At 59.6% G+C, this 55795-nt stretch carries 57 protein-coding genes, 1 tRNA gene and 1 pseudogene (1 of these 59 cut by a window edge); 19 read left to right on the forward strand and 40 right to left on the reverse strand.

Going from position 1 to position 55795, the window contains the following annotated elements:
* Positions 1-132: pseudogene (locus tag BMY36_RS19480) on the forward strand (IS5/IS1182 family transposase); the annotation flags it as partial.
* A 174-nt stretch (positions 133-306) separates the two neighbouring features.
* Here BMY36_RS19480 and BMY36_RS19485 read toward each other — a convergent pair.
* Entirely contained in the window at positions 307-462 is a 156-nt protein-coding gene (locus tag BMY36_RS19485) for a resolvase (protein ID WP_139194005.1), read from the reverse strand.
* Positions 463-867: 405 nt separating this feature from the next.
* Here BMY36_RS19485 and BMY36_RS10420 point away from each other — a divergent pair, with 405 nt between their 5' ends.
* The 4 genes from BMY36_RS10420 to BMY36_RS19490 all read left to right on the forward strand — a co-directional run bounded on the left by BMY36_RS10420 (position 868) and on the right by BMY36_RS19490 (position 4758).
* A complete protein-coding gene (locus BMY36_RS10420) occupies positions 868-1830 on the forward strand; it encodes a hypothetical protein (protein ID WP_050519874.1) in 963 nt (320 codons plus the stop codon).
* A gap of 1145 nt (positions 1831-2975) precedes the next feature.
* Positions 2976-3563 (forward strand): pentapeptide repeat-containing protein, encoded by a 588-nt coding sequence (locus BMY36_RS10430; protein WP_050519872.1) that lies wholly within the window; start codon positions 2976-2978, stop codon positions 3561-3563.
* Positions 3564-4180: 617 nt separating this feature from the next.
* A complete protein-coding gene (locus BMY36_RS10435) occupies positions 4181-4579 on the forward strand; it encodes a transcriptional regulator (RefSeq protein ID WP_050519871.1) in 399 nt (132 codons plus the stop codon).
* Positions 4576-4758, forward strand: a complete 183-nt coding sequence (locus BMY36_RS19490; protein ID WP_050519870.1) for a hypothetical protein — start codon at positions 4576-4578, stop codon at positions 4756-4758. Before BMY36_RS10435 ends, BMY36_RS19490 begins: the two co-directional genes overlap by 4 nt.
* A 115-nt stretch (positions 4759-4873) precedes the next feature.
* Here the strand turns inward: BMY36_RS19490 and BMY36_RS10440 are convergent, their stop codons facing one another.
* The 7 genes from BMY36_RS10440 to aspS all read right to left on the reverse strand — a co-directional run bounded on the left by BMY36_RS10440 (position 4874) and on the right by aspS (position 9576).
* Positions 4874-5104, reverse strand: a complete 231-nt coding sequence (locus tag BMY36_RS10440) for a helix-turn-helix transcriptional regulator (RefSeq protein ID WP_074818706.1) — start codon at positions 5102-5104, stop codon at positions 4874-4876.
* 339 nt (positions 5105-5443) lie between these two features.
* A tRNA-Phe gene (locus BMY36_RS10445) sits at positions 5444-5519 on the reverse strand.
* A 75-nt stretch (positions 5520-5594) separates the two neighbouring features.
* Positions 5595-5774: a DNA gyrase inhibitor YacG gene (locus BMY36_RS10450; RefSeq protein ID WP_050519869.1), complete on the reverse strand. Its 180-nt coding sequence runs from the start codon at positions 5772-5774 to the stop codon at positions 5595-5597.
* Entirely contained in the window at positions 5771-6805 is a 1035-nt protein-coding gene (locus BMY36_RS10455) for a ribonuclease E/G (RefSeq protein ID WP_050519868.1), read from the reverse strand. Before BMY36_RS10455 ends, BMY36_RS10450 begins: the two co-directional genes overlap by 4 nt.
* Positions 6802-7380, reverse strand: a complete 579-nt coding sequence (locus tag BMY36_RS10460) for a Maf family protein (protein ID WP_050519867.1) — start codon at positions 7378-7380, stop codon at positions 6802-6804. The genes BMY36_RS10455 and BMY36_RS10460 overlap by 4 nt, the downstream gene beginning before the upstream one ends.
* A 2-nt stretch (positions 7381-7382) precedes the next feature.
* Positions 7383-7601: a translation initiation factor IF-1 gene (gene infA / locus BMY36_RS10465; protein WP_028913995.1), complete on the reverse strand. Its 219-nt coding sequence runs from the start codon at positions 7599-7601 to the stop codon at positions 7383-7385.
* A gap of 97 nt (positions 7602-7698) precedes the next feature.
* Positions 7699-9576 (reverse strand): aspartate--tRNA ligase, encoded by a 1878-nt coding sequence (gene aspS / locus BMY36_RS10470; RefSeq protein WP_050519866.1) that lies wholly within the window; start codon positions 9574-9576, stop codon positions 7699-7701.
* A 360-nt stretch (positions 9577-9936) separates the two neighbouring features.
* Between aspS and carB the strand changes: the two genes are divergently transcribed.
* The gene (carB, locus tag BMY36_RS10475) at positions 9937-13266 is read left to right on the forward strand and encodes a carbamoyl-phosphate synthase large subunit (RefSeq protein ID WP_050519887.1); all 3330 of its coding nucleotides are present in this window, start codon (positions 9937-9939) and stop codon (positions 13264-13266) included.
* Between the two features lie 66 nt (positions 13267-13332).
* Here the strand turns inward: carB and BMY36_RS10480 are convergent, their stop codons facing one another.
* Positions 13333-13974 carry a sulfotransferase family 2 domain-containing protein gene (locus BMY36_RS10480; RefSeq protein ID WP_175469280.1) on the reverse strand — a complete coding sequence of 214 codons (642 nt, stop codon included), beginning with the start codon at positions 13972-13974 and terminating at the stop codon, positions 13333-13335.
* A 387-nt stretch (positions 13975-14361) separates the two neighbouring features.
* On the opposite strand from BMY36_RS10480, the gene BMY36_RS10485 reads away from it, so the two are divergent.
* On the forward strand, positions 14362-15726 hold the full coding sequence (locus BMY36_RS10485) for a DEAD/DEAH box helicase (protein WP_050519864.1): 1365 nt from the start codon (positions 14362-14364) through the stop codon (positions 15724-15726).
* 60 nt (positions 15727-15786) lie between these two features.
* Here the strand turns inward: BMY36_RS10485 and BMY36_RS10490 are convergent, their stop codons facing one another.
* Entirely contained in the window at positions 15787-16239 is a 453-nt protein-coding gene (locus BMY36_RS10490; RefSeq protein ID WP_050519886.1) for a hypothetical protein, read from the reverse strand.
* A 372-nt stretch (positions 16240-16611) separates the two neighbouring features.
* Between BMY36_RS10490 and BMY36_RS10495 the strand changes: the two genes are divergently transcribed.
* The gene (locus BMY36_RS10495) at positions 16612-17220 is read left to right on the forward strand and encodes a thymidine kinase (protein WP_050519885.1); all 609 of its coding nucleotides are present in this window, start codon (positions 16612-16614) and stop codon (positions 17218-17220) included.
* Here BMY36_RS10495 and BMY36_RS10500 read toward each other — a convergent pair.
* A complete protein-coding gene (locus BMY36_RS10500) occupies positions 17190-18125 on the reverse strand; it encodes a DMT family transporter (protein WP_050519863.1) in 936 nt (311 codons plus the stop codon). The two genes, BMY36_RS10495 and BMY36_RS10500, sit on opposite strands and share 31 nt — an antisense overlap.
* 132 nt (positions 18126-18257) lie before the next feature.
* Here BMY36_RS10500 and BMY36_RS10505 point away from each other — a divergent pair, with 132 nt between their 5' ends.
* The 3 genes from BMY36_RS10505 (at position 18258) to BMY36_RS10515 (ending at position 21459) form a co-directional block, all read left to right on the forward strand.
* A complete protein-coding gene (locus tag BMY36_RS10505) occupies positions 18258-19883 on the forward strand; it encodes an AMP-binding protein (RefSeq protein ID WP_050519862.1) in 1626 nt (541 codons plus the stop codon).
* 79 nt (positions 19884-19962) lie between these two features.
* Positions 19963-20985, forward strand: a complete 1023-nt coding sequence (locus tag BMY36_RS10510) for a hypothetical protein (protein WP_050519861.1) — start codon at positions 19963-19965, stop codon at positions 20983-20985.
* A 168-nt stretch (positions 20986-21153) separates the two neighbouring features.
* On the forward strand, positions 21154-21459 hold the full coding sequence (locus BMY36_RS10515) for a hypothetical protein (RefSeq protein ID WP_050519860.1): 306 nt from the start codon (positions 21154-21156) through the stop codon (positions 21457-21459).
* A gap of 98 nt (positions 21460-21557) precedes the next feature.
* Here BMY36_RS10515 and BMY36_RS10520 read toward each other — a convergent pair whose 3' ends face one another.
* From BMY36_RS10520 to BMY36_RS10550, 7 genes are all read right to left on the reverse strand, one after another.
* A complete protein-coding gene (locus BMY36_RS10520) occupies positions 21558-22046 on the reverse strand; it encodes a hypothetical protein (protein WP_050519859.1) in 489 nt (162 codons plus the stop codon).
* Positions 22033-22377 (reverse strand): hypothetical protein, encoded by a 345-nt coding sequence (locus BMY36_RS10525; RefSeq protein ID WP_050519858.1) that lies wholly within the window; start codon positions 22375-22377, stop codon positions 22033-22035. The genes BMY36_RS10520 and BMY36_RS10525 overlap by 14 nt, the downstream gene beginning before the upstream one ends.
* A 139-nt stretch (positions 22378-22516) precedes the next feature.
* Positions 22517-23014 (reverse strand): copper chaperone PCu(A)C, encoded by a 498-nt coding sequence (locus tag BMY36_RS10530; RefSeq protein ID WP_050519857.1) that lies wholly within the window; start codon positions 23012-23014, stop codon positions 22517-22519.
* Positions 23015-23054: 40 nt separating this feature from the next.
* Positions 23055-23423 (reverse strand): hypothetical protein, encoded by a 369-nt coding sequence (locus BMY36_RS10535; RefSeq protein ID WP_217646618.1) that lies wholly within the window; start codon positions 23421-23423, stop codon positions 23055-23057.
* A 106-nt stretch (positions 23424-23529) separates the two neighbouring features.
* Positions 23530-23817 (reverse strand): 50S ribosomal protein L28, encoded by a 288-nt coding sequence (rpmB, locus tag BMY36_RS10540; protein ID WP_050519855.1) that lies wholly within the window; start codon positions 23815-23817, stop codon positions 23530-23532.
* Between the two features lie 147 nt (positions 23818-23964).
* Positions 23965-24369 carry a DUF4864 domain-containing protein gene (locus tag BMY36_RS10545; RefSeq protein WP_050519854.1) on the reverse strand — a complete coding sequence of 135 codons (405 nt, stop codon included), beginning with the start codon at positions 24367-24369 and terminating at the stop codon, positions 23965-23967.
* Between the two features lie 113 nt (positions 24370-24482).
* Positions 24483-26063, reverse strand: coding sequence for a lysine--tRNA ligase (locus BMY36_RS10550; protein ID WP_050519853.1), 1581 nt, complete (start codon positions 26061-26063; stop codon positions 24483-24485).
* Positions 26064-26183: 120 nt separating this feature from the next.
* On the opposite strand from BMY36_RS10550, the gene BMY36_RS10555 reads away from it, so the two are divergent.
* Positions 26184-26606: a tellurite resistance TerB family protein gene (locus BMY36_RS10555; protein ID WP_050519852.1), complete on the forward strand. Its 423-nt coding sequence runs from the start codon at positions 26184-26186 to the stop codon at positions 26604-26606.
* On the opposite strand, the gene BMY36_RS10560 is transcribed toward BMY36_RS10555, so the two are convergent.
* The 3 genes from BMY36_RS10560 to BMY36_RS10570 all read right to left on the reverse strand — a co-directional run bounded on the left by BMY36_RS10560 (position 26603) and on the right by BMY36_RS10570 (position 29199).
* Positions 26603-26869, reverse strand: a complete 267-nt coding sequence (locus BMY36_RS10560; protein WP_139194007.1) for a hypothetical protein — start codon at positions 26867-26869, stop codon at positions 26603-26605. The genes BMY36_RS10555 and BMY36_RS10560 overlap by 4 nt on opposite strands.
* A 177-nt stretch (positions 26870-27046) precedes the next feature.
* The gene (gene dacB, locus BMY36_RS10565; RefSeq protein ID WP_050519884.1) at positions 27047-28501 is read right to left on the reverse strand and encodes a D-alanyl-D-alanine carboxypeptidase/D-alanyl-D-alanine endopeptidase; all 1455 of its coding nucleotides are present in this window, start codon (positions 28499-28501) and stop codon (positions 27047-27049) included.
* Positions 28502-28596: 95 nt separating this feature from the next.
* Positions 28597-29199, reverse strand: coding sequence for a nicotinate-nucleotide adenylyltransferase (locus BMY36_RS10570; RefSeq protein WP_050519850.1), 603 nt, complete (start codon positions 29197-29199; stop codon positions 28597-28599).
* 189 nt (positions 29200-29388) lie between these two features.
* Between BMY36_RS10570 and ettA the strand changes: the two genes are divergently transcribed.
* Entirely contained in the window at positions 29389-31044 is a 1656-nt protein-coding gene (gene ettA / locus BMY36_RS10575) for an energy-dependent translational throttle protein EttA (RefSeq protein ID WP_050519849.1), read from the forward strand.
* Positions 31045-31141: 97 nt separating this feature from the next.
* Here the strand turns inward: ettA and BMY36_RS10580 are convergent, their stop codons facing one another.
* The 3 genes from BMY36_RS10580 to galE form a co-directional block, all read right to left on the reverse strand.
* Positions 31142-31666, reverse strand: a complete 525-nt coding sequence (locus BMY36_RS10580) for an REP-associated tyrosine transposase (protein ID WP_050519848.1) — start codon at positions 31664-31666, stop codon at positions 31142-31144.
* Between the two features lie 108 nt (positions 31667-31774).
* Positions 31775-32782 carry a GDP-mannose 4,6-dehydratase gene (locus tag BMY36_RS10585; protein ID WP_082224853.1) on the reverse strand — a complete coding sequence of 336 codons (1008 nt, stop codon included), beginning with the start codon at positions 32780-32782 and terminating at the stop codon, positions 31775-31777.
* A 10-nt stretch (positions 32783-32792) separates the two neighbouring features.
* Positions 32793-33779, reverse strand: coding sequence for a UDP-glucose 4-epimerase GalE (gene galE / locus BMY36_RS10590; RefSeq protein WP_050519846.1), 987 nt, complete (start codon positions 33777-33779; stop codon positions 32793-32795).
* Between the two features lie 154 nt (positions 33780-33933).
* Here galE and BMY36_RS10595 point away from each other — a divergent pair, with 154 nt between their 5' ends.
* Both BMY36_RS10595 and BMY36_RS10600 read left to right on the forward strand, forming a co-directional pair.
* On the forward strand, positions 33934-34902 hold the full coding sequence (locus BMY36_RS10595; protein WP_050519883.1) for a KpsF/GutQ family sugar-phosphate isomerase: 969 nt from the start codon (positions 33934-33936) through the stop codon (positions 34900-34902).
* A gap of 18 nt (positions 34903-34920) precedes the next feature.
* On the forward strand, positions 34921-35700 hold the full coding sequence (locus BMY36_RS10600) for a 3-deoxy-manno-octulosonate cytidylyltransferase (protein WP_050519845.1): 780 nt from the start codon (positions 34921-34923) through the stop codon (positions 35698-35700).
* A 9-nt stretch (positions 35701-35709) separates the two neighbouring features.
* On the opposite strand, the gene BMY36_RS10605 is transcribed toward BMY36_RS10600, so the two are convergent.
* Entirely contained in the window at positions 35710-36615 is a 906-nt protein-coding gene (locus BMY36_RS10605) for a DMT family transporter (RefSeq protein WP_050519844.1), read from the reverse strand.
* Positions 36616-36646: 31 nt separating this feature from the next.
* The gene (locus tag BMY36_RS10610; RefSeq protein WP_050519843.1) at positions 36647-37255 is read right to left on the reverse strand and encodes a LysE/ArgO family amino acid transporter; all 609 of its coding nucleotides are present in this window, start codon (positions 37253-37255) and stop codon (positions 36647-36649) included.
* Between the two features lie 86 nt (positions 37256-37341).
* Here BMY36_RS10610 and BMY36_RS10615 point away from each other — a divergent pair, with 86 nt between their 5' ends.
* Complete coding sequence (locus BMY36_RS10615) at positions 37342-38232, forward strand: LysR family transcriptional regulator ArgP (protein WP_050519842.1); 891 nt, start codon at positions 37342-37344, stop codon at positions 38230-38232.
* A gap of 42 nt (positions 38233-38274) precedes the next feature.
* Positions 38275-39414, forward strand: a complete 1140-nt coding sequence (locus tag BMY36_RS10620; protein WP_050519841.1) for an MFS transporter — start codon at positions 38275-38277, stop codon at positions 39412-39414.
* Positions 39415-39461: 47 nt separating this feature from the next.
* On the opposite strand, the gene BMY36_RS10625 is transcribed toward BMY36_RS10620, so the two are convergent.
* From BMY36_RS10625 to BMY36_RS10640, 4 genes are all read right to left on the reverse strand, one after another.
* A complete protein-coding gene (locus BMY36_RS10625; RefSeq protein ID WP_050519840.1) occupies positions 39462-40202 on the reverse strand; it encodes a YebC/PmpR family DNA-binding transcriptional regulator in 741 nt (246 codons plus the stop codon).
* 84 nt (positions 40203-40286) lie between these two features.
* Positions 40287-40631, reverse strand: a complete 345-nt coding sequence (locus BMY36_RS10630; RefSeq protein ID WP_050519839.1) for a hypothetical protein — start codon at positions 40629-40631, stop codon at positions 40287-40289.
* An 11-nt stretch (positions 40632-40642) separates the two neighbouring features.
* Complete coding sequence (locus BMY36_RS10635) at positions 40643-42421, reverse strand: SLC13 family permease (protein ID WP_050519838.1); 1779 nt, start codon at positions 42419-42421, stop codon at positions 40643-40645.
* A gap of 12 nt (positions 42422-42433) precedes the next feature.
* Positions 42434-43246 carry a TIGR00282 family metallophosphoesterase gene (locus BMY36_RS10640; RefSeq protein ID WP_050519837.1) on the reverse strand — a complete coding sequence of 271 codons (813 nt, stop codon included), beginning with the start codon at positions 43244-43246 and terminating at the stop codon, positions 42434-42436.
* Between the two features lie 85 nt (positions 43247-43331).
* Here BMY36_RS10640 and BMY36_RS10645 point away from each other — a divergent pair, with 85 nt between their 5' ends.
* Together BMY36_RS10645 and pdeM are read left to right on the forward strand one after the other, a co-directional pair.
* Positions 43332-45764 carry a ligase-associated DNA damage response DEXH box helicase gene (locus tag BMY36_RS10645; protein WP_050519882.1) on the forward strand — a complete coding sequence of 811 codons (2433 nt, stop codon included), beginning with the start codon at positions 43332-43334 and terminating at the stop codon, positions 45762-45764.
* 193 nt (positions 45765-45957) lie between these two features.
* Positions 45958-46629: a ligase-associated DNA damage response endonuclease PdeM gene (pdeM, locus tag BMY36_RS10650; RefSeq protein ID WP_050519881.1), complete on the forward strand. Its 672-nt coding sequence runs from the start codon at positions 45958-45960 to the stop codon at positions 46627-46629.
* Here pdeM and folD read toward each other — a convergent pair.
* The 10 genes from folD to BMY36_RS10700 all read right to left on the reverse strand — a co-directional run.
* On the reverse strand, positions 46600-47490 hold the full coding sequence (gene folD / locus BMY36_RS10655) for a bifunctional methylenetetrahydrofolate dehydrogenase/methenyltetrahydrofolate cyclohydrolase FolD (protein WP_050519836.1): 891 nt from the start codon (positions 47488-47490) through the stop codon (positions 46600-46602). The two genes, pdeM and folD, sit on opposite strands and share 30 nt — an antisense overlap.
* Complete coding sequence (locus BMY36_RS10660; RefSeq protein ID WP_050519835.1) at positions 47487-47804, reverse strand: chorismate mutase; 318 nt, start codon at positions 47802-47804, stop codon at positions 47487-47489. Before BMY36_RS10660 ends, folD begins: the two co-directional genes overlap by 4 nt.
* 326 nt (positions 47805-48130) lie before the next feature.
* Positions 48131-48712, reverse strand: coding sequence for an MOSC domain-containing protein (locus BMY36_RS10665; RefSeq protein WP_050519834.1), 582 nt, complete (start codon positions 48710-48712; stop codon positions 48131-48133).
* A 5-nt stretch (positions 48713-48717) separates the two neighbouring features.
* Positions 48718-49590, reverse strand: a complete 873-nt coding sequence (locus BMY36_RS10670; protein WP_244888665.1) for a methyltransferase domain-containing protein — start codon at positions 49588-49590, stop codon at positions 48718-48720.
* Positions 49591-49655: 65 nt separating this feature from the next.
* A complete protein-coding gene (gene ftsH, locus BMY36_RS10675; protein WP_050519833.1) occupies positions 49656-51563 on the reverse strand; it encodes an ATP-dependent zinc metalloprotease FtsH in 1908 nt (635 codons plus the stop codon).
* A gap of 74 nt (positions 51564-51637) precedes the next feature.
* The gene (tilS, locus tag BMY36_RS10680) at positions 51638-52867 is read right to left on the reverse strand and encodes a tRNA lysidine(34) synthetase TilS (RefSeq protein ID WP_050519832.1); all 1230 of its coding nucleotides are present in this window, start codon (positions 52865-52867) and stop codon (positions 51638-51640) included.
* Entirely contained in the window at positions 52858-53670 is an 813-nt protein-coding gene (gene ybgF, locus BMY36_RS10685; protein ID WP_082224852.1) for a tol-pal system protein YbgF, read from the reverse strand. The genes tilS and ybgF overlap by 10 nt, the downstream gene beginning before the upstream one ends.
* Before the next feature lie 5 nt (positions 53671-53675).
* Positions 53676-54194, reverse strand: coding sequence for a peptidoglycan-associated lipoprotein Pal (gene pal / locus BMY36_RS10690; RefSeq protein ID WP_050519830.1), 519 nt, complete (start codon positions 54192-54194; stop codon positions 53676-53678).
* 85 nt (positions 54195-54279) lie between these two features.
* Positions 54280-55617 (reverse strand): Tol-Pal system beta propeller repeat protein TolB, encoded by a 1338-nt coding sequence (tolB, locus tag BMY36_RS10695; RefSeq protein ID WP_050519829.1) that lies wholly within the window; start codon positions 55615-55617, stop codon positions 54280-54282.
* Positions 55614-55795 carry the 3' end of a cell envelope integrity protein TolA gene (locus BMY36_RS10700; RefSeq protein ID WP_050519828.1) on the reverse strand. 916 nt of this gene lie beyond the right edge of the window, so the window shows 182 of its 1098 coding nt (coding positions 917-1098); the start codon falls outside the window, past its right edge; the stop codon is at positions 55614-55616. The genes tolB and BMY36_RS10700 overlap by 4 nt, the downstream gene beginning before the upstream one ends.

The raw sequence follows: 55795 nt of genomic DNA on the forward strand, positions 1-55795 counted from the left end.
AACGACATGGGCGGCACCCTCGTGCGCACGATCGGTCTGGTTCGGGCCAAGGCCAAAATCGGGATGAAGAATCTCACCTACAACATGCGCCGTCTCGCCCAACTGGGTCGCATCAACCCTCACCCAGCCTGAAACACGGGCGAACACAGACGCAGATCATGCTGCGCATCGCCAAAAACGGCCCTGAACCGAAGGTCCGCGAAGCGAAATGGGCAGCACATCATCAAACCCAAGGCAACACTCTGTCAGTTGAAGGTCGCTGACGCGCTTTGGGCGGAACCTGCTATCCCGTTGCCGCGAAAACAGTCAAAAATCGAGGTGCCCTAGGAGCTGAATACCGCGTGCCTTGCAGCACTCGATGATGCGTTCTGCTTGAACAGTTAGGGCATCGTCGATCACGTCCTGCTTCTCTGTAGACACTCTGATGTAACCTACTGCTTTTAAGTCTTTATATCTGCTCATGTTCAGGTGTTTCCTTATGTGCGTGGGTGGGTCGGCATTTGCATACGGTTGGTCTTAGCGTTTTCGCTAAAACTAAGGACACCCATGCTCAGAAATCTGTACATTTATGGACCCAGGTTTGGTTGTTCATTTTGGCTCTTCCGGCGTGTCACAGCCGTTTTGAATAATTCGTGGTGCCAAGGCTTAAGGCGACAGCTCGCGTTCGTCAATAGATTATTTATATCGCTATATCATCAATATTATTTATGTTGACCGCAGGCTATCTGCTTGATACCAGACTGAAGAAGAGACGTTGACGACTTGCTTCCGTTACGAAGAGGTTTGCCGAGAGATCCGTCCCCAAACGACCTCAGTCACTCTCTCAGTGAATGGGGTCACGAAACCGATCACTAAGGCATCGAAGCCATGAAGGAATACAATGTGAGCAAAGACCGGAACGCGACGTACAGTTGGGAAGAAATCGAAAATGACATTCGCGAAGCTGTTTTGGCGTTTGCGTCGATGATCGCCTTTGCAGGTCCAGACGAAGGTGTTGCCTGCACGTTTCTCGGTATCGACAAGGACCAAACTGACTGGCACACACTATCGACCAACGCGGATCAAGCATTCCCGGTTGAGCGACACAAACTTTATAAACTGGCCGTCCGTGCTTATGATCACGCGTATCAACTCGGCGATGTTGATTTCCACGCCTCTGGGGCGGTCGACCCTTTCAATGAAGAGTCGTATGAAGTTCTTATGATTTTGCAGGGGTATCCGAGGTCGGATCAAAACGGCGACTTTTCGCCATTTGAGCCCCGCTCGAATAGCCCTTTGAGAAATATGCTCGAGACCGCGTATGCACGTTGGGAGCTCGAGCATGGCAATGATCTGTCGATTAGGCAGTTGGCATTGCTGTCAAATATGACACTCCCCGCTGTCAGGACGTCAATAAGCAAAGAAGGCATCAAGACAAAACAGATCATGCTCTCGAAGGAAGCCCTCAAGAGCTTACCAGAAGAAGAGCGATTGGGACGTGTAGCTTCTGAGAACGCTTTGTCTTGGCTTCGCGGTCGACGTGGCTTCATACCGACAATTAGCACCGCTGGAACGGCGCGTATGGAAGTCCTGTGGCCAGCGTTCTTAAAGCCAGGCGCTGACATAATGGAGGGGGTACAAAAGGCCATCAAAGTGCTGAAGCCTTCGATTGCCGCCCTTGCCAGTGAGGCAGAGGTGGAAGGCGAATGGCTGGAAGGTCTGCTTGGTGACACGCCGGTCGCACTTGATCTCGACGCGCTGCAACGCCTCGCGAAGGCACTTCGTGCGCCGACACCCGCTTTCGTGGGTGGGTTGGTTCAGGAACTTTTGGTTAGGCAGAGCAACGCATAGCGAAATCTTCACCGCGCAATGGTGAATAGCTCATCTGATCCTGTCACGGTATGGAGGGCTAGGCCGCAAACACCATGAAGCAGGCGAACCGAGCCGACGTATCAAACCTCCACACTTTCGTTCGCGACACATACCACGTCGTCGTCAGCCCATCACGCTTCACACGTAATACCATCGGCGGCAAAATCGACAGTCACACCAAGCGCTAGCGACTCCGCCAGACTCACCAGGGCGGCCGCCAGAGCACGTCCTCTCTTCAAGATTAACTTGGTGTAGCAGCCATAGCAGCGAACGCGCCTAGTGCCCCCCCTATGAGCCGCGGCGATGCTCGAGCACATGATGACTCGCAATCTTTTTGCGATAGCGAAGCCAGCCCTGAGGTTTAACACTGCAAAAGGTGGGGGAACACCTTGGTTCTCGAACGTCGCCGGTCCGGTCATCACCAAATCTATGACACAAGAGCTGCCAGGCTTAGGATGCGAAACCTGTGCCCTTCAATCGTATGGAACCTGTTTGGAGTTGTGGCTAAACGATCGCAAGCGACACTGGTTCTCCTAGTTTTCGATTGCAGTTGATCTGATTTTGATCCGATGGAATCATCGATATGAACGCCGTTCACAGACAGCTTTTCGGCAAAAACCGCGTATGAACCGGTTTTTGTCAACATGTGCGCTTATCGAAAGTGCGTTTCGGCCAATGAAACAAGGGGGTTTTGTGCGGCGGTGAGTTTACAAAAGCTCAGCACTCAGCCTAAAGCGCAACAAGATTTAGGCGTTTTGCACACTCAAAGTTGACAAAAATGGCTCTTTTCGGGCATTTGTAAACCCGTCAGCGGCCATTTGTAAACACGCCGCAACACGCAATTGACCATTTACACGAAGGGCGGATTGCGGACCTTCGCTGCAAGCGCGACCCATCCATCCTGAGGGGTTGGAAACCGACATTCAAGCCACCCCAAACTGGGCTTAACGCTGCGCTACCGCAAGTCTGCTTCGAGCCCAAGTGCATTCGTGGAGCTTGCCTATCTGGCCTCCCAATCCCGCAAAACGAAATTGGATATCCAGACATCCAATTGAGTGCTAGCAACGGTTCAGGCACGCCAATTTTGGTAGAGCTGGGGATTGCCCACAAAAGGATTAGCTTTCATGAATTTTACTACAAGCCTTAAACGCACCAGCATCTACGCCGCAACAGTTGTACTTTCACTCGCCGCAACAACCGCTAACGCAGCCTGCTCGGACCCAGCTGCACCGAGGGTTGATTGGAGCGGGTGCGACAAGTCTGGCGCGCAGCTGCGCCACGCGGACCTGCAAGACGCGAACCTGAGCAACGCCAAGCTGGAAGGCGCGGACCTGAGCGGCGCGGACCTTTGGAGCGCGGACCTGAGAAGCGCGGACCTGAGCAACGCGTACCTGAGCAATGCGTACCTGAACTACGCGGACCTGAGAAGCGCGGACCTGAGCAACACGAAACTGATCGACGCGAACCTGACCAGCGCGGACCTGAGCGGCGGGGACCTGCAAGGCGTGAACCTGTTCGCAGCGGTGCTGCCCTTCGCGAACCTGAGCGGCGCGAACCTGAGCGGCGCGGACCTGAGAAGCGCGAGCCTGGGCGGCGCGGACCTGACTGGCGCTACCCTGAGCGGCGCGGACCTGAGCGAAGCGTGGCTGATGGGGGCGACGTGGACGGACGGCCGGACGTGCGGCGAGGGTTCCATAGGTTATTGCAATTAGAGTCGGCCTGACGGACGGGGCCGTGACGGAGAGCTCAAGCTTGAGACATCTGCGCCCTAAATAGCCGCGCCCGCCCTCCAATCGGGAAGGCGGGACCAGTGCCATCTATGATTGCGGCCATGCTAGTTGTCTTACGCGTTCTGGTCCCCGCGTCCAAGTTGGCCCCACCCCAACCACTGGTTCAAAACAGCGACGCGCCATTGTGTGTCCGGTAATGATGCGCATGAACATTGGCCGAGTGAGAAAGCCCGCCAATCTTCGGGCCGTTTCTGCAGCGCAGCGGATTGGTGCTTTGGCCGCAGACCGACATTTGAGCCGACAAAATGCTGCGTGATGCACGAATGTCTCCTTCGGTGGGCCGCGTTGCAGCAACTTAAAGAGGCTGTGAAAGGCTGCAATGGGCCGTTCGCGTCGAATACTGCGCCACTACTTTCCTTCTATCGCCACAGCCTGGAGGGTTCTTCACTAAAAATATCTGCGGCAGCCCGAGCCATCCCCATCACATACGCACACCCTTCTAGGACTTCGACCTTTTTTCAAAGTCCCTCTGTCCCCCCACAGGCATCCGTCACTTTGCGCTCTATTAGCTTATATCAAACAGCAAAGTGAGAAGAACAATGAAACACCCACACGCACATACCGCAGCCACGCAGTTCATCAATGCGCGCATCGACGCCATCAGTCATCGCAAATCGCAACAACAGATGGCGCAAGACGCGGGATTCAAAAACTCGAACATGATCACACAGCTTAAACAAGGCTCAACGAAGATCGCGTTAGATCGCGTGCCCGGATTGGCAAAAGCGCTTGAGGTTGATCCGGCCCTTCTGATGCGGCTCACGCTTGAGCAGTCTGTCGGCAAGACATCAGCGGCGGCGTTGATCGCGTGCTTTGGTTCGCCCGTAACCGCAAACGAACAGGGCTGGCTTGACGAACTCCGCGATGCATCAGACGGCAGCGACCCAAGGCTGACAGGACGAGCCCGCACAACCTTGCGTGGGGTGTTCGGTAAATGACTGACACGCCCTTCACAACACCGCGCCACATGGTCCCGAACTGGGAGGACCTGACCGAGAATGAAAGAGGTTGGATCGAGTTCATCCGTATCATCTCGGGTGGTCGTGACCCAGGTATCAACCTTGAGCGCGTACAGGCACTGAGAGAGGTGCTGGAGCGCAAGTACAGCAAGAGGTGACCAACAGAGAGGTGTGGTGTGGCGGCTCGTCCCGTAGGGGCTGTGTATAGGGCGGTGCAGCCATTCCCCGCCCTGCTAGCTTACCAGAAAAACAAGCAAAAACGGGCTCACTTCGTTAACAGGCAATCTGAAAATCTAGACGCTCAACAAAGCAGGTCTCCAGTGTGTTTTCATGCGCTTGGATATCTGCAACCCGCCAACGTGTGCAGCCGCTGCTCAGTTTGTAGGCTTTGGGAAAGCTTCCTTTGCGTTTCCAACGCCAAATGCAGTCGACAGAAACTCCGTAGCGTTCTGCGAGTTGTGATACGGACAAAAATGGCGACTCGTCTGTTGTTACTTCTTTCACGTTAACTTCTTCCTTGCTTGGCGACCGAGAAACGGCATTGTGACATGCATTCTCTTAGTTCAAACTTAGTTGAATGTACTTTAGGGAACGGCTCTTTTTTTGTTTTTCTGCCGCGGAAGAATAACGATGGCACCCGTTTGAGCTTCGAACCCAGGTCGACAAGATTTTTGTGTGGCGCAGAGTTTGCCACCAAAGACACAACGAATATAGAATTCTACAGGCGCACAGATCGTTACTACCAGATGACTCTTGTAGCCCATATGTAGCCCAGAACCGCAAACAATGCCTGACCTGCGAATGAAGCCGCGCAACATATCAAACAATATCAATGAGATGAAGTGGTGCCCGAAGACGGATTTGAACCGCCGACACGCGGATTTTCAATCCGCTGCTCTACCAACTGAGCTATTCGGGCAACTTTGGGGGTATTAGGACAGCGCGGGGGGGCTGTCCAGAGGAATTGCGCAAAAAATTACGCGGTGGGTGCAAATTACTGCTGGGGCAGCGGGGGGTGGTTTGGGGCCTCGTCGTCGTCGTCCTCGGCTGTCACTGCGGCGGGGATGGCGTAAGACCCATTCAGCCATTTGCCAAGGTCAATATCAGCGCAGCGGCGCGAGCAAAAGGGTGCGTATTTGGCATCGCGGTCGCGGGCGCAGATTGGGCAACTCATGCCAACACCTCTGCCAACGTCAAACGGTCGCGTTTGCGCACCAATTCATACAGGCCCAGAGTGGTCCAACCGACAAGGCTGGTTTCCGCCGCCTCGCCCTTGAACGCGGCGCGCAGCACTTGGTCCAGCACAGCGCGGTCGCGTTTGGGCATGGGGGCGAAATCCACCACGATTTGCCCGCCAAGCCCGCGCAGACGCAACTGGCGCGGCAAATCGCGGGCGGCGGCGATATTGGCCTTCAGGCCTGCGGCGGGCGTGGTGTCGCCCCCTGTGTTCACATCCACCGCCAACAGCGCGCGGGTGGGTTCCACCATCATATGCCCATCACCCGACAGATCGACGCGCGGTGTTAGCAGGGCGTCGATCATCTCCAACACGCCACAATCGGCAAAACCGCCTGTCAGCACCTCATCGGGGGCCGGGTCCGCCCAGTCGCGCCAGGCTGTGTCATGCGCAGATGCGCCTTCAACCAGCAGTTCGGGGCCGCCTTGGGTGTCGGCCAAAACCGCCTCGGCCAGCGCGCGCATGGTGGCGATATCGCCCGCAATTTCATCTGCATCCGCGCTTTCGCAAGCGGAACGCAATATCAGGCCCAGCGTGTCGCCGACACCCGCCATGGCGGTATCAGCAATGGCTTGCAGGTCGGCGCGCAAATCGTCGTCCTTGACGCGGCGCGAAATGTTCAGGCCCGGCGCGCCAGGGGTCACAATCGCATAGCGGCTTTTGAACAACAGGCGCGTGGTGACGGGCACGGCCTTACCCCCTTCGGCGGGGCCGGTGACCTGCACCAATAGGCGCGCGCCCGGCGCGATGCCTGCGGTTTGGCGCAAAAACCCCATCTCGGACGGAAGTTTCACGAACACCCCGCCTTGGCCCTTCATCGGCCGGTCGGCCACAACGCGGTAAATCGCACCGGGCAGGGCCGCATCGGTTTCAGGGTCAATCAGCAGGTCTTGCAACACGCCGTCCACCATCAGGGCGGCGGCGGGGCGGCCTTGCACCTCGTCCAGAATAACAATGCGGCCTTTCATGGCTGCTCCTTCCAAATCGGGTATCCTGCGGTGCCCAGCATCGCGGCAGTTTCCGCCACGGGCAGGCCCATGATCCCGGTGAACGACCCCGAAATCCACGGGATAAACGCACCCGCCAACCCTTGAATACCGTAACCGCCCGCCTTGCCCTGCCAGTCGTTTGACGCAAGGTAGGTGTTCAATTCAACATCCGACAATCGCTTCATTTTGACAGCCGATGCCACCTCGCGGGTCCAGATTTTGTCGCCACGCCGCACGGCCACGGCCGTAATCACCGAATGACGGCGACCGCCAAGCGCCAGCAAAAACTCCGCAGCTTGGCCTGCATCCACAGGTTTTCCCAAAATCCGGCGGCCCAGCGCCACGGTGGTATCGGCGCACAGCACGATGTCATCCGCATCGGCCACCACTGCCATCGCCTTGGCACGAGCAATCCGCGCGCAATACGGGCGCGGCAGTTCCACCTTTAAAGGCGTCTCATCAATATCGGGGGGCAGCACCGCATCGGGCACCACGCCAATCTGCGCCAGCAGGTCCAACCTGCGCGGACTGGCCGAGCCGAGGATCAGCCGCATGATTACTTGAAGCGGTAGTTGATACGGCCTTTGGACAAATCGTAGGGGGTCATTTCCACCTGCACCTTGTCACCTGCCAACACGCGAATACGGTTTTTGCGCATTTTGCCTGCCATCACAGCGATCAATTCATGGCCGTTCTCAAGTTCGACCTTGAATGTCGCATTGGGCAAAAGTTCCTTAACGACACCGGGGAATTCGAGAATGTCTTCTTTGGCCATGGTCACTCCAATAGTGTTTAGCCCGCAAAGATGCGGGCTTTTGCGGGCATATGCGCCCATATGTCCTGATTTTCAAGCGCTAATGCGCCGCAGCCCGTCATTCCTTGGGGATGACGCGCAGATGCAGGTCACGCAATTGCTCATTTGTTGGCTCTGATGGGGCGTTCATCAGCAGGTCTTCGGCGCGCTGGTTCATCGGGAACATGATCACCTCGCGGATGTTCGCCTCATCCGCCAGCAGCATCACGATGCGGTCGATGCCCGCTGCACACCCGCCATGGGGCGGCGCGCCGTATTTGAACGCCTTGACCATACCGCCAAACCGCTTGTTCACCTCATCATTGGGGTAACCCGCCAGTTCAAACGCCTTGTACATAATTTCGGGTTTGTGATTGCGGATACCGCCCGAAATCAGCTCATACCCATTACAAGCAAGGTCATATTGATAGGCATAGACGTTCAGCGGGTCACCCTGCAGCGCCTCCATCCCACCTTGCGGCATTGAAAACGGGTTGTGGCTGAAGTCGATTTTGCCATCGTCGGTTTTTTCAAACATCGGGAAATCGACGATCCACGCAAAGCGGAAGGTGTCTTTTTCGGTCAGGCCCAACTCATTGCCAATCTCATTGCGCGCACGCCCTGCGACCGCTTGGAAGGTTTCGGGCTTGCCACCGAGGAAGAAGGCGGCATCGCCAACACCGAGGCCGAGTTGCTGGCGGATAGCTTCGGTGCGTTCGGGGCCGATGTTTTTAGCGAGAGGTCCTGCGGCAACCGAATTGCTGGACCACTTACCAAGTTTGCGCGCAACCCGTTCGTGCCACGCTTCTTTGGCTTCGCCTTTTTCTTGTGGATTCTGGATTGCGTCAAAGACGATGCCCTCGCCGTAACCTTCTTCACGCCAGAAGATATAGCCCATGCCCGGCAGGCCTTGCTGTTGCGCAAAGGCGTTCATGCGGTCGCAGAATTTGCGGCTGCCGCCTGTGGGCGCGGGAATGGCGCGAATCTCGTTGCCTTCGGATTCGAGGAGTTTGGCGAAAATGGCAAAGCCGGAGCCGCGGAAATGTTCCGATACGTCCTGCATGATGATCGGGTTGCGCAGGTCGGGCTTGTCCGATCCGTACCATTTCAGCGCGTCGTTGTAGGCGATCAGGGGCCAGTTTGTGTCGATCTTTTTACCCTTGCCGAACTCCTCGAATATCCCTTGGACAACGGGTTGCACGGCGGCAAATACATCCTCCTGCTTGACAAAAGACATTTCAATATCAAGCTGATAGAAGTCGGTTGGCGAACGGTCTGCGCGCGGGTCCTCATCGCGGAAACAGGGCGCGATCTGGAAATATTTGTCGAAACCCGACACCATGATCAACTGTTTGAACTGCTGTGGCGCTTGCGGCAGGGCGTAAAACTTGCCGGGGTGCAGACGGGATGGCACCAGAAAATCTCGCGCGCCTTCGGGGCTGCTGGCCGTGATGATCGGGGTTTGGAATTCGTTGAACCCTTGGTCCCACATCCGGTTGCGGATGGACCGCACCACGTTGGAGCGCAGCATCATATTGGCGTGCAATTTGTCGCGGCGCAGGTCAAGGAAACGGTAGGTCAGGCGCGTTTCCTCTGGGTAATCCACCTCGCCAAACACAGGCATCGGCAACTCCTCTGCCGCGCCCAACACTTCCATTCCGCGGGCGTACACCTCAATTTGTCCGGTTGGCAATTTGGGGTTCACCAGCGCCGCATCGCGCGCTTTGACCGTGCCATCAATGCGAATGACCCATTCCGCGCGCACTTTATCCAGATCGGCAAACGCCGGGCTGTCGCTGTCGGCGATGATTTGTGTGATGCCGTAATGGTCGCGCAAATCAATGAACAACACGCCGCCATGATCGCGGACCCGATGCACCCAGCCGGACAGGCGGATATCTTGCCCCACGTTGGCGGCGTTGAGTTGGGCGCAAGTGTGGCTGCGGTAAGCGTGCATGACGGATCCCTTTCCAAGGGCTGGTTTTGTGTTAGGCGTGATACACATCGCGCGGGCGGTGAAGTCAAGTCCACAAGGGGAAAGATGGGCCCGTAAAGGGAAACGGGCGGCCACCTTCGGGGGCGTTGAGCCCCCGCGCGGCGGCTTTGGCGCGTGGGGCCAAGGTTGGGCGCAAGGGTTAAGCACGGGCCACGTGGGAGCGTTCGGTTTTAGGTATTTTTGCCAAGATGAATGGGAAAGCGCGGTTCCGGGCGGGCATGGCCGATTTTACTCGATTCCGCCCTTGCACCCCGGCCCATGCTGGCTATAACCCGGCAAGTTTTGCGCGGAATTTGGGCGCATACCAGCAGGAGAATGGCCATGCCGAAAAGAACCGACATCACATCCATCATGATTATCGGTGCGGGGCCCATTGTGATTGGGCAGGCGTGCGAGTTCGACTATTCCGGGGCGCAAGCGTGCAAGGCGCTGCGTGAGGAAGGGTATCGGGTGATTTTGGTCAACTCTAACCCTGCGACGATCATGACCGATCCGGGGTTGGCGGATGCCACCTATATCGAGCCGATCACGCCAGAGGTTGTGGCCAAGATTATTGAAAAAGAGCGCCCCGATGCGTTGTTGCCCACCATGGGCGGGCAGACGGGCTTGAACACCGCGTTGGCGCTGGCCGATATGGGTGTGTTGGAAAAGTATAATGTAGAGCTGATCGGGGCCAAGCGCGCTGCTATTGAAATGGCAGAAGATCGCAAGTTGTTTCGTGAGGCGATGGACCGCATCGGGTTGGAAAACCCCAAAGCGACGATCATTGCCGCGCCGAAAATGGCCAATGGCAAGTATGACATCAAGGCCGGTGTGGCCGAGGCGATGAGTGCGATTGAATATGTGGGCCTGCCTGCCATTATCCGCCCGGCGTTTACGCTGGGGGGCACCGGCGGCGGTGTCGCTTATAACCGCGATGATTATGAGGCGATTTGTCGGAGTGGCCTTGAGGCCAGCCCGATGGCGCAGATTTTGGTCGACGAATCCCTGCTCGGTTGGAAAGAGTTTGAGATGGAGGTGGTGCGCGACACTGCCGACAACGCCATCATCATCTGCGCGATTGAAAATATTGACCCGATGGGGGTGCATACCGGGGATTCAATCACCGTGGCCCCTGCCCTGACCTTGACCGACAAAGAATACCAGATCATGCGCAACGGTTCCATCGCCGTGCTGCGTGAAATTGGGGTGGAAACCGGCGGGTCCAACGTGCAATGGGCGATCAACCCCGCCGATGGGCGCATGGTGGTGATCGAGATGAACCCGCGGGTGTCGCGGTCATCCGCGCTGGCGTCCAAGGCCACAGGGTTTCCGATTGCCAAGGTCGCGGCAAAGCTGGCCGTCGGCTATACGCTGGATGAGTTGGACAATGACATCACAAAGGTCACGCCCGCCAGCTTTGAGCCGTCGATTGACTATGTCGTCACCAAAATCCCGCGCTTTGCGTTTGAGAAATTCCCGGGGTCCGAGCCGCATCTGACCACCGCGATGAAATCGGTGGGTGAGGTGATGGCGATTGGCCGCACTATCCACGAGTCGATGCAAAAGGCACTGGCGAGTTTGGAAACTGGGCTGTCGGGGTTTGACGAAATCGCCATCCCGGGCGCGCCAGACCGTGCCGCCGTGTCGATGGCGCTGGCCAAGCAAACCCCAGACCGCTTGCGCGTGATTGCCCAAGCGATGCGCTTTGGCTTTTCCGATGATGAGATCAACCAGATCACCTGTTTCGATCCGTGGTTTTTGGCCCGCATCCGCGAGATTATGGATGTGGAGGCCGACGTGCGCCGCGATGGGTTGCCCACGCAACCCACCGCCCTGCGCCGCCTGAAAATGCTGGGCTTTACCGATGCGCGGCTTGCCACCCTGACGGGCCGCGATGAAGGCCAAGTGCGCCGTGCACGCCGCAACCTTGGCGTCAACGCCGTGTTCAAACGCATTGACACTTGTGCCGCGGAATTTGAGGCGCAGACGCCTTATATGTATTCCACCTACGAATCGCCGGCGATGGGTGATGTGGAATGTGAGGCGCGGCCTTCCGATGCCAAAAAAGTGGTCATTCTGGGTGGTGGCCCAAACCGCATCGGCCAAGGAATTGAGTTTGATTATTGCTGCTGCCATGCCTGCTATGCCCTGACGGCGGCGGGGTATGAAACCATCATGATCAACTGCAACCCCGAAACGGTTTCGACCGATTACGACACCAGTGACCGCCTGTATTTTGAACCGCTGACACTGGAACATGTGCTGGAAATCCTGCGCGTGGAACAGGAAAACGGCACCCTGCACGGGGTTATCGTGCAATTTGGCGGCCAAACCCCGTTAAAGCTGGCCAATGCGCTGCATGATGAAGGTATCCCCATCCTCGGCACCACGCCCGACGCCATTGATCTGGCCGAGGACCGCGAGCGTTTTCAGCAACTGCTGCACAAACTGGGCCTGAAACAACCCCATAACGGCACAGCGCGGTCGCGCGATGAGGCGTTCGCCGTGGCCAAGGATGTCGGCTACCCGCTGGTCATCCGCCCCTCCTTCGTTTTGGGCGGCCGGGCGATGGAAATCATCCGCGATGACGCGCAGCTGGAACGCTATATCCGCGAGGCGGTGCAGGTTTCCGGCAATAACCCCGTGTTGCTGGACAGCTATCTGTCGGGTGCTATTGAGGTGGACGTTGATGCGCTGTCTGATGGGCACAACGTGCATGTCGCGGGTATCATGGAACATATTGAGGAGGCGGGGGTCCATTCGGGCGACTCAGCCTGCTCCCTGCCCCCGCATTCCCTGTCCCCTGCGGTGATTGCGGAGTTGAAGGTGCAAACCGTTGCCATGGCCCGCGCGTTGAACGTGGTCGGCCTGATGAACGTGCAATTTGCGCTGAAAGGCGACGATATTTATGTGCTGGAGGTGAACCCGCGCGCATCGCGCACTGTGCCCTTTGTCGCCAAAGCGACCGACAGCGCCATTGCGTCAATTGCGGCCCGGCTGATGGCAGGCGAGCCGTTGTCAAACTTTCCGCTGCGCGCGCCTTACGCGGCGGGCGTTGGCCCCGATACCGACCTGCCGCTGGCCGACCCGAACACGCTGGCCGACCCGATCACCCCGTGGTTTTCGGTCAAAGAGGCGGTTTTGCCCTTTGCCCGTTTCGCAGGCGTGGACCCTCTCTTGGGCCCAGAAATGCGGTCGACCGGAGAGGTGATGGGCTGGGATCGCACCTTCCCGCTGGCGTTCCTAAAGGCGCAAATGGGCGCAGGCAACGACCTGCCGCTGGAAGGCCGCGTGTTCTTGTCGATCAAGGATATGGACAAAACCGATGCGATGGCAGCCGCTGCGCGCGATCTGGTCGCAATGGGGTTCGAAATTGTGGCAACCAAAGGCACGGCCATGTGGCTGGAAACCGTTGGGGCGGCATCAACACTGGTAAACAAAGTTTATGAAGGCCGCCCGAACATCGTGGACCGCCTGAAAAACGAAGATATTGCGCTGGTTTTGAACACGACCGAGGGCACGCAATCTATCCAAGACAGCCGCGAAATTCGCCGCGTGGCGCTGTTTGACAAAATTCCGTATTTCACGACCGCTGCAGGGTCGATCGCCGCCGTTTCCGCGATGAAGGCCCGGGGTGAAGGGATTGGCGTGCGCACCTTGCAGGGCTAACTCCTGCCGGGCGGGTGGGGCAAACGTCCCCCCTGCCCGGTTGCGCGCGACCCGTTGGATGCTGCGTTATTGAAACGAAAACGTGTCGTAATCTGCTTTGTAAGAATCTTTGATGTTTTGGACCAAACCCGCGCTTAGGTCCTGCACTTTCATTTTATTACCGCTGCCTTGCTCGCGCTGCAAAACAAAATCCTTGCCCGTTCGGGCAATCAGTTCGGCCCGAAAAACCTCCAGCTCATTCATCTTGAACAGCCGGTCGTAATACCCGGCATCATTGCCCAAAAAGAACACATGCGGTTCGGTGTGATGCTTGATCGAACTGGACAGGGAGCGGTACAGGTCCATCTTTTCGACAAATTCGGCAAAAGATGGCCGCGGCGTGGCCCCCTTTTCCAGATCCTCCGCCGAAATCATAGCGGCGTCCAATTCCCCAAGGTTCAAAACCCTGTTCACATAACAAGACAGCAAGCGGTGAACAGGCTCGCGCAGCACTGCCGTTTTCCAATACTCTGCCGCCACCGCCGGGTTTTTCGGCTTGAACGCCGCGCTGGGATAGCAGGTGTGGATATGAAAAGGCTTGCCGTTTTTGATCGAAGGCTCAAACGCCTCACCATTTTGCAAAAAATAAAATGCAAATTTTAACGACGTGCAGGCGTTTTTGGGCACCGCCGTGTATGTGATTTTTGGCTCGGACAAAATAACGGGCATGGGCAGCATATATCCTTGTGGGACCACCCCAGGTTCAAGCCAAGCGCAACGGCGGATTGGCCTTGGCGCAGGGTCTGTTCTGGGCAATCGCGGTCTATCGTGACGCGCGGTCAATACCCGCCGCACCAACCAAGTGCAAGCATGGCACACCAACGCACTCTGCGCTGCCCCCTTGACAAAACCAAAATTTCTCCCCATCTGGCACTTATCCGAGTGCCCGTGCCGCGTGAGCATGTGAACGGCCCGGATGTTGGTTCCCACCGTCACGCAGGGGTTCCGCGGTGCCGACGGGGTGCTTGCAGGGGCAGGTATCCGAGGCGCGCGCCGCTCCCTTTTGGCCGCGATGGTGCGGCACAGGTGTGCATTTGCACGCCGGAAAGACTATTTATGACGACGTTTGCTGATCTGGGACTTTCCCCCAAACTTATGGCCGGGCTTGATAAAGCTGGCTATACCGCGCCCACACCCATTCAGGTGCAGGCCATTCCGCATATCATGAAAGGCCGTGATATCATGGGCTTGGCGCAAACCGGCACGGGTAAAACCGCCGCCTTTGGCCTGCCTTTGCTGCACCGCCTGCTGGATATCGGTCACCCGCCCGCGCCGCGCACGGTGCGCAGCCTTATCTTGGCACCTACCCGCGAATTGGTCGCACAAATTTCCGACAATTTGACCAATTACACCAAGGGCACGCCTGTCAAAGTCGTCACCATCACCGGTGGTGCCTCGATTTTCCGCCAGTCCGAAAAGCTGGCCAAAGGTGCCGATGTTGTTGTCGCAACCCCCGGCCGTTTGATCGACCTTTTGGACCGCAAGGCCCTGACGCTGGAGGCGTGCGGCTATTTGGTGCTGGATGAGGCGGACCAAATGCTGGACATGGGGTTTATTCACGCCCTGCGCAAAATTGCGCAATATATCCCGCTGAAACGCCAAACCATGCTGTTTTCGGCCACCATGCCGAAATTGATCGAGGATTTGGCAGGCACATATCTGCGCGACCCAATCAAAGTGCAGGTCGCCCCTCCGGGCAAGCCTGTTGAAAAGATTGAACAATCCGTGCATTATACCCCGCAGGGTGATAAGGCAAAACTGCTGGAAACCTATTTGAAGGAACACCCGGGCGAACAGGCGCTTGTCTTTGGCCGCACCAAACACGGGTCGGAAAAGCTGATGAAATTGCTCGTGTCCTGGGGCTTCAAAGCAGGCTCCATCCACGGCAACAAATCGCAAAACCAGCGCGACCGCACCCTGACCGAGTTTCGCAATGCCGAATTGGACGTGTTGGTGGCAACCGATGTGGCCGCGCGCGGCATCGACATTCCAGGCGTGCGCCATGTCTATAACTACGACCTGCCAAACGTGCCGGAAAACTATGTCCACCGCATTGGCCGCACCGCGCGCGCCGGTGCCGAAGGGCGCGCCGTGGCGTTTTGTGCCCCGGCCGAAATGGGCGAATTGAAAGACATCGAAAAGCTGTTGAAAAACCCACTGCCAATCATCGGCGGCGCACCGTGGGGCCTTGCCGATATTAAGGCCGCGCCAAAGCCACCTCAGCGTGGCGCACGCCCGCCGCGCGCAGGCGGTGCTGGTGGTCAAGGCAAACCCCGGTCTGCCCAAGGCAAACCGGGCAGCAAACCATCAAGCGCACCAAAGCCACAAGGCAAGCCAATGCGCTCTGTCGAAGGTGGGCATGGCGCACCGAAAAAGGGCAAACCAGCCGGGCGCCCACAAGGCCGCTTTACCGCTGCATGATTAAAAAAAGGGCGGGGAAAAACCTCCGCCCTTTTTTCTAACCTTGGACCGCGATGACGGTCAGTGGGATTCTTCTTCCAAATTAAGCTTCATTTCCAACAAAACTTGCTGGATCGACAGGGTTTCGCGCAACAACCGCTTCGCCTCATTGATCGAGATTTTGCCGTCGGCAATGGCGGTGTTATACTCCCCCATCAACATGGCAAACCGCTGCGCCAATGCGACCACATCGGCGTTAATGCCTTGTGATGTCGAATTACGCCGCGTGCCGTCATAGGCCAAAGTGATGCCGCGCAATTCAGCCAACGCACTGGTAACATGCGGATAACTGGATCCCGCCTCTAATGCTGCCACCACATTAATCGGCATGAATCGGTCGGCATGTTCTTCGGCATCGGAATAATAGCGCCCGATCGTGGCTTTGGACTTGCCCGACAATTCACATGCGGCCTCAATCCCCACATCCTTGACCAAGGCTTCGGTGTGTTTCTTCAAGTATCCATGATGTTTCATTTTCAGGGCCTTCGGCGTTACGTCCAGAACAGTCTGGGGGAAATCAATATGCCTTTTCCCATTAAGCCGCCATTTAGAATTTGTCATCATAGATTTAAGTCCAGTGTATGTTGGACTTGTCACGAGTGTCCGGTGTCCCCAGCATCGGAAAAGGCGTGGTCCCACCGTATCTTTGCCCTGCAAAGGGACGTGGGGCCGTTGGTCCGCGCGGTACGGTGGGCCGTATAATGTGCGCGTCAAAGGTGCGAAGGGGCTGTGATTTGTGCCGTGTGTGTGGCGCACCGCAGCCCCTTGTTTTTTTTCGACCCTGCCCTTGGGCGGCACGCGAAAATAAACTTGCCCGCAGGGCCATCCCAAGGCAAACACAGGCGCATGGCCAAACTTTATTTCCACTACTCCACCATGAACGCGGGCAAATCGACCGCGCTTTTGCAAGCCTCGCACAATTACCGCGAGGGGGGCATGACGACCTATTTGATCACCGCCCAGTTGGACAATCGCGCCGGGCATGCCCGCATCGCCAGCCGCATTGGCATTGCGCAAGCCGCAGATACCTTTGCCCCCGGCGAGGATTTGTTTGCCAAAATCGCAGGCCAGTTAGCCAACGGCCCCATCGCTTGCGTGTTTATGGATGAAGCGCAGTTTTTGACCAAAGCGCAGGTCTGGCAATTGGCCCGCGCGGTGGACGATTTGAACGTACCGATCATGTGCTATGGGTTGCGGGTGGATTTTCAAGGCAATCTGTTCCCCGGATCTGCGGCATTGCTGGCTTGGGCCGATGAAATGCGTGAGGTGCGCACGATTTGCCATTGCGGGAAAAAGGCCACGATGGTGGTGCGCAAAGGGCCGGATGGTGCGGTACTGTCGGACGGCGACCAAGTGCAGATTGGCGGCAATGAAACCTATGTCTCCTTGTGCCGCCGCCATTGGCGCACGGCGGTTGGCGTGCATCAGGCGCTGATCGACGGCTCCCCCGCCTGACGCCCGCGCAGCGCAATCATGCCCCCCGCCACCGCAATCATGCCCATGCCAAGGGTGGCAAGCCCTGTCAGGGTTTCGCCCCACAAAATCCACCCCCAAAACGCCGCCAGCGGCAGGGCGGAATATTCAAACACCGACACTCGGCTGGCTTCGGCAATTTGATACGCCCGCACCAGCATTGCGATACCAACCAACGACCCCGCCGCCTGCACAAAGGTCCAGCCATAAAAACTGGCCGATGGCCGCACCCAACCGCGCAGCACAAACCCCGCCGCGCCGTCCGGCACATCCAGCGGCAACACGGTCAACACCGTCACACCAATCACACCAAACACCCCCAGCGCCGCAAAAAACCCAAGCGTCAGGGTTTCCGCCGCCTCACCTTCGCACCATTCGCGGGTGGCCACATTTCCCATCGCGTAAAACGCCCCCGCCACCACGGGCATCAACGCGGCCAGTGACGCGCCGCGCAACGCCTCTGGCCCCAGCACCAAAGCCACCCCGGCAAAGCCCAAGGCAACAGCCGCAATCCGCACCACCCCAATCGCGTGGCCATACACAAACCGCGTGATCAGCAAAACGAAAATTGGCGCGGTGAACAGCCCCGCCGCCACCACCGCCACAGGCAAAAACGCCAGCGCCCCAAAATAAATCAGCATCGCCATGCCATGCACGCTGGACCGCGCCACCACCGCCCCCATCCGCCGGGGCCGCAGCCGCAAAGCCATAAACGGCGCGCAAACCAACAACAGCCCCACCACCATCGCCGTGCGTATGGCATGAAACTGCCACAGCCCCGCCTCCACCGCGATCACCCGCACAAAGTTGTCGGTAAACCCAATCACGGTCGCAAAGGCCAAAACCAACAGGGCTGCGCGGATAACAGGGTCTAATGTCGGTTTCATCGGGTCAGGCCTTTTTCTTTGTCTTTACGGCTTCGGGTAATTTCGCCCATGATGCATGGCGGAAAGCGACATTTTTGACCCGTCGCGCCCAATGCGGCCGCAGGCAGTCAGAAAAACAATGGGAGGACGGCGATGGGCTGGTTGGCGGATGAGGTGGGGCTGGAACGGTGTGCTGCCAATCATGTGGCGCTGACGCCCTTGTCGCATCTGGCGCGCGCGGCGGATGTGTTTCCGGGCCGCGTGGCGCTGGTTTATGGCCAAACCCGGCGCAGCTACGCGCAATACCACGCGCGGGTCAGCCGTTTGGCATCGGCACTGGCCGCACACGGCGTGCGCCCCGGCGATGTGGTGGCAACCTTGCTGCCCAACATCCCCGCGCAGGCCGAGGCGCATTTTGGCGTGCCCGCCTGCGGCGCGGTGATCAACACCATCAACACCCGTCTGGACCCTGACACGATCGCCTATATCTTTGATCATGGCGGCGCGGCGGTTTTGCTATGCGACACCGCCCTGTTGCCATTGGCCGAGGCGGCGATTGATCTGCAAGCAGGCCCGCCCCCCCATATCATCGAGGTAGTGGATGCCGAAGCGGGTTTTGCCCCCACCGGGCGCTTTCAAACCTATGAAGATTTGCTGGACCAAGGCGACCCCGCAGCACCATGGCATATGCCCGCAGATGAATGGGAAAGCATCGCGCTAAACTACACCTCCGGCACCACGGGTCGGCCCAAAGGCGTGGTGTGCCATCACCGCGGCGCATATTTGCTGACCATGGGCACCGTGGTCAGTTGGGGCATGGCGATGCACCCGGTCTATCTGACCATCGTGCCGCTGTTTCATTGCAACGGCTGGGGCCACACTTGGATGATGCCCTTGGTTGGCGGCACGCTGGTGTGCTGCCGCGATGTGACCGCGCGCGCGATCTATGCGGCACTCGCCGATCACGGCGTCACCCATTTTGGCGGCGCGCCAATCGTTCTGAACACGCTCATCAACGCCCCCGCCGACCACCGCCGTGCCTTTGATCAAATCGTCCAGGTGTTTACCGCAGGTGCGCCCCCGGCCCCTTCCACCCTTGCCGCGATTGAACCTTTGGGCTTTGTCGTCAAACAGGTCTACGGGCTGACTGAAACCTATGGCCACATCACCGAATGTCTGTGGGACGTGCAGTGGGACGCGTTGCCACAATCTGAACGCGCCGCGATCAAAGCGCGCACGGGCGTTGTACAACCCATGGCGGGTGAGGCGGTTGTGCTGGACGATAAAATGCAGGCCGTGCCACGCGATGGGATCACCTTGGGGGAAATCATGATCCGCGGCAACACGGTGATGAAAGGCTATTACAAAAACCCAACCGCCACGGCGGATGCATTTGCAGGCGGGTGGTTCCATTCCGGCGACATCGCGTTCCAACACCCAGACGGCTATATCAAAATCACCGACCGCGCCAAAGACATCATCATTTCGGGCGGCGAAAACGTCAGCTCGGTCGAGGTGGAAAGTACATTGATGCACCACCCCGCCGTGTCCCTATGCGCCGTGGTCGCCAAACCTGATGACATGTGGGGCGAGGTGCCTTGCGCCTTTGTCGAACTGAAAGACGGTGTTGAAGTAACCGAGGCCGTGCTGATCGCCTTTGTGCGCAGCCAACTCGCCGGGTTCAAAACCCCCAAAAAGGTGATCTTTGGCGAATTGCCCAAAACCGCCACGGGCAAAATCCAAAAGTTTGAACTGCGCACCCGCGCCAAATTGCTATGACCCCGTTGCACGTTGTAAGGGCTGGGCCGCTACGCTATCGTTGTGGCAATAAAAACAGTAGGCAAGGCCACCACAGGCAATGACGGCCCTGAATAAATACGAAAAGCTGGAATGTCTTGGCCTGTGGCGCGAAAGCCTGCAGGGCAAGCGGCGTGAGGTGATTGCAAATCTGGGGGCGACATCGCTGATCCTATCAGATCAAAAAAGCGATGTGGCGCTGTCGCATTGGTCGCTGCCCGCCGTGCGCCGCTTGAACCCCGGCCAGTTGCCCGCAGTGTTTGGCCCCAGCAGCGATGACACCGAAACGCTGGAAATTGACGACAGCGATATGATCGCCGCCTTGGAAACCGTCCATGCCGCCATCAGTGCCGCGCGCCCGCACCCCGGTCGTTTGCGCAATTCTGTGCTGGGTTTGGTGGCGGTGGGTGTGCTGGCCGTTGGGGTGTTTTGGCTGCCCGACGCGTTGGTGCAGCACACCGCATCCTTTGTGCCCGCCAGCACGCGGGCCGACATTGGGCAACAAGCATTGACCGACCTAACCCGCATCACAGGACAACCTTGCACGGGCGCGGGCGGCACGGCGGCGTTGGACAAACTGTCGGCGCGGCTGTTTGGCCCAGACAGCGCCGTAGGCATTGTGGTGATCCGCAGCGGGTTGAAACAAGCACGCAGCCTGCCGGGCCGCATCGTTGTACTGCCCGAAGCGCTGATCGCCGAACAAGACGGGCCAGAGGCGGCCGCAGGCTTTGCCCTGGCCGCGCGGGTCGCAGCCGAACAGACCGACCCAATGATCGCAATGCTGCACCACATGGGCATTCCCGCAACCTTTCGCTTGCTCACCTCCGGCGCCCTGCCCGAAGGTGCTATGACGGGATATGCCGAAACCCTGATCGCCAACCCACCCGCCCCCGCCGCAGACAGCGCCTTGCTGCCAAAGTTTGAGGCGGCAGGCCTTGCCACCGCCCCTTATGCCACTGCGCGCGACCCATCCGGCGACACCACGCGGCTGTTGATAGAGGCAGACCCCTTTGCCAATGTCGTCCCCCCCGCCCTGATGCCCGATGGCGATTGGGTGGCCCTGCAAGACATCTGCACCCAATAACGCAGATATGTTGTGGGCCGCACACCAGCGCCCCCAAGGGCTGGTGCATCGGCAAAAAACCGCCGTTTTCACCTTATTTCATTGAAAAATCTTGCCAGAATCGATAAGCTCCTTTTCACATAAAACAGATCGTGGGGCAAACCCCGCGCCATTGCATGAGGCAGAGCCATGACCAAAACCCTGATCGCCGCAAGTTTGCTTGCCCTTTGTCTGCCCTTGACCGCGATGGCGGGCCCAATCGAAGGCGCGTGCTTAAAATCAGATCGCAAACAGGCCAACCGTGCCGTTTGCGGCTGCATCCAGCAAGTCGCTGACATGACCCTGACAGGGGGCGAACAGCGCAAAGCCGCCAAACTGATCCGCAACCCTGACCAAGCGCAAACCGTGCGGATGTCCAAATCCGACCGCGACAACGAATTCTGGGCGCGGTACAAGACTTTCGGCGAAACCGCCGCCGCCTATTGCGCAGGCTAAACCCTGCCCGCACAGCATGAAAAAGTGGCCCACGGGCCGCCTTTTTTCTATCTATAAACACCAAAAAGCGGCGCCACCGCGTTGGGCCCATCACCCGTTTAAACGCATGCCTTACCGGCTAAAATCTGCCCCCAATCCGCTTCTCGATCTTCGGCACCCGGAGTTGCGTGCATATGCGGGTCTTTGACCTCAAGCCCCCGCGCAGACGTCACACTGTCAAGGATATCCGCAGCACTGTTTATGATGCTTTGCTGTTCCAACGCCATCAGAAATTGTGCGGTCGACAGCATCAGCACATTGTCCGGGGCGTTAATAAAATACCGGTTTGCCCGAACGTCCCCATCTTCAAACAACAAAATGCCAATTTCATCACCATCCGACAGGTCACGACTCAAAACCTCTGACGCCGCCACCTCGCCCCTGCTTTTGGTCTTGGCATTCGGTTTGGCGCTCAAAAGAACCTGAAAATCATCAAACTCCTCAGTCTGCACCACGCTGACCCGGTCCGGCGCGTTCTTTCGACTCCAATCGTCAATCTCGCGCACCCTTGGCTTGTCGATGTGGCGCGAAACTTCAAATCGGATCATATCCGGAATCAAAACCCGAATGTCTTTCTTGGCCAACAAGACATCCAACTCTCCCGCCAATGCCAAGGTTATCAAGGGTCCGGCGTCCGTCACGATAAGCGAGATAGGCTTGGTTACTCGCCAAACACTTTATTAAAAAGCGCTTTTTACCCGTCTGGCGGCATCCCCTGGTAATCCCCGCCGCCTTTCGTTTGATACCCATTTTCCCCATCAAAATCAGGATCTCGCTGAAATGCAAACCCCTGCGCTCCTCCGCCTCGTCCTTGTCAATCAGGCGATCCGCAAACAACTGCAAAACCTCGCGCTCATTTTGATCGTCGCTCTGTGTCATGGCTTACCCTTCCGGGTTTAACGCTGGCTTATGAAAACCAACAAGAAAAGAGCCGCTAAATCAATAGCGGCTCTCCATATCGTCAACATCAGTTAAACCGCTGGCACAAAGGCCGCGTGATGGGTTTGCGGCCGCGCCCTCAATTGCTGGGGGCTTTGGTCTCGTGGTCCATCGCACCATGCTCCATCGGGGCCTCGGCGCGATCATTGTCCACCGGAACCTCAACAACCACATCGCCCGCCTTTTCAAAAGTCAGGGTCAAGGTCACAACATCGCCTTGCACGGGCACCGAATTCAGGCCCAAAAACATCACATGGTCCGCCCCGCGCACCAACCCATGCTGACCCTTGGCAGGAATGGCAAAGCCTTCTTCAACATGGGTCATCTTCATCACGCCGCCCGCATCTTGCTGGTGTGTGTGCAATTCAACCTTTTGTGCCAGGTCGGACGTAACGCTGATCAAACGATCTTCTGCGCCCACATTCTCAATCACCATAAAGGCGGCGGCAGATTTTGCCATCGCCCCAGACACACGGAGATAGGCGTCGTTGACCGTAATATCCCCAGCCTGCGCCATTGGCGCTGCAAGGACGAAAAATGCAGCGGCGGCTGCAGCGAAAAACTTGGTCTGTGTCATTGGAATCTCTTTCATTGGATTATGGTCTGATGGATCGGCTTCAGGCCACCAATGGGGGTCCGCGCGCCCGCGGCGCAACGGTGCAAATCCGAACGCACATCTGTTGGGGTGCCAGCGCAGGTGCCGCCGACATCGCCCCCACAGGGGCCAAACCCGCAACAAGCCCCGGCGTGATATAGGCCGCCAACCCGCCGGCCAAACAATCCGGGCATGGGTGCAGCGTGCCAATTGGATTGCCCCGCGCGTCCAACGACACCGTGCGATAACCAAAGCCAGAACACAAAACCAACGTAATGCCGCCACGCGACAGTGCCGCGGCATCGCCCCGCGCAACCGCTGTGGTCACACTGCTGGCGATCAACGCACAGCAAAGGGCCATAAGACCAAAAAGGCGGTTCATCCGAGTCATGCGGCGATTTTACACCCAGTGGATGGGGCGCGAAAGGGGCATTTCAGCGCAGCACAAACACAAAAAGCCCCGCCAGCAGCGGGGCCTTGCTTAACCTGCCAAAAAATCAGACGGCTGCCTGCGCCTTGACCAATTCTTTTTTTATCTTCAACGCCTTTGGCGACAATTCGTCATCTTTGGACTTTGCCAAAAACGCATCCAACCCGCCGCGGTGATCCACCGTGCGCAACGCTGCGGCAGAAATGCGCAACGAATAAGATTGACCCAAAGCATCAGACATCAACGTGACATCGTTCAGGTTTGGCAAAAACCGCCGACGGTTTCTGTTGTTTGCATGGCTGACAGTGTTGCCAGACATCGGGCCTTTACCGCTCAGTTCGCAGACGCGCGACATAGTCGTGATCCTTGTATTCAACGCCCGCAGACGTGATATCAACATCAAAGGCAACCGCGAAACGGTGGGCTGCCAAAATTCTATTTGGGTCTGTTATGGGGAATCGCGGGGCGCGTCAAGCGGACAAGCCGCGCAACGCCCCATAATTCACGCCCCCACCCCAGATTGCGGCAAAAGCTGCACCGCGTCGATCAACCACCCATCTGCCGTCTCCAGCATCAGGTAATCCAGCAGATGTGTGGTCCCCGCCGCATCGGTGATCATCACGCGCTGCCACTGCCGCCCGCCTTCCACCCGCAAATCCAACATCCGCACCGCAGACGGGCGATGCACCATCGGATAGCCGCGCTGCACCATCACCCCAAAATTACCCGCATCCCCAAAAATCCCTTTGATCATGGGCGATGCAAAGGTGAAAGCGCGTGTAAAATCATCCGCTTGAAACGCCGTGATTTGATTTTGAATGGTAGATTGAATGGCCGCCGCCGCACTGTCTTGCGCATAGGCAGGCTGCGCAAACCCCAACGCCAAGGCAAAGAAAATATCTCGCATCACGCGATCCTTTTTTCCGTTACGTCCCCGCATCAAAACCTAGACCGCTCGCCCAAAAAAGCAAATGACGCGCAAGGTTGCCCCTGCGCGCCATTCAAAATCCGACTAGATCTTTAACCGACCAATTCGCCTGCCAGCCCACGGTCCAGCAAGTCCAGCGATTCTTGCACGCCATAAAGCGCGATAAACCCGCCAAACCGTGGCCCTTCGCTTGCGCCCAACAGCACCTCATACAGCGCCTTGAACCAATCGCGCAGCGGCTCAAACCCGTGGTCCTTGCCCACGGAAAACACCATGGATTGCAGCGCCTCGGCGTCCAATCCGTCATCCCACGCCGCAAGGCGCGCGCGCAAATCGACCATCGCCGCACGTTCTTGGTCACTCGGCAAACGAAACACCCGTGTCGGCGCCACAAAATCTGCGAAATACCGCACGGCATACCCCGCCGCCGCGTCCAAATCGGGATTGGTTTGCGCCGACGCACCGGGAGCATAGCGTTTGATAAACCCCCACAGCCCCGCCGCATCCTTGGCCGCTGAAACGCTCGCCAAATTCAACAGCATCGAAAATGGCACCACCATATGGCTCGTCGGTGGGGTGCCGCCGTGGATGTGCCACACGGGGTTGTTCGCCTGCCCCGCCGCATCCTGCCCCGGATAGGCGCGCAATTGCTGGTGATATTCATCCATCGCGCGTGGGATCACATCAAAATGCATCCGTTTCGCGGTTTTTGGCTTTTGATACATGAAATACGACAATGATTCGGTGCTGGCATAGGTCAGCCATTCATCAATCGTCAGGCCATTACCGCTGGATTTGCTGATCTTGTGACCCTCAGAGTCCAAAAACAATTCATATGTCATGTGGTTGGGCTTGCGCCCGCCCAGTACCTCACAAATCCCGTCATAGATGGGGGTGTTGGTTGAATGGTCCTTGCCATACATCTCAAAGTCCACGCCCAACGCGGCCCAGCGCGCGCCGAAATCGGGCTTCCACTGCAACTTCACTTGGCCGCCCGTCACAGGCAGGGTCCATTCGCGCCCCGTCTCATCGTCAAAGGTGATCGTGCCTTCGCGTGCATCGACATGCTTCATCGGCACATACAAAACCCGGCCCGTTTCGGGGTGAATGGGCAAAAACGCGGAATAGGTTTGCTGGCGCTCCTCGCGCAGCGATTTCAGCATAATCGCCATGATGCCGTCATACCGTTCGGCACACAAACGCAGCGTGTCATCAAACTTGCCGGATTTATAGAACTCGGTGGCCGAGATAAACTCGTATTCAAACCCGAACGTGTCCAAAAACCGCCGCAGCATCGCGTTGTTATGCGCGCCAAAGCTGTCGTATTCGTCATGCGGGTCGGGCACCGATGTCAACGGCATCTGCATATGGTCGCGCAGCATGTCTTGGTTGGGCACATTGCTGGGCACCTTACGCATGCCGTCCACATCATCGGAAAAACAGATCAACCGGGTGGGAATATCGGAAATAATCTCAAACGCGCGCCGTATCATGGTGGTGCGCGCCACCTCACCAAAGGTGCCAATATGCGGCAAACCGCTGGGCCCATAGCCGGTTTCAAACAGCACATAACCCTTTTCAGGCGCCTTCTTCTCATACCGTTTCAGGATCGCGCGCGCCTCTTCAAACGGCCAGGCTTTCGACGTCATCGCAGCATCGCGCAGGGCAGACATATCCCTCATCCTCATTCCACATGCGACAACACCGCGTTGCGCCCATTGCCCACTCCCTATTGCCCCCCCGGCCATAGGTCAATAATCTGTGCCAAGTTGACCCATCAAAGGACGCGCCAAATGCCCGACACGACCCCATCCATGACCGCCCAAGACGCGCTGGTGGCCGTAATGGTCGCCGTGTCCGCCGCAGATGAAAATCTGCGCACATCCGAACTGGTGGCAATCCAACGCATCGTGAACCACCTGCCCGTGTTTGCCGATTACGACCCAGACCGCTTTGGCGAGGTGGCGCGCGTGGTGTTCGACTTGTTTGAAGAGGAGGACGGTCTTGACGCCTTTTTCGGCCTTGTCATGGCCGCCCTGCCCGAAAAACTGTACGAAACCGCCTATGCGCTGGCCTGCGATGTGGCCGCCGCTGATGGCACACTCTATGAACAGGAACTGCAATTTTTGCAGGAAATCAGGGATGAATTGGCGCTGGACAGGTTGCACGCGGCGGCGATTGAACGCGGCGCACGCGCCCGGCACATGACGATTTAACCTGCCGCGCGGGGGCCGCCTTGTGCCTTTGCGCGCAAAGGCACCACCTCCGCCTCCAGCGCAGTCAACCATTTGGCTTGCTGGTCGCACCGGTTTTGGCTGTCGGTCAGTGCCGCGCGCAGCTCGTCCAGATCGGCCGCCTGCACCCGCATTTCCAATGCGCGGTCGCGCATCATCGCCCGCAACCGCCACCCAAACGCCATCCCAAAGGCAAAGGCGATAATCGCCAGCGCCACACTGTTCCATATAACGGCATCAAACACGCATCACCCCCGCCACAAACGCACAGACCCCACCCCCTGTCCCCAAGCTGCGGTTGCGTGTGTATTGGTCAAAGGGCCTGCCCCGTCCAGCCAAAATCAACACCGCCGCCCAATAGGCGGACTGCTGCGCCTCAGGCGAATTGCCCTGCCAGTTTTAAATAAACTGGCCTGCCAGTTCTAAATAAACTGGCTTGCCCATTGCGTGATCAATTGCGCTTGCATCGTGCGCGCACGGCGGGTCCACGCGGCCCCCCCTTCGGGCTGTTCGCGCGCAGCCATCGGCAACGCATCGCGGCGGCGGGTGTCGGCACTGAAAATCGCAAATGTCAAACCACGCGCATTTGGCGGCTGAATATAGCCCGCAAGGCCCGACACAAAGTTCAACGTGCCCGTTTTGGCCACAACCCGTGTGGGATGGTTCGGAATTTCCTTGCCCTTGGCATCGCGCAACCCCTGTTCACGCAGCAACCCCGGCAACAGCCCGGCCTTGGCATGCAAGAACGCCTGCGCCATCTCCAGCGCGGAAATCCGCGAATCGCCGCCAAGGCCCGAATGATCGACAAAGCGGGGCGCAATTCCATGCTTGGCCGCCAGCCAATCTTGCATCTGCTGCCCCGATTGGCGCAAACCGCCCGCCCCTGATGCGGTCAGGCCAACCGCCTCGGCGGTGATGTTGGTCGAAAATTTCAGCATATCGCGCAGCATATCGGGCAGCGCGTCACTGCTGCTTTCGGCCAATACAGTCCCCGCAGGCAGGCTGGAAATCAACGTGGCGCTGCCAAGGCGCAACCCATGCGCGCGCATCAGGGTGGCAAACACCTCAGCGGTGTAAACCTCCGGGTGGCGCACGGGCAACCAACGGCTGCCCGCCTTGCCCAGCGCGCCTTGCGCCACGGTCCACTGGTCACTATCCGCACCGCGCTGATAGGCAAACAGCGGGGCCTCCCGCGAAACCGCACTAACGCCCGCCATCGACACGGCTGGCACAAACCGCTTGCCGCGCGCATCCATGGACATGGTGTATCCGTTGCCCCCACGCCGCCATTCAAAATTCACCCGGTTGAAATTCAGGTTCAACCCCGACAGCGCCGGGTTATAGCCGACATAATCGGGCTGGTTGCGGTCAATCTCATCAATATGCGGGATACCCCCAGCATAGGCGAGGTAGCGCCCCGTCACCTCCGTAATCCCCCGCGCGGCCAGCGCTTGCGCCAAATCGCCCAAACGGTCGGTTTCCAAACTGGGGTCGCCGCTGCCAACCAAAATCAAATCGCCCTGCAACCGCCCGTTTTGCACCGGACCCGTTGCCATAACGCGGGTGACGTAGCGATAATTCGCCCCCAAACGGTCCAGCGCATAAATCGTCGTCATCGCCTTGGCGACAGACGCTGGCGGCTGCGCCACCGTCTCATTTTGCGCATCAAGGATTTTACCCGTGGCGCTGTCCATCACGACAAACCCCACCGTCCCGCCCAGCTTGGCATTGGCAACGATCGCCGCACTTGCCCCCGATATCGCAGCAGGTGACCCCGGTTTTGCAGGTGGACGGGGGGACCGCGCAGGGGCCTCAGCACAACCCGGAACGGCCGCACCCGCCATCAACCCCGCCAAAATCCAACGTCTGGAATACATGCACCGCCCCCAAAAATAATTACCCATAACTTAGCCAAAGGGCCAAAGCGCGTCCAGACCCGACAATTGCTGTGCGACTCCATCCACACAAGGTTTTAGGGCCGCCATTCCCCCGCATCACGAATCGCACTGGACGATTGCGCGGTCATCGGCATGTTCAAGAAACTCCACCTTGGGGCGGGCCCCTGCGCCAACAGCCCTGCCTGCGCGTCGGGCAGACGCGCGGCCCAGAAAATATCCGCCGCCCGTGCCCCCCGCGCCGTCGCCCGGTGACCGGGCCGCGCCAAAACCCCAATCGGCACCAAGCGGATGATGTCGCGCCACCGGTCCCAGCGGTCAAACTGCACCAGATTATCCGCCCCCATCAGCCAGACAAACCGCACCCCCGGATACTGCGCCATCAAGGCTTCAATCGTCGCAGCAGTATACCGCGTGCCCAACCGCCCCTCAATATCCGTCACAATCACACGCGGATCATCCATCACATCCTGCGCCCGCGCCATGCGTTGGGCCAAAGGCGCAGGTGGGCGGCGTTTCAACGGGTTGCCGGGGCTGACCAACCACCAAACGCGGTCCAACCCAAACCGCTTGATCGCTTGCCGCGTCAAATGCGCATGGCCCGCATGCGCCGGATCAAACGACCCGCCCAACAAGCCAATCACCATGCCCTTTGTCGCGATTGGAAAGCCTTGCCGCATCCTGCCCCCTTTTGTTGGCAAAGCTTTGCCAACCTTGCCCCCCTGTTTCAACCGCAATGCGCAAACCCAGCCTTTTGGCCCGCCAACCCTGATTGCCCTTTGCGCCATTCCGCATTAAAACCCCTGCAAAACGCAAGGGGCGATGGGTTGCACCCATCCTACGCCCAAAACGCACATAGGAATAACATCATGGCCAGCTATCAATACATCTATCACATGGACGGCGTGTCAAAAACCTATCCGGGTGGCAAGAAATGCTTTGAAAACATCCAGCTGAACTTTTTGCCGGGTGTGAAAATCGGTGTGGTCGGCGTCAACGGTTCGGGTAAATCCACGCTGCTGAAAATTATGGCCGGCATGGACACCGATTTTAAGGGCGAGGCATGGGCCGCCAAAGGCGCGCGCGTGGGCTATTTGGCGCAAGAACCCTACCTAGACCCAAAATTGACCGCCAAGGAAAACGTGATGCTGGGTGTCGCCAGCAAAACCGCCATCCTTGAACGCTACAACGAACTTGCGATGAACTATTCCGATGAAACCGCCGATGAAATGGCCGCGCTGCAAGACCAGATCGACGCGGGCAACCTGTGGGAGCTCGATGCATCGGTCGGCGTGGCGATGGACGCCCTGCGCTGCCCACCAGATGACGCGAATGTAGAGGACCTTTCGGGCGGGGAACGCCGCCGCATCGCCCTGTGCAAACTGCTGCTCGAAGAACCCGACATGCTGCTGCTCGATGAACCGACCAACCACTTGGACGCCGAATCCATCGCGTGGTTGCAAAAGCACCTGATCAATTACAAAGGCACAATCCTGATCGTGACGCACGACCGTTACTTCCTCGATGATATCACCAGCTGGATTTTGGAACTCGATCGCGGGCGCGGCATCCCGTATGAAGGCAACTATTCCGCATGGCTCGAACAAAAAGCCAAGCGGATGCAGCAGGAAAGCCGCGAGGATAAGACCAAGCAAAAGGCGCTGGAAAAGGAATTGGAATGGATCCGGTCGGGCGCCAAGGCCCGCCAATCCAAAGGCAAGGCCCGGATTGCGCGCTATAATGAAATGGCGGGCCAAACGGTCATGGAACGCTCCAGCACAGCGCAGATCGTTATTCCGAACGGTGAACGCCTTGGCTCCAAAGTGATTGAGATTGTCGGCCTGAAAAAACACATGGGCGACAAGCAATTGATCGAGGATTTGACGTTTACCATCCCACCCGGTGCCATTGTGGGCGTAATCGGCCCGAACGGCGCGGGCAAATCGACCCTGTTTCGCATGATCACAGGGCAAGAGGCCCCGGACGAAGGCACGGTCACCTTGGGCAACACCGTGCAACTGGCCTATGTCGACCAGTCGCGCGACAGTCTGGACCCGAACGCCACCGCCTGGGAAGAAATCTCGGGCGGCGCGGAAGTGATCAAGCTGGGCGATATGGATGTGAACAGCCGGGTTTATGCGGGTTCGTTCAACTTCAAAGGCACGGACCAGCAGAAAAAAGTGGGCCTGCTGTCAGGCGGGGAACGCAACCGCGTGCATATGGCGAAACTGCTGCGGTCGGGCGGGAACGTGTTGCTGCTGGATGAACCGACCAACGATTTGGACGTGGAAACCCTGCAAGCGCTGGAACAAGCGATCGAAGATTTCGCTGGCTGCGCCATCATCATCTCGCACGACCGCTTTTTCCTCGACCGGCTTTGCACCCATATCCTCGCGTTTGAAGGCGATGCGCATGTGGAATGGTTTGAAGGCAACTTCCAAGACTATGAGCAGGATAAAATTCGTCGCCTTGGCCCCGATGCGCTGGAACCCAAGCGCGCAAAATACAAGCGTTTCGCGCGGTAATCTTTGGCGGGGCGGGTGCAAACCTGCCCCGACCAAACCGGGTGCGCGGGCAAACCAAGCGCACCATCAAGCCAAGGGGCGGTGGGTTTCACCCACCCTACGCCCCAAACCGACCATCGGGCGCAACACCCGCCCAGTCTGCCGCAATGCGGCCCTGCGATATGTCGCGCTGGATGGACGAATAGGGCCAATCGGCGGCCCGCCTTGCCAACCCGTGCGTGACCGGATCGGACAGGCAATAGGCCAAGTGCCCTGCATAATCTGCCTGACTTCGGATGTGATGATCCCAAAACCGCCTTTGCCAAATCCCCGCCTCCCCCCGCGCGTGTTGGGATGGGGACCGCCGCCCGGTTTCCCCCAGTTTGCGCGAAAACCCGGCCTTAATCTCGCGCCAGCGCGTGGAAAAATCGTGATCGCCCGCTGGCAAGGTCCAAATCGCATGCAAATGGTCGGGCAAGACCACCCATGCATCAATCGCGAACGGCCTGCGCCCCCTCACCTGCGCCACCGACCAGCGCAACAGATCAATCTGCGCGATTAACAAATCGGTGCCCCGCTGTGCAAGGTTGACGGTGAAAAAGATGGTGGCCCCAGCCACCTTTGGGCGAATGTAATTTGGCATCTCACTAGCTTCGCGCAGATTGGTTAATTACGCGTAAACGCTGATGTCAGACCGTAGGGTGGGTGCAACCCACCGCCCCCGTCGTGGATATTTCGAACCCGATGCCCCTCAAACCTCGTAATACCCGCGATACCAATCCACAAACCGCTGCACCCCAACGCCAATATCTGTCTCTGGCCGATACCCTGTCAACCGCTGCAACAACCCCGCATCGGCCCAAGTACGCGGCACATCGCCGGGTTGCATATCCATCAGGTTGCGCGTCGTTTTCAGGCCCAGCGCCGCCTCAATCGCATCAATAAAATCGGTGAGTTTTACGGAGGTGGAATTGCCGATATTGACCACGCGCCACGGCGCCACGGGGGACAGGCTGTCGCCATCGGCCACCACACCGTCCGTGGGCCGCACAGGGATAACGTCCATCAGCAACCGCACGCCCCGCACCAGATCGGTGACATAGGTGAAATCGCGGTACATCTCCCCATGGTTGTAAACATCAATCGCACGGCCATTCAGCGTCGCCTCGACAAACTTGAACAGCGCCATATCGGGCCGCCCCCATGGGCCATACACCGTGAAAAACCGGAACATCGTGATCGGCAACCCATGAATATGCGCAAACGCATGCGCCATGTTTTCATTGGCTTTTTTCGTCGCTGCGTAAAACGACATCTGGGTTTCCACCCGGTCGGTTTCCGCATAAGGCACCTTGTCATTCGCGCCATAAACCGAGGACGTGGACGCCATCAGCAAATGCTGCACCCCCAACCGCCGTGCCGCTTCCATCACATGGAACGACCCAATCACATTGCTGTCCAAATAGGCGCGCGGGTTTTCAATGCTGTACCGCACCCCCGCTTGCGCCGCCAAATGCACGATCATATCGGGGACAAAATCATCCGCCACCCGGTCAAACAGCGCCTGATCTTCCAGCATCCCTTCGGTCGCGGTAAAACCTTGGTTTTGCAGCAACACTTGGTGCCGCCGATGTTTCAACCGCACATCGTAATAATCGGTCATGCCGTCAAACCCGTGCACAACCATGCCTTCATCCAGCAGCGCCTGCGCCAGATGAAAGCCGATGAACCCCGCCGTGCCCGTGATCAAAACCCGCATGGGCGCACCCTTATTTGTCATAATGCCCGTTTTGGTGCCACCGCCACGCATCGCCGATCATCTGCTGCAAACTGGACCGCGTGGGCCGCCAGCCCAACTCCTCCACCGCGCGCGCAGAACCTGACACAAGCTGCATCGCATCGCCGGGACGGCGCGGCCCCTCATTCATTGGCACCTCTTGATTGGTCACCGCGCGCGCCTGCGTCACCACCTCGCGCACCGAAAACCCCGCGCCCGTGCCAAGGCAGAACACCCGGTTGCCCTTGCCCGCCTCCAGCCATTGCAGCCCCAGCACATGCGCATCGACCAAATCCGACACATGCACATAGTCGCGAATACAGGTGCCATCAGGGGTCGCATAATCGGTGCCATGCAGCGTCAGTGCCGCACGTTTGCCCGCGACCACATCCAACATAAGGGGGATCAAATGCGTTTCGGGTTGGTGAAACTCCCCCACTTCTCCGCTCGGGTCCGCGCCCGCCACGTTGAAATAGCGGTAAATCACATGGCGCAAACCGTGGGCCACGCCGAAATCGCGCAAAATCTCCTCAATCGCGCGCTTGGATGACCCGTAGGGGTTGGAGGGGCGCTGTGGCGTGTCCTCATTCAACACCACGCCGTCTTGGTCGCCATAGGTCGCACAGGTCGAGGAGAACACGAAATCCATGCACCCCGCCGCCGCCGCCGCCTCAATCAAATTCAGCGAGCCACCGACATTCACGCGCCAGTAATGCCCCGGTTGTGCCACCGCCTCACCCACTTGGCTTAATGCCGCAAAATGCATCACCGCGATGGGCTGCCATTTGGCGAACACCGCGTCCAATGCCGCGCGGTCCAACAAATCGCCCTGTTCAAACGGGCCGTATTTCACGGCCTCCGCCCAGCCTGTCGCCAAATTGTCAAAGGTTACAGGCACATACCCCGCAGCTGCCAGCGCCTTGCACGCGTGCGAGCCGATGTAGCCCGCCCCGCCCGTCACCAAAACATGCCTGCCCATACCGCACCGCCTTTTGCAAATTCACCCGCTTAAATCCCCGCCTTCATCCCCCGTTTGCCCCGCAAAAGTCAAGGGAATGACAAGGCAAACAGGCTTTGCGCGCGCGGCGTTCCCCCTGTATGACATGCCAAACCAACACCAAACGAAAGCCGCCATGACCCACCCCGACGCCGCTTCAAAAACCACCGAAACCGCCGCCCGCGTGTTGCGGATTGAGGGGGACGCGCTGTTGGCCATGGCCGCCGCCCTGCCCGCCGATTTTGGCGCAGCGGTCGAACGGCTGATGGGCTGCCAAGGCCGCGTGATCTTGTCCGGCATGGGCAAATCCGGCCATATCGCGCGCAAAATCGCGGCCACGCTTTCGTCCACCGGAACCCCCGCCTATTTCGTGCACCCGGCCGAGGCGTCGCACGGCGACCTTGGCACCATCACCCCCACCGATATGGTGATCGCCCTGTCCAATTCGGGCGAAACCACCGAACTCGGTGATCTGATCGCCCACACCCGCCGTTTCTCCATCCCCCTCATCGCGATTTGTGCGCGCGAAAGCAGCACGCTGGCAAAGGCCGCCGATCTGGCAATGATCTTGCCCCCGGCACCCGAGGCGTGCCCCTTGGGCCTTGCGCCCACCACCTCCACCACCATGGCGCTGGCCCTTGGTGATGCGCTGGCGATTGCCTTGATGGAACGGCGCGGGTTTGACCCTGAACATTTCAGCACCTTCCACCCCGGTGGCCGCCTTGGCGCGCGCTTGGCCCGTGTCGACCAATTGATGCGCGGCGCGGATGATCTGCCTTTGGTCGCCACCGACACGCCCATGGCCGACACCCTGCTGGTCATGACGCAAAAGGGATTTGGCACCGCAGGCGTGATGGACGGTCCGCGCCTTGCGGGCGTGATCACGGATGGTGACCTTCGCCGCCACATGGTCGGCCTGATGGACAAAACCGCGCTGGATGTGGCCACCCGCGCGCCCCTGACCGCCCCGCCAGAAATGCTGGCCGTACAGGCCGTGGCCCTGATGAACCAACGCAAAATCACCATGCTGTTTGTCACCGATGCCAATCAAAAACCCCTTGGCATCTTGCACATCCACGATTGCCTGCGCGCGGGCGTGCAGTAACACCCTGAAAGGCCGATTATGAAAACCATCATCATCATCCCCGCCCGCTATGCCTCCACCCGCTATCCGGGCAAACCCTTGGTGCATCTGCGCGGCCCAGACGGCTCCAAACCCCTGATCCAGCGCAGCTGGGAGGCGGCAATGGCCGCCCGTAACATCGTCGCCGTGTATGTCGCCACCGATGATGACCGCATCGCCGATGCCGCCCGCAGCTTTGGTGCGCAGGTTATTATGACCACGCCGCAGGCGGAAAACGGCACCATGCGCTGCGCTGAGGCGCTTAAAAACGCGAACCTCGACGCCGATCTGATCATCAATCTACAAGGCGACGCCCCCCTAACCCCCCCATGGTTCGTGGAGGCGTTGGCAGATGCGATGCGCACCAGCCCCGCGCAATGCGCCACCCCCGTCATTCGCTGTGATGCGCAAACCGTCGCCCATTTCCGCGATGATCGCCGCCACAGCCGCGTCGGCGGCACCACGGCGGTGTTTGATACCAACATGCGCGCGCTCTACTTCTCCAAGGAAGTCATCCCTTACACGCCCGAAGGCACCCACAGCCCCATCCCCGTGTTCCACCACGTCGGCATCTACGCCTACCGCCCCAGCGCGCTGGCCGCCTATCAAACGTGGCAAATGGGCCCGCTGGAACGGATGGAGGGGCTGGAACAGCTCCGTTTCCTTGAAAACGGCATGGAAATGGCCTGCGTCGAGGTTGATGGCAAAGGCCGCGTGTTTTGGGAACTCAACAACCCCGTCGATGTCGAACGCATCGAAAGTGTGTTGGCCAAGGGCTAAGCCAACACCCTAAATCTTCGCCTCGCCCAAACCCGGCGTCACCGCGCGGCGCTTCATTTGCGCCTCGCGCCAAGTAATATACGTCACCGCACCAATAATCACCGTGCCGCCCAGCAAAACGAACGGGTCCACTCCCTCGCCAAAGGCGAAATAGCCCAGCAGCGTGGCCCAAACCAATTGCAAAAACACCACGGGCTGCGTCACCGAAATCGGGGCCACGGCAAACGCCCGCGTCATGCAATAATGCCCCGCTGTGGCCGCCGCCGCCACCACGGACAGCCAACCCACCTGCGCGGCCGTCATCGGCACCCAAACCCAAACCGCGAATGGCAACAGCCCCAGCGTCACCGTGACCGACAAAATCCCCACAATCGCGCCCGCCGGCATCTTGCCGCTCAGGCTTTTGGCAAACAGATACGACCCCGCAAAGGAAAACGCCGCCCCCAATTGCGCCCAATGCCCCGGCTCAATCACCCGCAATCCGGGGCGCAGCACGATCAACGCGCCCAACAGCGCCACACCAATCGCCACCAACCGCCGCACCGCCAGTTTTTCCCCAAACAACAACGCCGCCCCCAGCGTCACACAGACCGGGTTCAAATACCCAATCGCCGTCACCTCGGCCACCGGGATGCGCGCCATTGCATAAAACCACAGCGTCACCGCGACCGTGTGAATGGCGCCGCGATACGCGATCACCGGCCCCAACCCCGCAGGCACCCCCACCCGCCACAGGGTCAGCAAGGACGGTGCCAAGAACACCACGCCCCAACCAAACCGCATGAACGCCGATTGCGCGGCGGGCAAATCAGTTCCCAAATACCGCACCACCCCTGTCACCACGACAAACGTCAGGCCAGATGCCAGCATCCAGGCAACACCAGCCATCGGGTTCATGGGGGGGGATTCGCTCATGCCCCTACCAAGCCCCAAACGCGGGGCCAGTTCAAGCGCTGCCAAACACCAGCGCGACTGCGATCACCCACATCGTCGCCCCCACAATCACTTCCAACACCACCCACGCGCGCGGCCGCGCCATCACCGGGGCCAACAGCCGCGCCCCAAACCCAAGCGCCGTGAAAAACCCAACCGAGGCTGAAACCGCCCCCACCCCAAACGCCCCCCCATGCGGCGCGTATTGCGCCGAAATCGCGCCAATCAACACCAGCGTGTCCAAATACACATGCGGATTGGCCCAAGTCAGCAGCAAGCACGTCACCACCACGCGGCGCAGCGCCACCGGGGCCGCCCCCGCAGGCACCAAGGCCGCCCCACCCTGCCACGCCGCCCGAAACCGCAACGCGCCATAAATCCCCAAAAACGCAACGCCGCCCCACAGCATCACATCGCCAAACCACGGCAACCGCTGGGAAATTGCGCCAAACCCCGCAATCCCCGCGCTCATCAACACCGCATCCGATCCAGCACAAATCAGCACAACCCAACCCACATGCTCGCGCCGTATCCCTTGGCGCAGCACAAACGCGTTTTGTGCCCCAATCGCCGCGATCAAACTGATCGACACCAAAAACCCCGCCCCCAACGCTTCAAACATCCGCCCCTCCTGTGCTTGGCCTTGACATAAGGCACAGCACTCGCCTTAATCAAATTAAGAAATCTTCAAGCAGTTAAGCCAAACTAATGCTCGATTACGCCCAACTCGCCGCCCTCACCGCCATTCACCGCCGGGGATCTTTCGATCTGGCAGCAGCTGCGCTGTCCGTCACCCCCTCCGCCATCTCCCAACGCCTCAAAGCGCTGGAGGAACGGATGGGCACCCTCCTTATCCAGCGCGGCCAGCCTTGCACCGCCACCCCCACAGCCTTGCCCCTGATCGCGCATTTTGAACAGGTCATGCTGCTGCAATCCACCCTAACCACCCCCACACCCACCACCCTGCGCCCCACCAACTTGCGCCCCACCACCTTGCGCATCGCCGTCAACGCCGACAGCCTCGCCACATGGGTCCTGCCCGCACTGGCCCAAACCACGGGCCTCTTGTTCGATCTGGTGATTGATGACCAAGATCACAGCATCAACCTCTTGCGCCGTGGCGAGGTGTGCGCCGCCATCACCAGCCACGCAGGCCCCCTGCAAGGCTGCGACACACTCCCCTTGGGCGCCCTGCGCTACCGCGCCACCGCCTCCCCCGCTTTCATCGCCCAATGGCTCCCCACAGGGGCCACCGCGCAAACTCTCGCCCTCGCCCCCGCGCTGACGTTTTCGGACAAGGACCGCCTGCAACGCGACTGGCTCACCACCACGCTGCGCACCCCGCCCCATTTCACTTTCCCCACCCACCGCATCGCGTCAACGCACGGCTTTATCAATGCTGCCCTTCTGGGCCTCGGCTGGGGCATGAACCCCGACCCGCTAACGGCCCAACACCTTGCCAATGGCACATTGGTCGAACTCATCCCCAACCGCCCCATGGATGTGCCGCTTTACTGGCAATTTGCCCGCATCACCGGGGCCGCAATCGCGCCCCTAACCGCCGCAATCACCCGCGCCGCCGCCATCCATCTGGCGTAGGGTGGGTGCAACCCACCGCCCCTTTCCCCCCATAAGGCCCCCATGCCCAACCTCCGCTCCCCCCGCGCCGCCGTTATTGCCATGTTCGCCCTCAACGGCGCACTTTTGGGCATCTGGGCCAGCCGCATCCCCGCGCTCAAATCCACCCACGACCTCACACCAAACCTGCTTGGCCTCCTCCTGCTGTGCTTCGCCGCCGGGGCCATCGTTTCCTTCCCCCTCGCAGGCCGCGCAGTGGACCGCTTCGGCGCGGCCCCCGTCACCCGCGCCATTGCCGTGACCTATTGCACAGCCCTTGTCGCGCTTGGTGCCGCCCCCAGCCTCGCCACCCTCGCCCTGTGCCTGTTCGCGTTTGGCATGGCCCACGGTTCCATGGATGTGTCGATGAACGTCTGGGCGGCGGAGGTGGAAAAGGCCGCAGGCAAACCCATCATGGCCTCATTCCACGCCATGTTCAGCGCGGGCGCAGGGCTGGCCGCCGCCGGGGGCTATTTCACCATTCGCGCAGGCCTCGGCGTGCCAATGCACTTCACTCTCGCGGCCCTCACCATCGGCGCATTGGCCCTCACCATCGCCTCCGCCCCATGGACCTCCGCCAAAAGCCCCCACACGGGCGGCGGCCTGTTTGCACTCCCCAAAGGGGCGCTGCTGTTTGTCGGCCTCATCGCCTTCGCCGCCGCGATGGGCGAAGGGGCGGTGGCCGATTGGGGCGCCGTGTTCCTAAACACCAACATCGGCGTGACCGAGGCGCAGGCCACCTTGGGCTACTCCGTCTTTTCCGCCGCGATTTTCACCATTCGCATGGCGGGCGACAGCATCATCAAACGCTTTGGCGCGGTGCAAACCGCCCGCCTGTCCGGGCTAACCGCCTTTATCGGCGTGGTCACAATGGTCACCGCCACCGCCCTGCCCCAAGCCCTGGTGGGGTTCAGCCTCATGGGCCTCGGCTATGCCGTCCTCTTCCCACTGGCATTTTCGCGCGCCGCCGCTGATCCCGCCATGTCGCCGGGCCGCGCGATTGCGTCCGTGGCAACGCTTGGCTACGGCGGCCTCCTGCTCGGCCCGCCCGTGATTGGCTTTATCGCGCAGGCCAGCACGCTGCCCACAGCACTCCTCACCCTCGCCGCCCTCGCATTGGTCATCACCGCTTTCGCCGCCCACCTGCGCGCGCATCAAACATGAAAAACCCCCGGCACAAAAACCGGGGGCCTTTCCAAATCACCATACGCTTACAGCTGCGCCGCAACATCCTCGGGGATGTCAAAGTTATGCGTCACGTCCTGCACGTCATCATCTTCTTCCAGCATATCAATCAGCTTCATCAGCGTTTGCGCGGTGTCCAAATCCACCTCGGTCAACACTTGCGCTTTCCAGATCAACTTCGACTCAAGGCTTTCGCCCAGCGCCTTTTCCAACGCATCCGAAACAGCGTTCAACTCCTCCAACGGGCAATAAATCCAATGCCCGTCCTCATCGGACACCACATCATCGGCACCCGCATCTAGGGCTGCCATCATCACCGTATCGGCGTCGCCCACACTGGCCGCATAAGAAATCTCACCCACCCGGTCAAACCCGTGACTGACCGACCCGGTCTGCCCCATATTGCCGCCGCATTTGGTGAAATAGCTGCGCACGTTCGATGCGGTGCGGTTCAGGTTGTCGGTCATCGCCTCAACGATAATCGCAATCCCGCCCACGCCATAGCCTTCGTAGCGAATTTCCGTGTAATCCGCCGCATCGCCCGACTCCGATTTCTTGATCGCGCGGTCAATCACATCCTTTGGCATCGACAACGATTTCGCCGCCTTCACAGCCAGCCGCAACCGCGGGTTCTTGTCCACATCCGGCTCGCCCATCTTGGCGGCAACGGTGATTTCCTTGGACAGCTTGGAAAACATCTTGGACCGTAATTTGTCCTGCTTGCCCTTACGGTGCTGGATATTTGCCCATTTGGAATGGCCTGCCATACGCCCGGTCCCCATTGTGTGATACGTTAAATCTGGCCTGCCTATACACGCGGCACACCCTTTTTTGCAACCCCGCGCGCAGGATCAATCGCTATCTGGCGGGGGGGATGCGAATTGAAACGCGCGCCCCTGCGCATCGGTCAAGGTCACAACCCCCATCGGGGCCAATATGCCCTGCCCGCCCATCGCCACAAACCCTTCAGCCAAAAACCGGCGCAACAGGTTCGGGTTTTCCTCAATCTGCACCAAGCTGTCATAGCCCGCACCGCAGCTCGCCAACCGCGCAGCGCCCATCGGTGCCATGCAACGCGACCCGTCCGACAGCTCAATCACAGCCCCTTCGGCACCCAAACGCGCCGATGTCGGCACCGCAGTCATGCCCGCACAACCCACCAACAGCGCCAAAGGCGCAAGCATCAACAGCTTCATCGAAACCCCTTTCAAAACGGGAAAAACAGCGGAATAAGCGCGCTCATCACCAACATCATCAAAATGTTCAACGGCACGCCAATGCGCAAAAAGTCAGTAAACCGATACCCGCCCGGCCCGTAAACCAACGTGTTGGTCTGATAGCCAATCGGCGTCGAAAAACTGGCCGATGCGCCAAACATCACCGCGACCACCAAGGGGCGCGGGTCAATGCCAATCGTGGCCGCCAACCCAATCGCAATCGGCGTCAAAATCACCGCAATCGCATTATTGGACACAATTTCCGTCAACACCGATGCCAGCGAATACACCGCAAAAATCAACAAAAACGGCGGCAGGTTCATCATAAACGGCGCAATCGCATCCACCATCAATTGCACAGCGCCCGAATGGTCCAACCCCATCCCCACCGCCAACATCGAAAATATCAGCGCCAATAACCGCCCCTCAATAAACGCAAACGCCTCATCCGCGTCGATGCAGCGCGTGACCAACACCACCGCCACCCCGATCAACGCCAAAATCACAATCGGTGCTGCGTTGACCGCGGCCAACCCCACCACAGCCACCAACACCGCGATCACAACCGGCGCGTGACGGCGGCGAAACGCCCGCTCAGATGGTTGCGAGATATCGACCAAATCCATATCCAGCGCCAAACGGCCAATATCCGCCGCAGCCCCTTCCAGCAGCAGCGTGTCACCGACCTGCACCACCACATCATCCAACTGCCGCCCAATGTTTTGGTTGCGCCGATGCACCGCCAACGGATACACCCCGTACCGCCTGCGCAGCCGCAACGACCCCAAACTGCGGCCCACCATGTGACAGCCGGGGGTAATCAGCACCTCCACCGTTTCGGTCTGCACCGATGACAGCTTGTCAACTTGCCGCAATTCCTTGCTCGATTGCAGGGCCAACACCTCGGACATGGGCGTGCGCAACACCACGCGGTCGCCCACCTCCAGCTCCACCCCCGCCAGCGCGCGCCGCAAACTGGCATCACCGCGCAACACATCGACCACCCGCATGCTGTCACGCTTGAACAGGTCCACGTCCATCACCTTTTGACCGATCAAACCCGATCCCTCAGGCACCGCCACTTCGGTAAAAAACTTCATTTTGGCCCGGTCGCCCAGCAGCATCCCCATGCTTTCGCGGTCCGGCAGCAAATGGCGCGCGAACAAAAACAGGTACAAAACCCCAATGCTGGCCATCACCAACCCAAGCGGTGCGATGTCAAAGATCCCGAACGGGGCCATGCCATTTTGCCGCGCCACCCCGTCCACCAACAAGTTGGTCGATGTGCCAATCAGCGTGATCGTACCGCCAAAAATCGCCAAATAAGACAAGGGGATCATCACCTTGGACGCCGACAGCTTTAACTGCCGCGCCAATTGCATGAACACCGGAATCATCACGACCACAATCGGTGTGTTGTTCATAAACGCCGACATCACGATAATCACCAGCGTCAGGCCCGCCAACGTTGCAATGGGCCGCGCCTCTACATTGCGCACCGCCAGCCGCGTCACCCAATCCAGCGCGCCCGTGCGCACCAACGCGCCCACAATCACAAACATCGCCGCAATCGTCCACGGCGCGTGGTTCGACAGCACCGACAGCGCATCATCCTGCGGCAATATCCCCAGCACCAGCATCAGCGCGGCCCCCGCCAGCGCCGTCACCTCCACCGGGAACACCTCGCGCACAAACAGCGCCAACATGCCCAGCAAAATCGCAATCGCCACATAGGCTTGCACGGTCTGGTCCAGCTCAATCCCGAACATATCCGCCCCCCATCATGGCCGCGCTTCTTGCAATCGCCCACCAATACGGATCATCGACACGCGTGTGGCGCGCCCTGTGGCATCATCCGTTTCCACATAAACCCCCGACAGCGTGGCCACCCCTGCCGCTGGTTCAAACCGCGCCTTGGGCATGCCTGTGATAAACCGCCGCATCGGCTCCAGCTTTTCCATACCAATCACTGAATCATAGTCGCCGCACATCCCCGCATCGGTCAAATAGGCACAGCCTTTGGCCAAAATCTGCGCATCTGCCGTGGGCACATGGGTGTGGGTGCCCACACACAGGCTGGCGCGCCCATCGCACCAATGCCCCATCGCCATTTTCTCCGATGTCGCCTCGCAATGCATATCAACAATGCTTGCCGAAACCATACCGCCCAGCGGGTGCGCGTTTAACACCGCCTCCACCGCCGAAAACGGGTCCTCAAACGGGCGCTTCATGAACACTTGGCCCAGCGCCTGCACCACCAAAACCTTGCGCCCATTGGTGGCGGTAAATACCCGCGCGCCCTTGCCGGGTGCACCTTTGGCAAAGTTCAAGGGCCGGATAACCCGTGGTTCCGTCTCAATAAATTGTAGCATGTCCTTTTGGTCGAACGCATGGTCGCCCAGCGTCACACAATCCGCGCCCGCGTCCAAAATCGCTTTGGCATGGGCGGCTGTCAGGCCCATGCCGCCACTGGCGTTTTCGCCATTGACCACCACGAAATCCAAACGCCATTCCGCGCGCAACCCCGCCAACCGCTCTGCAATCGCAGCGCGCCCGGACCGGCCCATCACATCGCCTAAAAACAGTAATCTCATGGGGATTTGCATAGGGCGCAGCGGGCACAAGGGCAAGCGAAAACAGGGGCTTTGCCCCGCGCGCCCCACGCTCTATCTTGGGGGCATGAACCTGCCCCCCCCCCTCACCCAATGGCTCGCGACACGCGGCTGGTCCTTGCACCCGCATCAAGTTGCGATGCTCTATGCCGCGCAAAACCCCGCCACCCTTCTGATCGCGCCCACAGGCGGCGGCAAAACCCTTGCAGGCTTCATGCCCACGCTGGCCGAACTCGGGGCAACCCCGCCCCCCGGTCTGCACACCTTGTATCTGTCCCCGCTCAAGGCGCTGGCCGCAGACATCCGCCGCAACCTCTCCACCCCGATTGAGGGCGCGGAACTGGCGATACGGGTAGAGGACCGCACAGGCGACACCACCCAAACCCAACGCCGCCGCCAACGCGCCGACCCGCCCCATATCCTGCTCACCACCCCCGAAAGCCTTGCCCTCCTGCTGTCCTACCCCGACGCCCCCCGCATTTTCGCAAACCTCAAACGCGTCATCATCGACGAAATCCACGCACTGGCCGAAAGCAAGCGTGGCGACCAGTTGATGCTTCAAATCGCCCGCCTGCAAACCCTCGCCCCCGGCCTGCGCCGCGTCGGCCTGTCCGCCACCGTCGAAAACCCACCCGCCCTTGCGCAATTTCTCGCCCCCGAACATTGCGACATCCTCAACGCCGACCCCGGCCCCGCCCCCGACATCGCCATGCTGCACACCGATGACGCCCCCCCTTGGGCCGGAAACGGCGCGCATTACGCCATCCCCGCGATTCTGGCGCAGGTCGCCAACCACAAAACCACCCTCATCTTCCACAACACCCGCGCGCAGGCCGAACTCTTTTTCCACGCCCTCTGGCTGCAAAACGAGGGGAACCTGCCCATCGCTATCCACCACGGCAGCCTCGCGCGCGAACAACGTGCCCGCGTCGAATCCGCGATGGTCGCAGGGCAGTTGCGCGCCGTGGTCTGCACTGGTTCCCTCGATCTGGGCATCGACTGGGGCGATGTGGACCTTGTCATCCAAGTCGGCGCGCCCAAAAACGTCAAACGCTTGGTGCAGCGCATTGGCCGCGCCAACCACCGCTACAACGCACCGTCCAAGGCCCGCCTCGTCCCCGCCAACCGGTTTGAGGTGATCGAATGTGTCGCAGCCCTAGAAGCTGTCCAAGACCGCACCCTCGACGGTGACCCCCGCGGCCCCGGCCCCCTCGACGTGCTGTGCCAACACATCCTCGCCACCGCCGCCGCAGGCCCCTTCGACGCCGATCACCTTTACGCCGAAATCAAAACCGCAGGCCCCTATGCCCATCTACAACGCCCCGATTTTGACGCCTGTGTTGAATTCACCGCCACCGGCGGCTATGCGCTCCGCGCTTATGACAAATGGCAACGCCTCATGCTGCGCGATGGCAAATGGACCCTACGCGACCCCCGCACAGCCGCGATCATCCGCCAAAACCTCGGCACCATCATCGACACCGAAACGCTGAAAGTTCGCTTGAAAAACCGCCTCGGCGGCATGCCACTGGGCGAGGTGGAGGAAGCTTTCGCCTCAACCCTCACCCCCGGCGACACCTTCCTCATCGGCGGCCAAATCGTGCGCTTTGACGGCATCAAAGATCTCACGGTGGAGGTGACGCGCACCCCCGGCCGCGACCCCAAAGTGGCCGTGTTCAACGGCACCAAATTCGCCACCTCCACCCTGCTCGCCGACCGCGTGCTGCGCATTTTCCAACAACCCAACTGGTCCAACCTCCCCACCCACACCGCCCACTGGCTCGCACTTCAACGGGAAAAATCCAACCTCCCCGCCCCCGGTCGTCTCCTCATCGAAACCTTCCCCCATGACGGGCGCGAACACCTCACCCTCTACGGCTTCGCAGGCCGCAACGCCCAACAAACCCTCGGTCTCCTAATAACAAAACGGATGGAGGAGGAAGGCCTCGCCCCCCTGGGCTTCGTCGCCACCGACTACGCCACCATGGTCTGGGGCCTTGATCCCGTCCTAAACCCCATCACCCTCCTCAACCCCGAAAACCTGCGCGACGGGTTTGAGGTGTGGCTGGCAGGCAACGCCGTGATGAAACGCACCTTCCGCAACGCCGCCGTGATCGCAGGGTTGATTGAACGTCAAAACCAAGGCCGCCGCAAATCTGGCCGCCAAGCGACCTTCTCCTCCGACATCCTCTACGACACGCTGCGCCGTTTCGACCCAGACCACCTCCTGCTCAAAATCACCCGGACCGAGGCGCTCTCCGGCATGGTCGATTTCGCCCGGGTCGAAGACATGCTGACCCGCACCCAAAACAACATCGACGTGAACCACCTCCCCCACGTCTCCCCCCTCGCCTTTCCGATGTTTCTCGAACGCGGCCGCATCCCCGTCCTTGGCAAAGGCATCGACCGCCTGATGGCAGATGAGGCCGCCCGCCTCATGGCCGCTGCAGGCGTCACCGACCCCTCACCCCCCGCTACCACACCCGCACGGAACCCCTAACCACCGTCCACGCCTCCCCCCCCCCAAAAACCCACCCCAATTTCACCTTGGCCCAAATACCTAAAACCGCCAGCCCCAAACCCCAAACCACCCCGCCGGGCAAAAGGCCAAAGGCCCGAATATGCGCCCCCTCAATGGGGGCAAACATTCGCCCCCCCTTGCGCGCTCCCATCTCACACGCCAAAACAAAGGGATGAATTACCCTTTCACCCTCGCCGCCCAATCCCTCACCGCACTGCCCTCAGGCGCCATCCATTGGCCCGCGCAAAACCTGCTGTGCGTCTCCGATCTTCACTTGGGGAAATCCCTGCGCATGGCCCGGCGCGGCGGCTCGCTGCTGCCCCCGTATGAGGTCACAGCCACCCTCACCAAACTCGACGCCGACATCACCGCGACAGGCGCCAAACACATCCTCTGCCTCGGTGACAGCTTTGATGATGCACAGGCCGAAACCGACCTCACGCCAGATCACCGCATCTGGCTCACCCGCCTTATGGCGGGGCGGGCGTGGACGTGGATTGCAGGCAACCATGACCCGGCCCCCCTCACCTTGGGCGGCACCAACAAAAATGAGGCCACGATAGGCCCGCTCACCTTCCGCCACATCGCGGACCCTGCGCAAATCCACGACATTTCAGGCCACTACCACCCAAAGGCGCGGCTCAAAACGCAATCGCGCCCGTGTTTTCTGTTGGATAAATCCCGCCTCATCATGCCCGCTTACGGCACTTACACAGGCGGCCTTTGGGCGGATGATGCTGCGTTCAAAACGCTCATCACCCCGCCCGCCATCGCGATTCTAACAGGCAGCCAATGCTTGGCCCTCCCACTCACATCAGGCAGTCAAACCCGCAGGCTCCGCTAGCCCGTTGGCACGGCAACACGCGGTCACGGTGTTCGCCAGCAGGCAAGCAATCGTCATCGGCCCCACACCGCCGGGCACTGGCGTAATCGCCCCCGCCACATCCGCGCAGCTCTCAAAATCAACATCGCCCACCAGCTTGGTCTTACCATCCACCTCAATCCGGTTGATGCCCACATCAATCACCGTGGCGCCGGGCTTCACAAAATCCCCGGTAATCATCTGCGCCCGCCCTACAGCCGCCACCAAAATATCGGCACCCCGGCAAACGCTGGCCAAATCGCGTGTCCGGCTGTGCGCAATCGTGACTGTACAACTGTCGCCCAACAACAACTGCGCCATCGGCTTGCCCACAATATTAGACCGCCCCACCACAACCGCATTCAACCCCGACAAATCGCCCAAATGGTCACGCAACATCATCAAACAGCCCAACGGCGTACACGGCACCATCGCTTTCTGCCCCGTCCCGAGCAGCCCCACGTTCGAGATATGGAAACCATCCACATCCTTTGCCGGATCAATCGAATTGATCACCAACTCCGAATTCAAATGCCCCGGCAACGGCAGCTGCACCAAAATCCCGTGAATGGTCGGGTCCGCGTTCAAATCGGCAATCAAGGCCAGCAAATCAGCCTCGGATGTGTCCGCCTCCAACCGATGCTCAACCGAAATCATCCCCACTTCACGCGTCATCCGCCCTTTGGATTTCACATAAACCTCGGACGCGGGGTCCGACCCCACCAACACCACCGCCAGCCCCGGCTGGATCCCATGATCGGCCACCAGCCGCGCCACATGCACCGCCACTTGCCCCCGCACCCGCGCTGCAAATGCTTTACCGTCAATCATCACAGCGCTCATAGGTCCCAATCCTTCAATCCGTTCGGCCCAAGGGCCACTTCCTCGCGCGCAATCGACCATTCAATCAACTGCCGCCACACCGTCTCAACCAAATCGGGGTCCAACCCCTCCGCCTCAGCCGCGCGCCGCACATTGGCGACCACTTCTTCCACCCGCGCGTCAATCCGCGCCGGCAGGCCAACTTGGGCTTTCACCTGGGCCGCGCGGTCAATATACCCCGCCCGCTGCGCCAACAAATGCACCAAAGCGCCATCCAAGCGATCAATCTCGACCCGGACATCTTGCATCGTCTCACAGTTTTCAGGTCGCTTCATCGCATCCTCATTCCGCCATTTGCCCCGCTGTGGCCTGCCCCGCGCGTCCGGTCAAGCCAAAGTGGGCATGAAAAACGGCGCATCCAGCCCCTTTGGTCCAAAACCGCGCGCAGCCTGCGCGACAGCCAACGCACAAAGTTTTACGCATTGCCCTGCGCGTCCCGCCAAATCCCCTTGCGGCGTTAAGGGAACGCAAAGCGATCGCATGCGTTACTAAAGGACCGCCTTTGAAAGGGAAAGCTCATGCAACAATCCGCGTTTTCCATTTTGTTCGGCACGTCACTCGCGCTGGGAATGATCCTGTCCGCCGGGGTTTTGACCGCGCTCTAACCCCCGCGCCACGCCCGCTGGGCCGGACGGTGCAGCGCAATCGCATCGCCAACCCGAAACAGGCCCTCTCGCTCCACCCAGGCGGTAACCCCGCGCCGCCCCTTTGCCGCCGCCTTAAATTTCGCCCCAAATCCCGGATGCACCCCTTCAATCGGGCGCGCAGGCAAGGTGCAGGGCTGGTTTTCCATATCCACCACCAATGTGGCCCCGCTGGCCCCTTGCAACCGTGATGACGGCGGCAGATGGGTGAAATCGACAATCCCCGCCACCACCATCGTCGCCCCTAACAAAGCAGGGTCCAAATCCGCCAGCCCCATTTCGGCAGCAATCAGCGCCACCTCCTCCGCGCTTAAAATCGACAATTGCCGCGTGTTGCGAATGATCGTTCCGCGCGGATATTGCGCCAAAACCCGGCTGCACGATGGGCGCGTCACCCCGCCATGCGCCTCCCCCTCCGGCCCCGAAAACAGCGCGGTGATCTGGTCCAGCGCCCCGCTTTGTAAAATCGCCTCCCGGTTTCCAACCACCCCCAGCCACACAATGCGGCCCATAATATCGGTTTTTTGCAGCGCAGCCATCGCCCCTACCTTTGCAAAATAAAGAATACGCGCCGAAACGGCATCAACGCCGCCCCATCCGGCAACAACGGATACGCCGCCCCCAGCGCCGCATCATATGCGGTCAAAAACCGCTCCGCCTCCTCTGCGTCCAGCCGCGCCAAAAACGGCCGCATCGCGGTGCTGATGGTAAAGGCGCGCACCGGATGCCCAACCTCTTGCGGGGCAATCCGTTGCACATACTCACTTTCCCACGCGGTCACTTGGCCCAACGGGTGCAACATCTCCCAGTACCGCACCGATGATTGCACCGGCGTGTCGGGAATATCCGCCATCCGGTCCCCAAACAACGACGCCGCAATGTCGCGGATAAACCGGTGCGATGGCGCCCCCCATTGCCGGGGCATCTGCACCGCCAGCACCCCACCCGGGGCCAGCGCCTGCGCCAATCTAGGCATCAGCGCGTCATGCCCCGCCAACCAATGCAGCGCCGCATTAGAGAAAATCATAGCAGGCTTGCGCACAGGCCGCCATTGCGCCGCATCGGTCTGCACCAATTCGCGGTACGCCCCGGTGGCGCGCGCCGCCTCCAGCATCGCCGGCGACGCATCAACTCCAATCACCGCGCGCCCCACGAACCGCTGCGCCAGCGCCGGGCCAACCGCGCCGCCGCCACAGCCCAAATCCACCACATCCCCAGCGGGCAATTCCGGCACCTGCGCCAGCAAATCCAGCGCCGGGCGCAAGCGCAGATCACCAAAACGGGCATAGCCCTCTGGGTTCCAATCGGTGGCGGTCATGGCCAAATCCTCCAGCCTTTTCTTATTATCCCGCGCCGCCCCCGGCAGCGCAAACGCTTTGCCACCTCTGCCCAAAGTTGGGCGCAGTTTCCCCGCCACCGTTGCCAAAATGGCAAACGCCGCGAAGGTTTCCCCCGCGGCGCTTGCTTTTCACTCCGGTCCCATCAAACAGATGGTTCCGGCTCCATTCCGCCTTTTGGGCTGCGCGGTTTGGTCTTTGGCATTGCCACCACAGACGCGGTTTCCCCGCCCGATGGTTTGTCGTTATCATCGTCGCTGCCCAAAACTTCGCCCGCGACAACCCGCTTGATCTCATCACCCGTCAAGGTTTCATATTCCAGCAAACCTTGCGCAAGCCGTTCAAATTCAACGGATTTTTCCAGCAAAATCTTCCGCGCAAGGTCATAACCCGCGTCGATCAAGGCTTTCACCTCTTCCTCGATCAGGTTCTTGGTATCGGCTGACACCGAAAACCCACCGGTTTGCCCCTGATAGCCCTGATGCGCCTCGGCGTAATCGATGTTGCCGATTTTGTCCGACATGCCCCAGCGCATCACCATCGCCCGCGCCAAACCGCTCGCCTGCATGATATCGCCAGATGGGCCGTTCGACACACCTTCTTCACCCCATTTGATAATCTCAGCGGCTTTGCCCGCCATGGTCATCGCAATGCGCTGCTTGCACTGGTCCTTGTGCATGTTCAGCTGGTCCATTTCGGGCAAGCTCATCACCATACCCAACGCACCACCGCGTGGAATGATCGTCGCCTTATACACCGGGTCGCATTTCGGCAGCGCCATGCCCACAATCGCATGACCCGCCTCATGATAGGCCGTATGCTCTTTTTGTTGCGGCGTCAGCACCATCGACCGACGTTCCGCGCCCATCATGACCTTATCCTTGGCCTGCTCAAAATCATGCATCGTCACAAACCGCCGCCCCACGCGGGCCGCCGTCAGTGCCGCTTCATTCACCAAGTTCGCCAAATCAGCCCCCGAAAACCCGGGCGACCCGCGCGCGATAATCCGCAAGTCAACATCAGGTCCCACCGGCACTTTGCGCGCATGTACGGTCAAAATCTTCTCGCGCCCCTTGATATCTGGGTTTGGCACTTGGATTTGACGGTCAAACCGGCCCGGGCGCAACAGCGCAGGGTCCAGCACATCCTTGCGGTTCGTCGCCGCAACAATGATCACGCCTTCATTCGCTTCAAACCCGTCCATCTCAACCAGCAACTGGTTCAGTGTCTGCTCCCGCTCATCATTGCCGCCGCCCATGCCAACGCCACGCGCCCGGCCCACGGCATCGATTTCGTCGATAAACACGATGCAGGGCGCGTTCTTTTTCGCCTGCTCAAACATATCGCGCACACGGCTTGCGCCCACGCCCACGAACATTTCGACAAAGTCAGAGCCAGAGATGGTGAAGAACGGAACCCCCGCCTCCCCCGCAATCGCCCGCGCCAGCAATGTCTTACCTGTGCCCGGAGGGCCCACCAACAATGCACCTTTGGGGATTTTCCCACCCAAACGGCTATACTTCTGCGGATTGCGCAGGAATTCGACGATTTCTTCCAACTCCTCCTTGGCTTCATCAATCCCGGCCACGTCATCAAACGTCACGCGACCATTCTTTTCGGTCAGCAGCTTCGCTTTGGATTTACCGAATCCCATGGCGCCGCCCTTGCCGCCACCTTGCATGCGATTCATAAAGAAAATCCAAATGCCAATCAGCACCAGAAACGGCAACCACAACGACAGCAGGCTGAAAAAGCCCGACTGTTCTTGTGCTTTGGCCATGACCGCCACCTCTTTGGCGATCAAACGGTCGGTAATATCCTCACCCTGCGGCTTGATGACGGTAAAATCCTTACCATCCTTGCCGCGGGCCGCGATCACCTCACCGTCCAAGGTGACGCTGGCGATTTCGTCCGCTTCAACTTGGGCAATAAAATCGGAATAGGACACGTTGCGCTGCGACATCGTCGACTGCCCACCGCTGAACAAATTGAACAAAGCAAGGATCAAGACCAACAGGACGACCCAAAATGCGATATTTCGTGCATTTCCCACGAAGATTCTCCTTCACGCGCCGGACCAGATGGGACCACGGCTTTGGACTTAAAATAGACATAAGTTTCAACACTTCAATGCGATAGTACAAATTGCGTGAAAGACGCGACAATGCGCGCATCAAATCCTGCCTTAAATCCTGCAATTGGGGCAGAAATTAACGTCTCCCCCGCCCAAACTGCAGGCCCAACCTCTAACACATCGCGACAAATCCCCGTTTCGCGCCATCCTTTGCACTCAGCCAGACCCGCACCCAATGCTCGAACCTCCTGCCCCGGCCCAAACGGCCCGATGATCTGCCACCGCCCATCCCACAGCGCGCCCAGCACCGACACGCCCGCAAATCGCGCCTCGCGCACAACGCAAAACCCATCCGCCGTCATCCGCACCCGGCACCCTGCCAAAACTGTGTCCTTTCCCCGTTCCACAGCCTGCAAAACCCGGTCCACGCCCGCTCCACGCGGTGCCAACCCGCTGGAAACCCAGCGCAGCGCCGCAATCAACAGCCGCCGTTGCACCTCCGCGCCCGCAGCCCGCCACATCACACCGTCAAACATCACAGCGCCTGCATGTTCGCGGCACATACCGATCGCATCATGGGTCGACTGCTGCACCGCGCCCTGTGCCGCCGAAAGATTAACCATAACACCAGCCAACCCCTCCACTGTGATCCCCAAAGGTTGCAAAGCGGTTAACGCGCGCCGGGCTTTCACCCGCGTAAATCGGTCATTTTCATTGCTGGGATCGTCAATCCACCCCACGCTGCGCCGCACCAATTCCGCCCGTAGCGCCTGCCGCGTCACCCCCAAATAGGGCCGCAAAAACCGCACGCCACCCGTGTTCCAGCCCGCATGCATCCCAATCAACCCGTCAATTCCGGCCCGCCGCGCTAACCCCATCAGGAAGGTTTCCGCCTGATCATCCGCCGTATGCCCCAGCAAAATATGGGAAATCCCAAGGCCACACGCCCAATCAGCCATCAACCCATACCGCGCCCGCCGCGCCGCATCCATCAGGTTGCCCTTGATTTCACCATGCTGCCAAACCAACACTTGGTGCGGCACGCCAAGGCCTTCGCACGCCTGCGCCACGCCCGCCGCCTCTGCCGCCGACCCATCGCGCAGCGCATGGTCCACCGTCACGGCAAACAGCGAAATCCCGCACGTCCGCGCCACTTCCGCCATCACATGCAGCACCGCCATCGAATCAGAACCACCCGAGACCGCAACAGCGACTCGGGTGGGATTGTCGTTTGAAATCAACGCAGATTGCGCAATATGCGCAAGGTCACAGCCTACTGGCACCCCAGCCCCAGCGCGGCCGTGGCCGCCTGACCCGCCGCAGGATCGTTCGGAAACCGCACGCCAACCTCTTGCAACGTCACACAAGCTTCCGGCCCTTGGCCCAATTCCGCCAGCGCTTGGCCCACTTTCAACAGCGATTCAGGGGCCCGCGCGCCCGTCATATCGCCCGAAAACGCCTCCAACCACGCGCGCGCCGCCTCCGATGTTTCGCCCAAATTCGACAGCGCTTCACCTCGATAATAATGCGCCTCAGCGGTCAAGGGGCCGCCCGTATAGGTCTGGGCAAAGGTCGCAAAGAGGTCTGCGGCGCCGCGAAAGTCACTTTGACCGAGCACCCCCTTGGCCCGGTCAAAATCTGCTTGTTCATTGGTTGCGAGCGACCCGCCAGCAGCCGCAGCGGGTGGTGCCGCAATCGTCGGGGCAGCAAGCGCACCGCCACCCAGCGGGGCCGTCTGGCCAACAGCCCCCAAATCGCCGCCCTCTAGTTCCACCACCCGAAACTCCAGATCGCCCAATCGATTGGTGCCATCTGTCACCACCTGATTGATCCGAAATTCCAAATTTTCGGTCTTGGCCGTCAACTGCGCCAACGCCGCTTCAATTGCATCAACCCGGTCCAGCAGCGACCCGCCAAAATTGCCGCCCCCACTGTTGCCCGTGGTGGCGAGTTCCGACCGCAACCCCTGCACCGATGCCCCCAAACCCGACAGTTCCTGCCGAATATCGGCCAAGGTCTGCGCGCGGTCTTGCGCAAACCCTGCCAGCGGCACAACCGCTAGGATGATCGCAAATACCGCGCGCATCTGCATCAGCTGCCTGCGCCCACAGACAGAACCGTTACGGCGCGGCGGTTGCGGCTGTAACAATCTTCTGTCGAACACACTTCAACCGGACGTTCCTTCCCATACGATACTGTGCGAATCCGGCTCTCGCTTACCCCTTGCGACATCAGGAAATTCTGCGCTGCCGATGCACGCCGCGCCCCCAGCGCAAGGTTGTACTGCCGCGTGCCCTGCTCATCCGCATGGCCTTCGACGATCAGCGCGTAATCCGTGTTGGTCTGCAACCACTGCGCCTGACCCGTCAAAGTCTGGCGCGCTTCATCCGACAACGTGCTTTGATCATTGCCAAAAAACACCCGGTCACCCAGCGTTTGCTGGAAATACGCGACCGACCGCGGGTCATTCGTGCCGCCCAGGTTCTGGCTGTCAATGCCACCGGCACCCCCGGCACCACCAGCACCACCTGCCCCAAAACGGTCCGGGTTGTTACAGGCGCTCAGGCCCAGGGCCGCGATCAAAAGCGCTGCCTTCATTGCATATGACATAGTTTCGTCCTTTTTCTACTGGCCCGACTTGAGCAACTCTAACAGATTCAGATCGCCCTGTGAATCGGGCAATCTTCACAAATTCTTATGGCAACAGCGGCGACCATGACGGGTCCGACGCAGCCCCTTGGATGGGCACTGGGCGCAAATTTCGCCCCGTAATATCCACCGAATACAGCGACGTTTGCCCCGATGCCCCCGCCGTTTCGCGGCTGAACATAATCACGCGGCCATTGGGCGACCATGTCGGGCCTTCATCCAAAAACGATGACGTTAGCAACCGCTCCTCGGACCCGTCCACCCGCATCACGCCAATATGGAACCGGCCTTGGTGCTGCTTGGTGAACGCAATCAAATCGCCACGCGGGCTCCACACTGGGGTCGAATACCGGCCTGGCCCATTGGAAATCCGGCGCGGCTCACCGCCCCCTGCGCCCATGACGTAAATCTGCTGCGTGCCGGACCTGTCGCTTTCAAAGGTAATTTGGGCACCATCCGGGCTGTAATCGGGCGCAGTTTCAATTGACGGCGCATTGGTCAAACGCCCCAGCGCGCCCGATACCGTGTCCACCGTGTACAAATCCGAATTGCCGCCTTGTTCCAAACTAAACACCACCGTCCGCCCGTTCGGGGCAAAACGTGGCGCAAATGTCATGGTGCCGGGCTGGTCGCCCAACGCGCGCGACTGCACCGATGCTACATCCATCAGGTAAATCTTGGGGAACCCCGACTGGTACGACGTATACAAAATCCGGTCCCCTGTGGGCGAAAACCGCGGCGCCAGCACAATCGACCGGCTGTCGGTCAAAAACTGCACATTGGCCCCATCATAATCCATCACCGCCAACCGCTTGGCGCGCTCATTCTTTGGCCCGCTTTCGGCAACATACACCACGCGGCTGTCAAAATACCCGCCCTCGCCCGTAATCCGGCTGTAAACGGCATCGGCCACCTTATGCGCCATGCGCCGCCAGCTTTGCGGCGTGCCCGCAAACTGCAACCCCTCGCCCATCTGCTGCCCCGAGAAAATGTCGTAAAGCCGGAACTTCACCACAATCCGGTCGCCACTCGCACTCACCGCGCCCGTAATCAACGCTTGCGTGTTAATCGCTTTCCAATCGGCATAGGCGACGGGCGCATCAAACCCCGACACCCCGCTAATATGCGCGCTGGCCGGAATTTCGCGGAACAACCCCGTGCCCGCCAAATCCGAGGCTATCACCCGCGCAATGTCGCGCGCAAACGTGCCCGCACCGCCATTTTCCGCGATAAAATCGGGCACGGCAAAGGGCAACGGCTCAATCACCCCCTCTTTAATCTCGATCCGAAGCGGCCCGTTTTGCGCCATGACAGGGACAGCAAACACGCCACCCACCGCCAAAATAGCCGCAAACAAAAGGCCTAAGGGGCTCTGATAGGTCATTTGATCCTCATTCTCTCCGGGTTGAACACCAGTTCCAAACTACGCCATTCTTCATATTTTTCAGGGGGAAGGTTAAACCCATTTGCCCCGCAACGAATAACCGCCCGCCGCGCCGCCTCAAAGGCTTGGCGCGCCGCACCGTCCGATCCGCCCTCGTATTCCGTCATCCGCAACGATG

Origin of the sequence: Pseudorhodobacter antarcticus (genome assembly GCF_900110135.1) — a bacterium.
Taxonomy (GTDB): Bacteria; Pseudomonadota; Alphaproteobacteria; order Rhodobacterales; family Rhodobacteraceae; genus Pseudorhodobacter; species Pseudorhodobacter antarcticus.

What these genes read in the sequence shown, in the direction of transcription:
- BMY36_RS10545 (WP_050519854.1), bottom strand. Translation starts at nt 24,369, where the DNA reads ATGCGAGATATTTTCTTTGCCTTGGCGTTGGGGTTTGCGCAGCCTGCC.
- infA (WP_028913995.1), bottom strand. Translation starts at nt 7,601, where the DNA reads ATGGCCAAAGAAGACATTCTCGAATTCCCCGGTGTCGTTAAGGAACTT.
- BMY36_RS10615 (WP_050519842.1), top strand. Translation starts at nt 37,342, where the DNA reads ATGCTCGATTACGCCCAACTCGCCGCCCTCACCGCCATTCACCGCCGG.
- BMY36_RS10665 (WP_050519834.1), bottom strand. Translation starts at nt 48,712, where the DNA reads ATGGCTGCGCTGCAAAAAACCGATATTATGGGCCGCATTGTGTGGCTG.
- tolB (WP_050519829.1), bottom strand. Translation starts at nt 55,617, where the DNA reads ATGACCTATCAGAGCCCCTTAGGCCTTTTGTTTGCGGCTATTTTGGCG.
- BMY36_RS10550 (WP_050519853.1), bottom strand. Translation starts at nt 26,063, where the DNA reads ATGTCTGCCCTGCGCGATGCTGCGATGACGTCGAAAGCCTGGCCGTTT.
- BMY36_RS10510 (WP_050519861.1), top strand. Translation starts at nt 19,963, where the DNA reads ATGACGGCCCTGAATAAATACGAAAAGCTGGAATGTCTTGGCCTGTGG.
- BMY36_RS10505 (WP_050519862.1), top strand. Translation starts at nt 18,258, where the DNA reads ATGGGCTGGTTGGCGGATGAGGTGGGGCTGGAACGGTGTGCTGCCAAT.
- BMY36_RS10455 (WP_050519868.1), bottom strand. Translation starts at nt 6,805, where the DNA reads ATGAAAGGCCGCATTGTTATTCTGGACGAGGTGCAAGGCCGCCCCGCC.
- pdeM (WP_050519881.1), top strand. Translation starts at nt 45,958, where the DNA reads ATGAATTACCCTTTCACCCTCGCCGCCCAATCCCTCACCGCACTGCCC.
- BMY36_RS19485 (WP_139194005.1), bottom strand. Translation starts at nt 462, where the DNA reads ATGAGCAGATATAAAGACTTAAAAGCAGTAGGTTACATCAGAGTGTCT.
- BMY36_RS10645 (WP_050519882.1), top strand. Translation starts at nt 43,332, where the DNA reads ATGAACCTGCCCCCCCCCCTCACCCAATGGCTCGCGACACGCGGCTGG.
- BMY36_RS10580 (WP_050519848.1), bottom strand. Translation starts at nt 31,666, where the DNA reads ATGCCAAATTACATTCGCCCAAAGGTGGCTGGGGCCACCATCTTTTTC.
- BMY36_RS10500 (WP_050519863.1), bottom strand. Translation starts at nt 18,125, where the DNA reads ATGAAACCGACATTAGACCCTGTTATCCGCGCAGCCCTGTTGGTTTTG.
- BMY36_RS10625 (WP_050519840.1), bottom strand. Translation starts at nt 40,202, where the DNA reads ATGGCAGGCCATTCCAAATGGGCAAATATCCAGCACCGTAAGGGCAAG.
- carB (WP_050519887.1), top strand. Translation starts at nt 9,937, where the DNA reads ATGCCGAAAAGAACCGACATCACATCCATCATGATTATCGGTGCGGGG.
- folD (WP_050519836.1), bottom strand. Translation starts at nt 47,490, where the DNA reads ATGAGCGCTGTGATGATTGACGGTAAAGCATTTGCAGCGCGGGTGCGG.
- pal (WP_050519830.1), bottom strand. Translation starts at nt 54,194, where the DNA reads ATGTCATATGCAATGAAGGCAGCGCTTTTGATCGCGGCCCTGGGCCTG.
- BMY36_RS10525 (WP_050519858.1), bottom strand. Translation starts at nt 22,377, where the DNA reads ATGACACAGAGCGACGATCAAAATGAGCGCGAGGTTTTGCAGTTGTTT.
- BMY36_RS10480 (WP_175469280.1), bottom strand. Translation starts at nt 13,974, where the DNA reads ATGCCCGTTATTTTGTCCGAGCCAAAAATCACATACACGGCGGTGCCC.
- BMY36_RS10570 (WP_050519850.1), bottom strand. Translation starts at nt 29,199, where the DNA reads ATGCGGCAAGGCTTTCCAATCGCGACAAAGGGCATGGTGATTGGCTTG.
- BMY36_RS10555 (WP_050519852.1), top strand. Translation starts at nt 26,184, where the DNA reads ATGCCCGACACGACCCCATCCATGACCGCCCAAGACGCGCTGGTGGCC.
- BMY36_RS10495 (WP_050519885.1), top strand. Translation starts at nt 16,612, where the DNA reads ATGGCCAAACTTTATTTCCACTACTCCACCATGAACGCGGGCAAATCG.
- BMY36_RS10520 (WP_050519859.1), bottom strand. Translation starts at nt 22,046, where the DNA reads ATGATCCGATTTGAAGTTTCGCGCCACATCGACAAGCCAAGGGTGCGC.
- BMY36_RS10620 (WP_050519841.1), top strand. Translation starts at nt 38,275, where the DNA reads ATGCCCAACCTCCGCTCCCCCCGCGCCGCCGTTATTGCCATGTTCGCC.
- BMY36_RS10660 (WP_050519835.1), bottom strand. Translation starts at nt 47,804, where the DNA reads ATGAAGCGACCTGAAAACTGTGAGACGATGCAAGATGTCCGGGTCGAG.
- BMY36_RS10420 (WP_050519874.1), top strand. Translation starts at nt 868, where the DNA reads ATGAAGGAATACAATGTGAGCAAAGACCGGAACGCGACGTACAGTTGG.
- BMY36_RS10450 (WP_050519869.1), bottom strand. Translation starts at nt 5,774, where the DNA reads ATGAGTTGCCCAATCTGCGCCCGCGACCGCGATGCCAAATACGCACCC.
- BMY36_RS10605 (WP_050519844.1), bottom strand. Translation starts at nt 36,615, where the DNA reads ATGAGCGAATCCCCCCCCATGAACCCGATGGCTGGTGTTGCCTGGATG.
- BMY36_RS10430 (WP_050519872.1), top strand. Translation starts at nt 2,976, where the DNA reads ATGAATTTTACTACAAGCCTTAAACGCACCAGCATCTACGCCGCAACA.
- aspS (WP_050519866.1), bottom strand. Translation starts at nt 9,576, where the DNA reads ATGCACGCTTACCGCAGCCACACTTGCGCCCAACTCAACGCCGCCAAC.
- BMY36_RS10435 (WP_050519871.1), top strand. Translation starts at nt 4,181, where the DNA reads ATGAAACACCCACACGCACATACCGCAGCCACGCAGTTCATCAATGCG.
- rpmB (WP_050519855.1), bottom strand. Translation starts at nt 23,817, where the DNA reads ATGTCGCGCGTCTGCGAACTGAGCGGTAAAGGCCCGATGTCTGGCAAC.
- BMY36_RS10630 (WP_050519839.1), bottom strand. Translation starts at nt 40,631, where the DNA reads ATGAAGCTGTTGATGCTTGCGCCTTTGGCGCTGTTGGTGGGTTGTGCG.
- ybgF (WP_082224852.1), bottom strand. Translation starts at nt 53,670, where the DNA reads ATGCGCGCGGTATTTGCGATCATCCTAGCGGTTGTGCCGCTGGCAGGG.
- BMY36_RS10530 (WP_050519857.1), bottom strand. Translation starts at nt 23,014, where the DNA reads ATGACACAGACCAAGTTTTTCGCTGCAGCCGCCGCTGCATTTTTCGTC.
- BMY36_RS10535 (WP_217646618.1), bottom strand. Translation starts at nt 23,423, where the DNA reads ATGACTCGGATGAACCGCCTTTTTGGTCTTATGGCCCTTTGCTGTGCG.
- BMY36_RS10515 (WP_050519860.1), top strand. Translation starts at nt 21,154, where the DNA reads ATGACCAAAACCCTGATCGCCGCAAGTTTGCTTGCCCTTTGTCTGCCC.
- BMY36_RS10460 (WP_050519867.1), bottom strand. Translation starts at nt 7,380, where the DNA reads ATGCGGCTGATCCTCGGCTCGGCCAGTCCGCGCAGGTTGGACCTGCTG.
- BMY36_RS10485 (WP_050519864.1), top strand. Translation starts at nt 14,362, where the DNA reads ATGACGACGTTTGCTGATCTGGGACTTTCCCCCAAACTTATGGCCGGG.
- BMY36_RS10595 (WP_050519883.1), top strand. Translation starts at nt 33,934, where the DNA reads ATGACCCACCCCGACGCCGCTTCAAAAACCACCGAAACCGCCGCCCGC.
- ettA (WP_050519849.1), top strand. Translation starts at nt 29,389, where the DNA reads ATGGCCAGCTATCAATACATCTATCACATGGACGGCGTGTCAAAAACC.
- BMY36_RS10640 (WP_050519837.1), bottom strand. Translation starts at nt 43,246, where the DNA reads ATGAGATTACTGTTTTTAGGCGATGTGATGGGCCGGTCCGGGCGCGCT.
- BMY36_RS19490 (WP_050519870.1), top strand. Translation starts at nt 4,576, where the DNA reads ATGACTGACACGCCCTTCACAACACCGCGCCACATGGTCCCGAACTGG.
- dacB (WP_050519884.1), bottom strand. Translation starts at nt 28,501, where the DNA reads ATGTATTCCAGACGTTGGATTTTGGCGGGGTTGATGGCGGGTGCGGCC.
- BMY36_RS10635 (WP_050519838.1), bottom strand. Translation starts at nt 42,421, where the DNA reads ATGTTCGGGATTGAGCTGGACCAGACCGTGCAAGCCTATGTGGCGATT.
- BMY36_RS10490 (WP_050519886.1), bottom strand. Translation starts at nt 16,239, where the DNA reads ATGAAACATCATGGATACTTGAAGAAACACACCGAAGCCTTGGTCAAG.
- BMY36_RS10610 (WP_050519843.1), bottom strand. Translation starts at nt 37,255, where the DNA reads ATGTTTGAAGCGTTGGGGGCGGGGTTTTTGGTGTCGATCAGTTTGATC.
- BMY36_RS10585 (WP_082224853.1), bottom strand. Translation starts at nt 32,782, where the DNA reads ATGCGGGTTTTGATCACGGGCACGGCGGGGTTCATCGGCTTTCATCTG.
- galE (WP_050519846.1), bottom strand. Translation starts at nt 33,779, where the DNA reads ATGGGCAGGCATGTTTTGGTGACGGGCGGGGCGGGCTACATCGGCTCG.
- BMY36_RS10600 (WP_050519845.1), top strand. Translation starts at nt 34,921, where the DNA reads ATGAAAACCATCATCATCATCCCCGCCCGCTATGCCTCCACCCGCTAT.